The sequence below is a fragment of the Bacillus sp. z60-11 genome, from assembly GCF_046464135.1.
Lineage (GTDB): Bacteria > Bacillota > Bacilli > Bacillales > Bacillaceae > Bacillus > Bacillus sonorensis_A.
Genome location: NZ_JBIYSN010000001.1, coordinates 1083581 through 1141251, shown reverse-complemented (window position 1 = coordinate 1141251; position 57671 = coordinate 1083581). Strand labels below are relative to the sequence as shown.

Below are 57671 nucleotides of genomic sequence, written 5' to 3'. Positions count from 1 at the left end.
TTCTTCAGCGTGCCGCAGATAGAAAATACCGGTATCATCCAGCAAAAGGTGAGACACCTGCCGCCTTTTTCAAAAAGAATGACCCTACGCCAGGTGTTCCAGGCGTCAATCAAATGGTGAAACCGCCGGGTTTTCCGAAAATCTCGCTGGCTGCGCCGGATGGCGTACATGTCGGCTCACCGGGCAGGAAAGCGAACGAAGAAAACAATGCGGTATCCGCTTGGCAAAACACGCTGCAACCGCCAAATCCGCCGACAAAAGCCGACAGTCAATCGATCAAGCGGGGAAGGGACGTTTTTGCCAAAGCGGGCTGCATTTCTTGCCATGCAGGACGCTATTTGACAAACAACAAGGTCGTCTCCGTCAAAGAAATCGGCACTGAGCCGACAAGAGCGCAATCGTTTAAAAAAACGGAAAAACTATTCGGCGAAAGCCTCATCTATGCGCCGGACACAAAGCTGCCGATCAGCGGCAAGGCGAAAGTGCTGAAGGTGCCGACAAACAAATTTGATCAGGAGCAAATCAAACTGGCGTGGGCTAAGGATGGCTCATCCGGAGGCTACAAAGTTCCGAGTTTGATCGGACTTTATTGGAGTGCGCCGTATTTACACGACGGAGGCGCCGCGGTTGGACGTTCGCTTGACGAAGCCGGCATCCCCGAAACCGTAGCCAAAGGGAAACCGGCCGATCCCTACAACAGCCTCTTGTCATTGATCGACAGGGATGTAAGAAAGCGCGTCGTCAAAAGCAATCAAGCATCACGCGATTTACAAACCGTCAGAGTGACAGGACAAGGGCATGAGTTTTGGGTCGATCGAAAAAGCGGCTTTTCCGAAAAGGAACAAAAAGCTTTAATCGATTATTTGTTCAGTCTTGATATGCCGAAAAAATAAAGCCGCCAATACGCGGCTTTATTCCTCATATTAAAATCCGGTAATCGCGACAACGCTAGGCCGCGGCATGTGATCGCCTTTGCGGTGGGGCCACATGCTTGTCGGACTGGCAAGGTCTGCGGTTTCTTCACCTGGGTGCTGTACTGACAGAAACAGCGCTTTTTCATCCGGTGTAAAGCATGGACCGGTTAATTCGGCTTCAACAGGTGCCGAAGCGAATTGGAATGCTTCGCCTTCCCGGTTGCCGGCAGTCGGAATGACAAATACGCCGTTGTTCCCAAAAGTCTTCCAGATGGCCGTGTTGATGCTGCTGCTGGAAATGTCTGTTACAGTCCACAGATTTCCGTCCTCATCGAATGTCAAGTTGTCAGGCGCGCTGAAGCCGCTTTGAATGCCGCCAGCGGCAAAGATTGCGAATTGGAACTCCAATGACCCGTGGTCATCATCTTTTTCATAAAATCTCGTAATATGGCCGTGAAAGTTGCCATGCCGGTCATTGTTCGTATGGGCGATAAAAATCGTCCCGTCAAAAGGGCTGATTTCGACATCTTCAGGGCGGTCGGTCGGTGTTCCGCCGAGCAAAATCGCCGCCTCGTGGCAATGGACGAGTACGTCTGCCTGTGTTTTGAACTTTTCAAGCAGTGTGCTGTTTCCCGCGGCTTTTTTCCGGACGGCTTCAATCGTTAGCGGCACCCATTGGCCTTTGGCGAAGTTTGCTGCATATAATGTACCTTCTTGCAGCAGTGCTGTGTTCTTTTTTCCGGCCCTATGATCGTACTTTCCTTTGCTGATGAACTTGTAGACGCACGCGTCTTTTTTATCATCACCCATATATACGACGACACGGCCGTCTTTTGCAAGCCCCATGCACGTATTTTCATGGTTGAATCGGCCAAGTGCCGTATGCTTGCGAATTTGGAAATCGGCGTTGAACGGATCGACCTCAACGACCCAGCCGTAGTGTGTTTGGTCAAGGCTTGCAGCCTTCGCCGTCGATTCAAAGTTTTCTTCACAGGTCAGCACTGTATTCCACAATGTCCGTCCCCCTGAACAATTGGCAAACGTTCCTTGGACCTTCACCGCACCGCCGACAGCAGCGCTTCCTTTTGCAGGGCCTGTTAAATCAATCGGTGTCAGCCCAGTAACGCGGCGGGCATATTTGGAAGACGGATCCATTTTCCAGCGGCCTTTTTCCCTGTACACCTCAATAACAGAACCGCCTTGATTATAGAGCAATGCCTCGGTTTTTTCCGCTGTATAGCCGTTTTCGACCGTTTGTCCGAAGAGGAACAGCTCTGAAATATACTCATGATTAACCCATAAAAGTCCGCGGTCTTTTTTGTTTTCCATCGGGAAATAAAGCGTGTAGTCATTGTTATAGCCAAAAGTCTCGCCTTTTTGGTTGATCTTGTCGCCGTATGAAGCGATGACATCGTAGCGGTATCCTTTCGGCAGCACCAGCTCGTCGTTTGTCGAAGGTTCGATCGGTGTAAATTTTAAAGGGCCGTATTTCGGTTTTTTAAATTTGCCCGGCTGATGGAACATTCCTTTTGCTTCAGCGGCTTTCACCAGTCCGTCAAGCCCAGACCCGGCCGCAGCCAAAGCGGCAGTGCCTGTGCCGAGATAAGTTAAAAATTTGCGGCGGTTGATGACAGGGGACATATGTAAACACCTCATTCATATGGATTTGATTTTATCGTAAAGGAAAAATATTAAGTTTCATTTAAGCTTGTATGAAGTGTTTGAAAATTAGGCATGATCACGTTCATTTCGGCATAGACATATCAGATGTGGCCATATATAGAAGAAATTTCCCTGATTAATCATCAGAAAATTCCGTCTCTTTATGCCGGTTATGATATAATGAAATCAGCCAAGCTTATCGCCTGGCTGATCTCATTATATGGCCATCCTTTTATTGATACTGCTGAAGCCGCGAGAAAAACTTCTTCACAGACTGATAAAAATCTTTTGCAGAAGGGGACAGCTCTCTGTTTTTTGGAGTAATGATGCCGACGGTTCGCTTAACTTGAGGATAGTCGATCGGAATCTTTTTCGTAAACCGGGGAGTGGTCTCATTAAAGGCGGTTTCCGGCAAAAGCGTAACCCCCATTTCAGCAGATACAAGCCCTTTGATCGCATCCAAGTCTTCACCCTCCGAAGAGATTTTCGGTGTAAACCCCACTTGTTTGCATGCATCAACAGCCATCTTGCGCAGGATGAATCCATCCGGAAACAGGACATAATTATCGTTTCTCAGATCACCCAAATGAAGGCTTTTTTGCCCTGAAAGCGGATGGTTGACCGGAACGAGGGCAAAAAGGCTTTCTGTGAACAAAATATCTCCTTTAATCTCAGGATTGTTCGTCGGAACAGGGCCGAGAAAAGCCAAATCGATATCCCTGTTTTTCACCGCTTCTATTAAAAATTTATAGGAACCCTGTCTTAAAAGAAAAGCGACGTTTGGGTGCTCCTCTTTAAACGCGGAAATAACGGTCGGAAGAAACTGGCTCGCAAGGCTTGTCGGAAAGCCGATTTTCACCGTCCCTCTGTTAGGATCCAAGTATTCATCGATTTGTTCTTTTGCAAAATCGATCGCTTTCATCGCCGTTTTAATGTGATCTAAAAACTGCCTTCCGATCGGAGTCAGTTTGACATTGCGGCCTTCGCGCTCAAACAAATCGACGCCGAGCTCTTCTTCCAGATTGGCGATCTGCCTGCTGATCGCCGATTGGGCGACATGAAGGTGCATGGCCGCTTCCGATACGTGCTCTCTTTCTGCAACTTCCATAAAGTAATGCAATTGGCGTAATTCCATCGTTGTTTCACCTGCTCATCTCAAAATGAGATAGTTTTAATCTAAATTATATATTGTTTGTATAGATTTGAAAACCTACAATAGGATTAGAGTTTGTAAGATTTTATGACCGGGGATAAACGGGAAAAAAGAACGGGGGAGAGGAACTATGACTTATAATCAACTACCAAAGGCACAAGGTCTCTACCGTCCTGAATTTGAACATGATGCATGCGGAATCGGCCTTTACGCTAATCTAAAGGGCCTTCCGACTCATGATATTGTCAAAAAAGGATTGCAAATGCTTTGTCAATTGGACCACCGGGGCGGTCAGGGCAGTGACCCGCATACCGGAGACGGAGCAGGGATCATGATGCAGATTCCTGACGCTTTTTTCAAAAAAGTTTGCTCTGATTTTCACTTGCCTGAGAAAGGGCGCTATGGCGTCGGTATGGTGTTTTTTTCAAAAGATGACGCTGAGCGCGCCGAAATCGAAGCGCGTATGAATGAGCTGATTGAACAAGAGGGACAGTCAGTGCTCGGCTGGCGAACTGTGCCAATAAATGTCGGAAAAATCGGAACAGTCGCACAGGAAAGCGCACCTGTCGTCCGTCAGGTCTTTATCGGTGCGAGTGAACAGATCAAAGACAATTTGGCCTTTGAGCGCAAGTTGTACGTCATCCGCAAACAAGCGGAAAACTGGGCGCGCGAACGAGAAAAGTCATTTTATGTTGTCAGCCTGTCCAGCAACACGATCGTCTATAAAGGACTGCTTACACCCGAGCAGGTTGACGCCTTTTATGAAGATCTTCAGGATGAGGATTTCGTTTCAGCTTTCGCTCTTGTTCATTCCCGTTTCAGCACAAACACGTTCCCGAGCTGGGAGCGGGCTCACCCGAACCGCTATCTCATCCACAACGGCGAGATCAATACGCTGCGCGGCAATATGAACTGGATGAAAGCGAGGGAACAGCAGTTTGTCTCAGAAGCATTCGGGGAGGATCTGCCGAAAGTTCTGCCGATTCTTGATGAAAACGGAAGCGACTCTTCAATATTGGATAACGCTTTTGAATTTTTCGTCCTGGCTGGTCGAAAACCGGCTCATGCTGCGATGATGCTCATTCCGGAACCATGGAACGAAAACCCTTATATGTCGAAAGAAAAGAAAGCATTCTATGAATATCACAGCTCTTTAATGGAGCCGTGGGACGGCCCGACAGCGATCTCATTTACAAACGGCAAGCAGATCGGAGCCATTCTTGACCGGAACGGACTCAGACCGGCCCGCTATTATGTGACAAAAGACGACTACATCATTTTTTCGTCTGAAGTTGGCGTCATTGATGTCGAACAGGAAAATGTTTTATATAAAGACCGCCTCGACCCGGGAAAAATGCTCCTGGTGGACCTTGAAGAAGGCCGGATCATCTCAGATGAAGAGGTCAAATCCGAAATCGCCGGCGAATTTCCTTACCAGGAATGGCTCAATAACGAGCTTGTCCATGTCGCAAATGACCTTCAGGAATCTGAAGAAAAGCCGGTGCCAGACCTTTTAACGCGGCAAAAAGCGTTCGGCTACACGTATGAGGATATCCATAAATATTTGCTTCCTGTCATTACCGAAGGAAAAGATCCGCTCGGCTCAATGGGCCATGATGTGCCTCTGGCGGTTTTATCAGACCGGCCGCAATCGCTGTTCAATTACTTTAAGCAGCTGTTTGCCCAGGTTACCAATCCGCCGATTGACGCGATCCGCGAGCAGATCGTCACATCAACCTTGACATGGCTCGGAGCGGAAGGGAACATTCTTCATCCGAATGAAAGCAGCTGCCGCAGAATCAAATTGTATACGCCGGTGCTGACAAACGCTCAGTTCAACTCTCTAAGAGGGCTTGTCCATCAGAACTTTAAAAGCAAAACGATTCACACGCTTTTTACGGATAACTTGAAAAGCGGACTTGAAGATATGTTTAAAGAGGCCGACAGAGCGATTGCTGCAGGCGTCACATTGCTTATATTGTCAGACCGCAAGATGGACCCGGAAAACACGCCGATTCCTTCGCTTCTTGCCGTAAGCGCGCTTCATCAATATTTGGTCCGCGGAGGAAAACGGACGAAGGTCAGCATCATCGCCCAATCAGGGGAAGCGAGAGAAGTCCACCATTTCGCCGCATTGATCGGCTATGGTGCGGATGCTATCCATCCGTATCTCGCATATGCGACTTACAAGCAGGCGATTGAGGACGGCGCTCTTTCCATCAGCTATGAAGAAGCGGTGACCAAATACAGCAAAAGCGTAACCGAAGGCGTCGTCAAAGTGATGTCAAAAATGGGGATTTCGACTGTCCAAAGCTATCGCGGCGCACAAATTTTCGAAGCCGTCGGCATCGATAGAGATGTGATTGACCGCTACTTTACAGGAACGGCGTCACAGCTTGGCGGAATCGGCCTTGATACGATCGCCGAAGAGGCGAAGCGCCGCCACCGTGAAGCGTATCAAGACACATTCAGTGAAACGCTTGATTCCGGAAGCGATTTTCAGTGGAGAAAAGGCGGCGAACATCACGCCTTCAATCCAAAAACGATTCATACGCTGCAATGGGCGTGCCGTAAAGGCGATTACAGCCTGTTCAAGCAATATTCAAAAGCGGCGGATGAAGAAAGGATCGGCTTTTTGCGAAACCTCTTTGCATTTGATGAAACGCGGAAGCCGCTGCCACTTGAAGAGGTCGAACCTGTTGAATCGATTGTACGCCGTTTTAAAACGGGTGCGATGTCGTTCGGCTCTTTAAGCAAGGAGGCGCATGAAGCGCTGGCGATCGCCATGAACCGCTTAGGCGGAAAAAGCAACAGCGGGGAAGGCGGAGAAGATCCGAAGCGGTTTATTCCAGATGCCAACGGAGATAATCGCCGAAGCGCTATCAAGCAGATCGCATCCGGCCGTTTCGGTGTCAAAAGCCACTACCTTGTCAATGCTGATGAGCTGCAAATCAAAATGGCCCAAGGTGCAAAACCAGGTGAGGGCGGACAGCTCCCTGGAAACAAAGTGTATCCGTGGGTAGCCGATGTCCGTGGATCAACGCCGGGCGTAGGCTTGATTTCACCGCCGCCGCACCATGACATCTACTCGATTGAAGACTTGGCACAGCTGATCCATGATTTGAAAAACGCCAACCGCGATGCCCGCATCAGTGTCAAGCTTGTCGCAAAAGCAGGCGTCGGCACGATCGCTGCCGGTGTGGCCAAAGCAACGGCCGATGTCATCGTCATCAGCGGATATGACGGCGGAACCGGGGCATCTCCGAAAACGAGCATCAAGCATACCGGCCTTCCTTGGGAGCTCGGTCTTGCTGAAGCACATCAAACCTTGATGCTGAACGGTTTGCGCGAACGTGTGGTACTGGAAACAGACGGAAAATTAATGACGGGCAAAGACGTCGTCATGGCCGCCCTTTTAGGAGCCGAAGAGTTCGGATTCGCCACAGCGCCGCTCGTCGTCCTCGGCTGCGTCATGATGAGAGCCTGCCATTTGGATACATGCCCTGTCGGGGTGGCGACGCAAAACCCTGAACTGCGCAAGAAATTTATGGGGGATCCTGACCATATCGTCAATTATATGCGCTTTGTCGCTGAAGAAGTGCGCGAACTGATGGCTCAGCTCGGTTTCAAAACGGTTGATGAAATGGTGGGGCGCACAGATGTCCTTCGTGTCAGCGAACGCGCCAAAGCGCACTGGAAAGCGGGACAGCTCGATTTATCGAACCTGCTCTATCAGCCGAAAGGGGCTCGCACATTCAGGACGCCGCAAAATCACAACATCGATCAATCGCTTGATATCACCGCTATTTTGCCGGCAGTTCAAACAGCGATTGAAAACAGCACTCCGGCCGAGGCATCATTTGAGATTCGCAATATCAACCGTGTAACAGGCGCTGTCACCGGAAGCGAGATTTCAAAACGCTACGGTGAAGCGGGGCTGCCTGACGACACGATCAAATTGCACTTTACAGGCTCGGCGGGCCAAAGCTTTGGCGCGTTTGTGCCGAAGGGGATGTCGCTTTACTTGACGGGGGATGCCAACGATTATATCGGCAAAGGCTTGTCAGGCGGAAAAATCGCCGTTACAGCTCCTGAAGACTTCAATCCTGCTTTCCGCGACAATGTGATCGTCGGAAATGTCGCCTTCTACGGAGCGACAAGCGGTGAAGCGTATATTAACGGACTCGCCGGAGAGCGATTTGCCGTCAGAAACAGCGGGGTAAAGGTTGTGGTCGAAGGAATCGGAGACCATGGATGCGAGTATATGACAGGAGGGCGTGTCGTCGTTCTGGGGGATGTCGGCAAAAACTTTGCCGCAGGAATGTCCGGCGGAATCGCCTATGTCTATACGGAAAACAAAAAGGCCTTTAAACGAAAATGCAACCATGAAATGATCGAATTTGAATCGCTTGAAGCGCCGCAAGAAAAAGAAGAGCTGAAGGCCATGATCGAAAATCATTACCGCTACACTGAGAGCACGAAAGCAGCTTCCATTCTGGACGATTGGGAGGGAGCGATATCCCAGTTTGTGAAAGTGATTCCGAAAGACTTCAAGCAAATGATGGAACGGATTAAAGAACAAAAAGAAGCCGGCTTATCAGACGAAGAAGCGATGATGTACGCATTTGAAGCCGGAACAAAGCAAAAGATTCAAACCTCTGCGGCTGCCTCTTCCAAAGAAGCAGTGGCACAGTAAGAAAGGGGAGGGGAAAATGGGCAAAGCAACAGGATTTATGGAATTCAAGCGGGAAAAGCCTGCTGAACGCGATCCTCTCACACGGATAAACGATTGGAACGAATATTCGTCTCCATTTTCTGAGGAAGTCTCAAAGAGACAGGGAGCGCGCTGCATGGACTGCGGCACTCCCTTCTGCCAAATCGGCATGGATATCAGCGGATATACGTCAGGATGTCCGATTCATAATCTGATTCCTGAATGGAATGATCTCGTCTATCGGGGAAGATGGAAAGAAGCGCTTGAACGCCTCCTGAAAACGAACAATTTTCCTGAATTTACGGGACGCGTTTGTCCGGCACCATGTGAAGGCTCTTGTACGGTCGCGATTTCCGATCCGGCCGTATCCATCAAAGGGATTGAACGGACCATTATTGATAAAGGCTTTGAAAACGGATGGATCAAGCCGCGGATACCGAAAAAGCGGACCGGCAAGAAAATTGCGATCGTCGGATCGGGTCCGGCAGGACTCGCAAGCGCCGACCAGCTTAATCAGGCCGGGCATTCCGTTACCGTTTATGAACGCGCCGACCGTCCGGGCGGCCTCTTAACATACGGCATTCCGAATATGAAACTCGAAAAAAGCGTCGTTGAGCGCCGCATCAAATTGTTGACGCAAGAAGGCATCGATTTTGTCACCAACACGGAGATCGGAAAAGACATCACAGCCGAAGAGCTCAAAAGTAAGTATGATGCGGTCATCCTCTGCACGGGAGCACAAAAGCAGCGCGACCTCGTCATTGAAGGCCGCGAAGCAAAAGGCGTGCACTTTGCGATGGATTATTTGACAGACACAATCAAGAGCATGCTTGATTCAAATTTCAAAGATAAACAATTCATCAATACGAAAAACAAAGATGTCATCGTCATCGGCGGCGGAGACACGGGAGCCGACTGCGTTGCGACGGCAATGCGCCAAAAGGCGCGGAGCGTTGTTCAATTCGGCAAGCACCCGAAGCTTCCTGATACAAGAACGGCTGAAAACATGTGGCCGGAACAGCCGCACGTCTATGCGCTCGACTATGCGTATGAAGAAGCGGAAGCAAAATTCGGACGCGATCCGAGAGAATACTGCATTCAGACGAAAAAACTGGTTGCCGACAAAAACGGTCATCTAAAAGAGCTGCACACGATTCAAATGAAAAAAGTGAAAAATGAACAAGGCAAGTTCGAGTTTCACGAAATTCCGGGAACGGAAAAAGTCTGGCCGGCTCAATTTGTTTTCATCGCCATCGGCTTTGAAGGTACAGATCAGCCGCTCTTGGAGCAGTTCGGTGTCAAAGCGGTCAGAAACAAAGTAGACGCAGCATACGGGGAGTATAAAACAAATGTCGAGGGAGTCTTTGCGGCAGGGGATGCGAGAAGGGGCCAAAGCTTAATCGTTTGGGCCATTCATGAAGGACGCGAAGTCGCCCGGGAGGTTGACAAGTATTTGATGGGTAGTTCTGTACTGCCGTAAAAACAAAGGGGATCTATGATAGATGACGGCCTGGCTCATGAACCTGATTGCAGGATCATGGGCCAGGCTTTTTTAGTGCGAAAATCCGGAGTTGTTTTTACAATTTCGGCCAAGGAAAATTACATTTGTACGTACTCTATTTTATGTAAATTCGCATAGCCTAAAGTATTCAATACCCGTTAAAGGAGGCTATGATGGTGGAGGCAGTGAACTATGACTTCGAGCATGGCTTTGAAGAGCAAAGACAACAGCCTTATTCATACTCTTACCCATACCCGCGCCCGTTCTTTCCATACCCATATTTTTATTTCCCATTTCCTTTCCCTTATTATCCTTACTATCCATTCTATCCTTGGTAAAAACGAGGGCTTTCCGGCAGAATCGGAAAGCCTAATTTTGATTTTCATGCATGTTTCAATCCTGCTGAAGCAATAATAAAATGGCAGCGCCCCAAATATTTCTTCTCTTGGAACAAGAAAAAAGATGGATGTGTTGTTTTTATGTTGTTATTTGCCAAAAAGCTCAGCCGGGAAAAAGCGGTTCTCTTGATCGCTTTTACCGTCATCTTATTGTATGTTTTGCCTCTTTACATATTAAATGAAAACGCCCATATCCGTGTACACGACAATCTTGATTCCAATATCGCCTGGTATAAAGTGCTGGCGGAAAGCGGGCAGATGCTCGGCGGTGTGAAGGCCGTCATTCCGCAAATCATCAACGGCCTGCCCCGCGATGCGTATGGAACGGAATGGAGCGGGATTGTCTGGCTTCATGCGTTGTTTCCGCCGATGACGGCATATGCATTAAGCCAAACATTGACAAGGGTTTTCGCCTTCATCGGCATGTATCTGCTGTTGAAAGTTCATGTGATTCGCAACGAAAAAGCGTATCTGATCATGATCGGCGTCTCCCTCGCATTTGCCCTGACGCCCTTTTGGCCTTCAGGCATGCTCAGCACGCTCGGACATCCCCTTGCCTTATGGGCATTTTTAAATATCAGGGCGGGGACTTTTTCCTGGAAAGAGTGGCTGACTCTTGCGCTTTTGCCGCTTTATTCAAGCTTTGTGCTCGGCTTTTTCTTTTTTCTTGCCGCAGTATCCATTCTTTGGCTTTACGACGCATTTACAAAACGCGACTGGAACCTTCCTTTTTTGGGCAGCATCGCGCTGATGACGGGGATTTTTCTCGCGATTGAATACCGGCTCGTTTATTCGGTTTTCGCCTCGGGCGAAACGATGCACCGCGTCGAATTTATTTCATCAAGACACGACATCCTGCATTCTTTCCGTCTGTCTTTTAAAAATTTTGCTCTCGGCCATAACCATGTCATGACCGTACATACAGCCGTGATCCTGCCTGTGATTCTTTTGACGTTCATGATCGTGGTCGGCAGAGCAAAACAAATGCGCGCGAGGGAAGAAAAACTGTTCATTTTTTTGACGATTTTAAACTACGCCCTGTCTTTATGGTATGCGTTTTGGTTCAACAAGCTTTGGGCTGTCCCGAAGGAAAAAATCAGCTTTTTGTCGGCATTCAATTTTGCCCGCTTTCATTTTTTGCGGCCGCTTGTGATCTATGTGAGCTTTGCGGTCGCTTGCTGGATCTTATGGCGCATGGGAAAGAGATGGCGGCGGTTTGTCGGCGCTGCGCTTCTTGCCCAGCTGATCGTTCTCATTCCATTCAATGAAGAATTTACTTACGGGGCTTACCGCCATTCGCCTTCCTTCCGGGAATTTTATGCGTCTGAACAATTTAAAGAAATCAAACAGTTTATCGGCCGGCCTGAGCGTTCATATCGGGTAGCGAGCATCGGACTGCATCCGGCGATCGCCCAATATAACGGCTTTTACACGCTTGATACGTATGCCAATATTTATCCGCTGAAATATAAATATCAATTTCGGAAAATCATCGACAAAGAGCTTGAGAAAAATCCCGTCTTAAAGCGCTATTTTGATGAATGGGGGAGCCGCTGCTATCTGTTTGTTGATGAGCTGGGAAAACATTATGCCTTTAAAAAAGATTCCAAGAAAAAAATCACCAATCTGGAGCTGAACACTGAAGCTTTTAAAGAAATGGGCGGACAGTACATTTTTTCAGCCGTTCCGATTGTAAACGCCGAAGAAAACAAGCTCGCATTGTTAAAGCGGTTCAGCCATCCACAGTCCGCCTGGAACATCTATTTATATGAAGCAAAATAGGAGGGAAGCCCATTGAATCTGACACAGCCATTATTAACGATCGTTGTTCCTTGCTATAACGAAGAGGCGGTTTTTTTGGAAACCGCCAAACAGCTGACATCGGTATTGCAAGATCTGACCGAAGACAAACTGGTTTCAGCCGACAGCAAAATCTTATTTGTCGACGACGGATCAACAGACAGGACCTGGGCGCTGATCGCCATGGAAAGCACAAAAAACCACTATGTGACAGGCTTAAAGCTTGCCCGCAATGCAGGGCACCAAAAAGCGCTTTTAGCTGGGCTGGATAAAGCGAAGTATAAATCGGACTGCGTCATTTCCATCGATGCCGATCTTCAGGATGATATCGGCGCAATCCGCGAGTTTATGGAAAAGTATCATGAAGGATATGAAATCGTCTACGGTGTGCGCCGGAGCCGCAAGACTGACACGCTTTTCAAACGGACAACAGCGGCGTGGTTTTACCGCTTGATGAACAAGCTTGGCATCCAATTAATCGACAATCACGCTGATTTTCGGCTGATGAATAAAAGGGCGCTCGAAGAGCTCAGCCGATATGCTGAAGCCAATGTCTTTTTGCGCGGCCTTGTGCCGCTGATCGGGCTTCGCTCGGCCAAAGTGCTCTATGACCGTAAAGAGCGTCTTGCAGGAGAGACAAAATATCCGCTGAAAAAAATGCTTTCTTTTGCTTTTCACGGTATTACCTCTTTTAGTGTGGCTCCGATCCGATTTTTTACGTTCATCGGCTTTTTCTTATTTTTCCTAAGCGGCATCACCGGCATCTATGCGATCATTCAAAAGCTCCTCGGGTACACGAATGCCGGATGGGCGTCATTGATGATCTCGATCTGGTTTTTAGGAGGCTTGCAGCTGATGGGAATCGGTATCATCGGTGAATATATCGGGACGATCTTCACTGAAGTGAAAAGGCGGCCGAGGTATGCGGTCGATGTTGATTTGTACACCGACAGGCTGGGGCGCCTGGAACGGCTTGAATCTGAAAACATTCACGGGACAAAGCTCAGTTAAAGGCGGATGCTGGTAGGAATAGCATCCGTTCCTTGCGGACAATCTAATCTATAATCAAGTACAAGGAAGGATGTTTCAAGCTTATGGCAGAAAAACAAACCTCGGGCCTGACCGTTGTGGCCATCGGTTCGATTCCGCTGATTATGACATTGGGAAATTCAATGTTGATTCCGGTTTTGCCGAAAATGAAATCTGAACTCGATTTGTCGCAATTTCAAGTCAGCCTCGTGATCACCGTGTTTTCCATTACGGCGGCCCTTTTTATTCCGCTTCTCGGATACTTGGCAGACCGTTTTTCTCGGAAAGTGATTATTATTCCGTCCCTGTTTCTTTACGGGGCGGGGGGCATTCTCGCAGGATTTGCCGCAACGGCATTTTCCAATGCATTTCCATGGGTGCTTGTCGGCAGAGGACTGCAGGGACTCGGTGCAGCCGGGACGGCGCCGATCGCGATGGCGCTCACAGGAGACCTTTTTAAAGGATCTGATGAAAGCAGGGTGCTTGGACTTGTCGAAGCCTCAAACGGTTTTGGAAAAGTGCTGTCGCCCATCATAGGCTCTCTGATCGCATTGATCGCTTGGTTCTGGGTTTTTTTTGCTTTTCCGGCTTTTTGCATCGCGCCCATCGTTCTGAGCTGGATATTTATTAAAGAAAAGGATAAAAAGAAAGAGCCTCCGCCTTTCGGAAAATATGTCAAAGGCTTAGTCAGTGTTTTTAAACACGAAGGCAAATGGCTGGTGACGGCATATTTGGCGGGTGCTGTCTGCCTGTTTACATTGTTCGGGATTCTCTTTTATTTATCTGACATTTTGGAAAAAGAATATCATACAGACGGGGTCAAAAAAGGTCTGATTTTAGCAATTCCACTGCTCGTCATGTGTACGACTTCCTACATAACAGGCAGTAAAATCGGACAAAATCAAAAGCTCATGAAAAAAATGATCGTGATCGGACTCGCATTTATTACAGTTTCATATGGCACACTGTCATTTTTTTCCGCGCTTATACCCTTTATCTCGATTCTGGTCATCAGCAGCATCGGCACAGGATTTGTCCTGCCTTGCGTTAACAGTTTTATCACTGGTGCAGTCGGCAAAGAAAGGCGCGGGTTTGTGACATCGCTTTACCACTCGGTTCGGTTTTTAGGAGTGGCCATCGGTCCGCCGATTTTCGGAAGGCTGATGGAGTGGTCAAAAATCGGTATGTTCATGACGATTGCCGGACTGACATTCGTCGTCGGCATCCTTGTATTAACAATGATTCACGTCAAAAATGAAGACAAGACGAAAAAAGGGGAGAAGGGGCGGAAAGGACTCCGCCCCGCTGATGCACGGTGAAAGGAAAAAAAACATGCGCATTGAAAGGGTAGATACATTCCCGCTTTTTTATCGGCTTTCTGAACCTTATGGGGATGCCAATGGCTACAAACATTACAGAACATGCTATTTGCTTCGCGTGACAACCGCATCAGGACTGACGGGGTGGGGGGAGTGTGTTGACTTTCTGCCGCTGGTGGATGCGGGCTTTAAGAAACGGATCATTCCTTATTTAATTGGAAAACAGGCGACGGACCGCTTGAAGATAACCGCTGTCATTAGAAAGTGGCATCAGCGGGCAGCTGCCGCCGTCAGCATGGCGTTAACAGAAATTACGGCAAAAAAAGCCGGACTATCCATATGTGATATATGGGGAGGAAAGTTGAGAGAGCGCATACCGGTCTATGCGTCGTTTCAATCGTATTCGGACAGGCCAGACTGGATCAGCCATTCGCTTCAGTCCGTTGAGAAAAAAGTCCAGGAAGGGTTTGACACCGTCAAGTTGAAGGTGGGAGGAAGATCGTTTTCTGAAGATGCGGCACATCTCGATGCCTTTCAAGAGCTGTCGGAGGAAACGATCCGCTTTATCATCGATGCCAACCAGAGCTATGACTTGGCGGCCGCCCGCAGGTGGGAGCACCGGCTTGCAGCATGGCGCAATCTGCTTTGGTTTGAAGAGCCTATGCCGTTTGATGACCTTGCTGAATATCGCATGCTTCGCTTGAGTTCTGCTTTTCCGATTGCAGGGGGAGAAAACATGAAAGGGGCCAAACAGTTTCTGCCCCTCCTTCTTGAACATGCCGTCGATATCATACAGCCCGACTATGTTCACGGATATGGAACAGACGACTTTCAGAGCGCGCTTAAGCTCGCCCGGCATTTTGGAAGGCGGGTTTCCCCGCACAGCTTTGATGGTGCGCTGTCAAGATTGTATGCCGCTTTCGGGCAAGCCTGTCTGTCCCCTTGGTCAAAAATGGATGGAGAAGATATTGAACCGCTCGAATGGGACGTCATGGAAAATCCGTTCACAAAGATCGTCGATATTCAACTAAAGGACGGATATCTACAGGTGCCTGATAAGATCGAAGTCGATACAGACCTGATCAAAGCGTACCTGTGGGACGGGACAAACTATGGCTGATGCGGAATATTTTTCTTTTCCCCTTTCATATAGTAAACAGAGGACAAGTTCATTTAAAGGGGATTTCATCCATATGGGAAGAAAATTGAAAATTGTATATGCCTGTTGTTTAGGAAGCGTTTTGCAGGGACTCGGTATGGCGCTCTTTTTATTTCCAAACCACATTCCATCCGGAGGGGCGGCCGGGATTGCCGTGCTCCTTAACTTTTGGTTCCAGGTTCCACACGGGTTAACCGTCTGGGCCGTCAACATTTCCCTGCTTCTGACGGCTGTCAGGTGGCTTGAGCCGGTTACGGTCATCGGAACGATGGGAGCCATCACGATGACGTCCGTATCCGTGCAGATTTTCGAAACAATGATGCCTGTCATGACGACAAACAACATTTGGCTTGACTTATTTTACGGTGCCGTCCTTTTGGGTGCAGGCGTCGGATTATTATATAAATACAATATTTCCAACGGGGGATTCGGTGCCTTAGCCTTGATGATTTCAATTTACAGGGGAGGAAAGCCCGGTACGACTTTATTTTTCATGAACGCTTTTATTTTTCTCTTCACGGCTTCCGTTATCGCTTGGGGCATCGTCATCCAGGCGTTGGTCTGCCAATGGATTTCAACCAAGATCATCGATGCTATTTACCAAATTCGCTTGCGCCCGTTGTTGATGCCCCTATATGGCTATCGCAACAAAAAATAGGTCCGCTTGTTTAGCGAACCCTATTCAAACAAATAAAATGTATCTGAGCGAAGACCAAGCCTCAAAGTTTCCAGCGGGATCGCGTCTTGAAACGGAATGTTGGCCATATTGACATCAGGTCCGATTTTTTCAATAAAACACGTTTGCATCTTTTTATTCGGCGCTTCAAATATTAAATCGTCCGGCTTGATCCCCGACCGGAGGATTTCCTCAATCAGCTGTGAGCGCATTTCCCCGTCGCTTTTGCACAGTCCGCTTGTTCCGCCTTCTCTCGTTTCCGTGATGACTTTTTCCGCCCCGGCTTCAAGATCTTCGAGAATGTAGTCAATCCATTCCGAGGACTCTTGCTCGTTGCTGATCGCACTGTCTTTGGAGCCGACCTCGCTGAACACATGAAACTCCTTGGCAAAGTCGGAGATAAAGCTCGCTTTCTCTTTGTTGGACAGGCGGATCGTCCCATTTGAGATTTCCACATACTGACACCCGTATGTTTTGCAATAGCGATAGTAGTCTTCGATTTTATCCTGGCATAAAAACTTCTCGAACAATGTCCCGCCAAAAAAGAATTGGACATCATTTTGCTTGAGGCAATCGATTTTTTCCTCCAAATATTTTGTGATTAATGACGTACCCCAGCCAAATTTCACAAAATCTATATAATCGGCTGCTCCATTTACCGTGTCCTTAAAAAAATTTAAAGGAACTCCGTTGTCAATGAGGATGGTGATCCCTTTTGTTCTCGGTTTAAAATGCCTCTCAGGCAGTTTCAGTTCAGATGAAATCATGATGACCCCTCACAATCTTTAACTGTATCTTTCACACCTTGGAAAAATGCCTTTTTACCATCATGTCGCTGCCGTTCTAAAAGATACATCTGTTCTGCGTTTTCTCCTGCGATCTCCTGAGCCAGGAGTCAACCTGTTCACCTCCTTTAGCGGACAGCATGGTTGAATCAGCAAAAACCCGGATTTCAAAAGCAGCTGCTGACAAGCCTTTACGTATGGGTATTCATCCATATTGTGAAGTCAAATTAAGTATATTCGCCGTCCTTTTATAAGGTTCCACTCAAAGGGGGGATCATTCGTGAATACGGCAAAAAGGGATTGGTGACAGTTTTGCGAACGCGACAAAAATTTCACCGATTTTTCACATTCAAGATTATTTCAATATATTAAATAGACTGCTAGCGATTCTGGATGAAAAATGAAAACAGCCAATATATAAGAATCATCGGGCAAAATTCCATCCTCTTAATATCTCAGAATAATATTGAATTCATTGTCAAACATGTAAATGATATACATAAATTTATTGGATTGTTTCGCTTATGACCGGTATGCTATGATAATCCCGTATTTTGGGAATTCCCTTCAATTTTGCATGCACACATACGTCATGATGGATCCTCTGAATGTTTTTCATCTTAGAATGCGACCGCACCAGACCGGCTTTTTTAAATATTTTTAGAAAGTGGGCGCATAAAAGTTTTTTCCAGATCACATTTGCTCTACAAGTGAATAATCTGCCTATATGTTCTGTCAGTTCATTTTGTCTTGTTGGGAGGGTATAGCTAGTAAAATACGTTGTATTAAAAGTGGGGGAAAAATAGATGAACGAGTGTTTAACATATAACACATGGAACGAACATGATGCAAAAAAAGTCATGGATCATTTCAGCTGTGAAATGGATGTTTTGAAATGGGCCTACAGGACTTACGACAAAATCGTTTATGCCTGCAGCTTCGGGGCCGAGGGAATCGTATTAATCGATTTGATTTCGAAGATCAAAAAAGATGCTGACATCGTTTTTCTGGATACGGGGCTGCACTTTCAGGAGACTTACGACCTCATCGAGGACATCCGGAAAACATATCCCGATCTTTCGATACGTTTCCTGAAACCTAAGCTCTCGTTAAAAGAACAGGAAGAGAGGTTCGGAAGCGAGCTTTGGAGGCATCATCCCGATCTTTGCTGCAGCCTCCGCAAAATCGAGCCGCTCAGAGAACACCTTTCAGGCATTGAAGCATGGATTACCGGACTAAGGCGGGAGCAGTCGGAAACGAGAAGGCATGTCCGGTTTATGAATAAGGACGATCAATTTAAACTGGTCAAAATCTGTCCGCTGATTCATTGGACGTGGGATGATGTCTGGAACTACATCAGGCTGCATCAGCTGACATATCACAAGCTGCACGATCAGCAATATCCGAGCATCGGCTGTGAGATGTGCACGCTTCCTGTGACAGACGGCGGCAATTTAAGAGCGGGAAGGTGGGCCCATCGCGAAAAAACGGAATGCGGGCTTCATCAATTCCGGTAGGAGCTGGGTAGAAAGATGACAATTACAGTTTTAGCATTTATCATCGCTTTATTTTTTGCCATGAACATCGGAGCAAGCGGGGCTGCGGCGGCAATGGGCATCGCCTACGGCTCAGGGGCTGTCAAAAAAAGGCGGATTGCTTTATGGATCAGCGGCATCGGCGTGTTTCTCGGGGCCATGATAGGGGGCGGGGAAGTCGTCAAAACAATCGGTTCAGGGATTATCCCTTCGTCCATTCTCAATGTGAATATCGTCGTAATCATCCTCGGAGCATCGGCGATTTCACTTTTTATCGCAAATATGACGGGGATTCCGCTGTCGACAAGCGAAGTCACGGTCGGATCGATCGTCGGTGTCGGTATCGCCTTTCATGCCGTTTTTACAGATCAATTGCTATTGATTGTGATGTATTGGCTGCTCGTTCCGATCGCTGCTTTTTTTCTCGCTTTCATCATTGGACTGGTGATGAAAAGGGGGGAACAAAAGCTGAAACGGCTGAGGCGGAAAAAATGGTCGCGCATTCTTGTCGTGCTCGTGATTTTAACTGGGTTTTTAGAGGCGTTTTCCGCAGGCATGAACAATGTCGCCAATTCAGTCGGCCCACTGGTCGGAGCCGGGCTGTTATCGGTTGAAAGCGGCACGTTTTTAGGCGGCCTGTTTGTGGCAATGGGGGCGATTTGCCTTGGAAGCAGAGTCATTGAAACTAACGGCAAAAAAATTACAGAATTGTCCCTGCTTCAAGGATCGGCCGTTTCAGGGCTTGGGGCTTCATTGGTCATCGGTGCATCACTCCTCGGTATTCCCATTCCGCAAACACAGATCACGACATGCAGCATTATCGGTATCGGATTGTCTGAAAAGGGGAAAGCGATCTTCCGCAAAAGCGTCATTGTGAAACTTATGAAAGTGTGGGTTGTTTCTCCTGTTTTTTCTCTTGTTATATCCTATAGTCTCGTCAAGACCTTTCTTGAATTTGATTTGTACTCAGTTGCTGTTGTCTTGTGTGTATTTCTGGCAACCCTCGGCTCTGTCAGCCTGATGAAACAGGCCGGCAAATCAAAGCGCAAGGGTGATCAAAAAAGGGACCATTTTAAATCGATCGTTGGAGGGAGAAATCATGAAAGGGAACCAGCCGCATGGAGGGATTTTAGTTGACAGGTTTGACGGTGTGCATCTCGCGGATACAGCCCGGCACGAAGTCGAACTGGATGATATGGCGCTGAGCGATTTGGAGCTGATTGCAACCGGCGGATACAGCCCGTTAACCGGTTTTTTAAACGAACGGGATTATCAGTCCGTCGTTGAGGAGATGCGCCTAGCAAACGGGCTCCCTTGGAGCATTCCGATCACGCTTCCTGTCGCAAAAGATACGCTCAGCCGCATCAATATCGGCGATTCTGTCAAACTGGTCAAAGACAAGACGGTCTACGGTGTGTTGACGGTTACCGATCTGTTTTTCGCCGATAAACTGAAGGAAGCCGTCCATGTTTACGGAACGGCCGATCTTCGTCATCCGGGCGTAAAAAAATTGTTTCAGCGGCCGAACGTCTATATGGCCGGTCCGGTCAAGATGATCCGCCGCCCTGAGCGCCAAACATTCGGAAGCTTTTATCTTGATCCGAAAGAGACAAGGGAGCACTTTCAAAAGCGCGGCTGGAAAACGGTTGTCGGTTTTCAGACGCGGAATCCGGTGCACCGCGCACATGAATACATTCAAAAATCGGCTTTGGAAATCGTTGACGGCCTGCTCCTGCATCCGCTCGTCGGCGAGACAAAGTCTGATGACATTCCGGCTGATGTCAGAATGGAAAGCTATCAGGCTCTTTTAAAAAGCTATTATCCGAAGGAGCGCGTCTGTTTAGCCGTATTTCCGGCAGCGATGCGCTATGCGGGGCCCAGAGAGGCGATTTTTCATGCGCTCGTCCGCAAAAACTACGGATGCACACACTTCATTGTAGGCCGCGATCATGCTGGGGTCGGCAGCTTCTACGGCACCTATGACGCACAGCATATTTTCAGCCGATTTACTGAGGATGAAATCGGTATTACGCCGCTGTTTTTCGAGCATTGTTTTTATTGCAAAACATGCGGAAACATGGGCTCTCTCAAAACATGTCCGCACGACAAGGAAGATCATGTCCACTTATCAGGCACAAAGGTAAGGGAAATGTTGAGAAGCGGCCAAAAACCTCCGCAGGAATTTACCCGTCCTGAAGTCAGTGAAATATTAATCAGGGGTATGTCCAAACAAACTGAAAAAGAGGTGAGCCCGAATATATGACGCAAAATATCGTCTGGCATCAGCCGTCTGTCACCAAAGCCGACAGGCAGCGCCTCAATCAGCATAAAAGCGGTGTGCTTTGGTTCACAGGGCTGCCCGGTTCGGGAAAATCGACGCTTGCCAACAAAGTCGACAAAAGGCTCCATCAAAGAAACATCAGGAGCTATGTGCTGGATGGAGATAATGTCCGGCACGGTTTGAACAAAGGTCTGGGGTTCAGCAAGGAAGATCGGACTGAAAATTTAAGAAGAATCGGTGAGGTGGCAAAACTTTTCGTTGACAGCGGCCAAATCGTCCTCACGGCATTCGTCTCTCCGTATCGCAAAGACCGCGACCAAATCAGAAAGCTTTTTCCTGAAAGCGAATTTATCGAAATTTATATCAGCTGTCCGATTTCTATTTGTGAACAGCGTGATCCAAAAGGGCTTTATCGAAAAGCAAGGAAGGGGGAGATCCGGGATTTCACCGGGATCGACGCCCCTTATGAATCTCCCGCAGATCCGGAGCTGATCATCGATACAAATCGCTGCGGAGCGGATGAAGCAGCAGATATGGTCATCGCTTATTTGCAAGAAAAAGAATGGATTTAAGCATTTAAAATGAAAGGCTTGTCTGGTGAACATACAGCAGATCGGCCTTTTTCTTTTATCGCCTTCCTGAAAAAAATTCCGCTGGTTTAAAGTGCATCCCGAATGTTAACAATGAAGAGAGAGCCTCGGGAGGGAACCTTGATGGAGTATTTACACTTGACAATTGAACTGTTGATCGGATTTGCAGCATTATTTCTCATGACGAAAATATTAGGGAAAACCCAATTCGCACAAATCACTCCGTTTGACTTTATTTCCGCTTTAATTTTGGGGGAAATGGTCGGAAACGCAATTTTTGATGAGGACGTTACCATCTGGAAAATCCTTTTTGCCATCATCGTTTGGGGCATTCTCATTTATTCAATCGAAATTTTATCACAAAAAGTTCAAGGCATCAGAGGGTTTCTGGAAGGAAGGCCAAGCCTTGTCATTAATAAAGGGAAAATCGACTACAACACACTGAAAAAAAACAAGCTTGATTTAAACCAGCTGCAAACGTTAGCGCGTGAAAAAGGCTGTTTTTCCTTAAACGAAGTCGATTATGCGATATTGGAAACAGACGGCACGCTCAGCGTTCTTCCCAAACACCAATACGGAACGCCGACAAACCAGGATTTAAACATTCCCAATAAACAGGTTCAGCTTCCTTTCCCATTAATCCTTGACGGACAGCTGGAAAAGGATAACCTCCATGAAGCCGGATTCGATGAACTTTGGCTGCAAAATCAATTATTAAGCCAAAACATCAAACAATACACTGAGGTTCTGTACGCGGAATGGCGGGGTGATGAAGGACAGCTTTATATCACCAAATATTGACGATGAAAACGAGGGCTCGACAAGATTCGGGTCCTCGCCTTTTTTGACCGCTATTGATGATTTGGAATTCGTACTTTTATACCAGGCGGAAAGAAGGGCAATTCTTCCCTTCAAACGGATCACAACGACAAAAGATACACAGCAAAATCAAATCCCCTTTTGTCAGCTCATTGACTTTCCCTTTATTATGTAAATTTTCTGCAAAAATCTCCATTTTTCACAGGCTCGACACCGTCCAGTCAAAACACGCAAACTTGACATAAATATCTAAAGTGTTAATATACTAACCGTGTTCAAAAAAATACGAACAGAAATGCGAACAAAGGGAGATGTTAAAGATCTTTAATCAAAAAAACGTAGCTTTTATCGGGGCAGGTTCCATGGCAGAAGGGATGATTTCAGGCATCGTCCAGTCTAAAAAACTGCCCGCCAATCAAATCTATGTAACAAACCGCGCGAACCACAAGCGTTTAGAAGAACTCCAACAAAAATACGGGATACAAGGTGTCAGAAAGGAAGACCTCGACTATCAGAAAATCGATTGCTTCATCCTGGCGATGAAACCAAAAGACGCTGAAGCTGCTCTTGTATCCTTAAAACCGCATATCAAACCTCATCAACTCATACTGTCAGTTCTTGCTGGCATATCAATCTCTTTTATCGAAAACGCGCTGCACGACAAACAGCCCGTCATCAGAATCATGCCTAACACTTCGAGTGCGATCGGAGCTTCAGCGACCGCGATGTCTGAAGGAAAGAGCGTCGAATCCGATCACTTCAAAACCGCAAAACAACTGCTGCGGTGCATGGGGGAAGTCTACACGATCGAAGAAAGCAAAATGGACATTTTCACAGGAATTGCCGGAAGCGGACCTGCATACTTTTACTTTTTAATGGAGCACATTGAAAAAGCGGGAGCCGAAGCCGGACTAAGCCAAAAATTAACGAGGGAAATCGGTGCACAGACACTCATGGGCGCCGCCAGAATGCTATTGGAAAGCCCTGAAGACACAGCTGTTCTCAAAGACAACATCACCTCTCCTAACGGAACGACTGCCGCCGGCTTAAAAGCTTTGGAAGAAAACGGCGGAGGGGAAGCGATCGAGCAGGCGGTCAAACATGCCGCAAAACGGTCAAAAACCATCAGTCAGGAACTCAAACAATTAGTCGCAGCAAGATAAAACGTCTAAACATAAGGAAAAATACCACAGGAGTGATAAAATGACCTCTAATCAAAAGAGGGTAGTTGTCAAAGTAGGAAGCAGCTCGCTAACAAGTCTTCACGGAGAAATCAGCAGCAAAAAGCTCGAAAAGCTGGTTGAGCAGATCGTCCGCCTCAAAGATGAAGGGCATGAGGTTCTCCTCGTCTCATCAGGCGCTGTTGCGGCGGGATACCGAAAGCTCGGCTTCATCAGCCGGCCGGATACGTTGCCGGAAAAACAGGCATCTGCTTCAGTCGGTCAAGGATTATTGATCGAGTCGTATTCCAAGCTTTTTTTATCACACGGCTACATTGGCTCACAAATTTTGATCACAAGAAGCGATTTTTCAGATGAAAAACGGTACAACAATGTCAGAAACACGATGAACGTCCTGCTGGAACGGGGAATCATCCCGATCATCAATGAAAACGACACCGTCACTGTCAACCGGCTCAAATTCGGTGACAATGATACACTGTCGGCAAAAGTGGCGGGGCTCGTTGACGCCGATCTTTTGACCATTCTCTCTGATATTGACGGCCTGTACGACGCCAACCCGAAACATGATCCGGACGCCAGACTCGTGACAGAAGTGAATGAAATCACACCGGAAATTGAAGCCTCAGCAGGGGATGCCGGAAGCGATGTCGGCACAGGCGGTATGAAGTCTAAGCTTGACGCCTTTAAAATTACAATGGCTTCAGGCATCAAAGGGTTTTTAGGCCGGGCCGACAACCCCGATATTTTGCAGGAAGCCATCAATGGGACTGCGAGGGGAACGTATTTTGAACCGAACGAAGATTCACAGACCCTCAATCATAAAAAACAATGGATAGCTTTCAACTCTGGACCGGAAGGGGACATCATCGTCAGCAATGAAAGCAAAGAGTTTATTATCGACCGTAAAAAAAGCCTGTATCCTTCTAGTATTTACGAAATCAACGGACGCTTCAGCAACGGATCCGTCGTTCGAATCCTTGACCAGGAAGGTGAAGAAATCGGCCTCGGTGTCGTCAACTTTTCTTCATCACAGCTTCGTAAATGGAAGAAGGATGCGAATCAGGAAACACCGGCTTCCTCACAGGCTGTCGTTGACAGAGAAGCGTTTGTCTGTCATTTAGAGCTATCCGTCCCGCTTTAAAAAATGAATCAGAAGGAGGAATTGATATGACAGCGACCAGAGAGAGCATCCCGGCACGTATTGAGGAAAAAGCGATAAAAGCAAAAAAGGCGGCAAAACAATTAAGGCTGACAACGGAAAAAGAAAAGAACGAAGCGCTCTTCACATTGGCGGAGCATTTAGTGACAAACATGCAATATATTCTCGATGAAAATGAAAAGGATATAGAGGCCGGACGCAGCAAAGGCTATGAGGCGGCATACATTGACCGCCTCTCCCTTAATGAAGACAGGGTGCTCGATTTCGCGAAAGGTCTTAAAGATGTCGCCCGCCTGGAAGATCCGGTCGGTGAAACGCTATCAAGCTGGACGCTCGACAACGGGTTAAAAGCAGAGAAAGTCCGCGTTCCGCTCGGCGTCATCGGCATGATTTATGAAGCGAGGCCGAATGTGACAGTCGATGCAGCCGGACTTGCTCTTAAATCCGGAAATGCCGTTGTTTTAAAAGGCGGATCATCGGCGATACACTCCAATAAAGCGATCGTCTCTTGCATGCACGACGCATTGGCGGACACAGCCATTCCGCAGGATGCCGTTCAATTTATCGAGAGCACAGACCGCAGCGCCACAAAAGAGCTGTTTAAGATGAAAGAACATATCGATGTATTAATTCCTCGGGGAGGGGGCGCTCTTATTCAAGAGGTCGTAGAAAATGCGACCGTCCCTGTATTGGAAACCGGTGTCGGCAACTGCCATCTGTATATCGACAAGGACGCCGATACGAAAAAAGCGCTCCGCATTATGATCAATGCAAAAACGGATCGCCCTGCTGTCTGCAACGCGCTTGAGACATTGCTTGTCCACGAACAATGGCTTCAAGAAAACAGCGAGGCGCTCAAGACCGCGTTAGATGCCCATGACATTCAAGTCCATGGAGACGAAAAGGCGCTCCGGCACATTCCCGGTGCGAAACCAGCGGATGAATCCGACTGGCGGAATGAATATTTAAGTCTTGACATCGCTGTTAAAGTCGTTAGCAGTGTTGAAGAAGCCTGCGACCATATCGAAACATACGGAACGAAGCACTCGGAAGCAATTGTTACGGAGAATCCGGAAACGGCCGAAGCCTTTCTCAACACTGTTGACGCAGCGGCCCTTTACCATAACGCCTCCACCAGATTTACAGACGGAGGGGCGCTCGGCTTCGGAGCGGAAATCGGCATTTCTACGCAAAAGCTTCATGCGCGCGGACCGATGGGACTGAAAGAACTGACCACTTGCAAATTTATCATGAAAGGCGACGGCCACATCAGAATATAAAACGACTGAAAAAATCCTAAAACGGTTTAAAGTTTTAGGATTTTTTCAACCTAACCCTTGCAGTCTAGGAAAGCCGAGCATCGGAGCGACTTTTCACAGAATGTGATGATGTCGGTGTTTGGACAGCACGTCCATGGACTTAACCGATGGATTCGTGAGCACTGATTTAGCAGGCCTGACAATGAATGCGAGGGTTTGTCGTCACGCTGAAACCTGCCGGAATCGGCAGGTTTTTTTCATACTTCAAACGCCATCCATCCTCATAGCATGAAGGGCGGATTTTTTTAATATAATGTTAGAAAGTTTTTCTGCTTCAACATTGACGATCCATATCACCACAAAAAAGGGGGTCATCCAGTGGATTTTGAACTGACAAGAGAACAGCAGATGATACGCGAACTTGCCAGGGACTTTGCAAAGCACGAGATTGCTCCGTACGCAGAACATGTTGACAAAACGGGCGAATTTCCAATTGACACATTCAAAAAAATGGGGAAGCTTGGGCTTTTAGGCATTCCCTTTCCTGAAAACTACGGCGGCTCGGGCGGTGATACGATTTCTTATGCGCTTGCTGTTGAAGAAGTCGGCAGAGCCTGTGGCAGCACGGGACTGAGCTACGCCGCTGCCGTATCGCTCGGCGCCTCCCCGATTTATTATTTCGGCACAGAAGAACAAAAAAAGGAACATCTTGTTCCCCTCGCGACAGGGGAAGCGCTTGGCGCATTCGGATTAACTGAACCCAATGCGGGTTCTGACGCAGGAGGAACTCAAACAAAGGCCCTGACGGACGGGGATTTTTATGTCATCAACGGGGAAAAATGCTGGATTACAAATGCCGGCTACGCCCGCACCATCATTGTCACCGCTGTCACCGGAAAAGACAGCAGCGGAAAAAATATTATATCGGCGATCATTGTTCCGACCGATGCAGAAGGGCTCACCATTAAAAGCGAGTATGACAAAATGGGTGTCCGCGGCTCCAATACATCACAGGTGATATTGGACAACGTCCGCGTACCGAAAACAAACCTTTTGGGCAGCCCTGAAAAAGGGTTCAAACAATTTCTCAACACATTAGACGGCGGCCGGATTTCGATTGCTGCGCTAGCCGTTGGAATTGCTCAAGGCGCCTTTGACGCTTCATTGGCCTATGCCAACGAGCGGAGGCAATTTGGCCGGCCGCTTTCATCTTTTCAAGTGACTCAATTCAAACTGGCTGATATGGCGCTGGAAATTGAACTGGCCCGCAATATGGTCTTGAAAGCTGCCTGGCTGAAAGATCAAGCCCAGCCGTTTACAAAGGAAGCCGCATTCGCCAAGCTGTTTGCTTCGGAAATGGCCGTCAGATCATGCAACCAGGCGATTCAAATTCACGGAGGATACGGGTATATGAGAGAGTATGGAGTTGAACGGATGCTCCGCGATGCGAAGCTGATGGAAATCGGTGAAGGTACGTCAGAGATTCAGCGGCTCGTCATCGCCAGACAGCTTGGCATGGGAAAACAGGCGCTAAAATGAAAACGCTTACCAAGAAAGGGGAGACCAACGATTGGCAGAGCCAGTCCATGTGACGATTGGAAAACTGTTGGAGCAAACGGCAAAAAGCGCGCCTGATCACGAAGCCGTCATCTATTGCGACCGCGGCCTCCGTTATTCGTATCGGCAATTTGATCAGCTATGCAGAAAAGCGGCAAAAGGATTGATGAAACTCGGTATTCAAAAGGGGGAACACGTAGCCATCTGGGCTTCCAATACACCGGAATGGCTTACAGCGCAGTTTGCAGCCGCAAAAACCGGCGCCGTGCTCGTCACAATCAATACAAACTACCAGTCTTCAGAGCTCGAATTTGCTTTGGCGCAATCGGATTCATCGACTCTCATTTTAATGGAGTCTTACAAGGGCACTTCCTATATTGATATCTTATATGACTTGCTCCCTGAATTAAAAGATGCCGAACCCGGCAGTTTGACTTCTGACAGACTGCCTTTCTTAAAAAATATCATTGTACTTGGAACAAGCCGGCACCCCGGCATGTTCACCTGGGAGGATCTTTTGGCTCAGGCCGGCTCTGTGAGTGAAAAAGAACTTGATGAAAGAATGGAGAGCCTGGATGAACATGATGTGATCAATATGCAGTATACATCAGGCACAACAGGATTCCCAAAAGGCGTCATGCTCACGCACTACAACCTCATCAACAATGCAGCCAATATTGCCGAATGTATGAATTTAACGGCCGAAGACCGCATGTGTATTCCCGTACCATTTTTTCACTGCTTTGGATGTGTACTAGGAAACCTGGCGTGCGTCACCGCCGGCGCGACAATGGTTCCGATCCAGGAATTCAGCCCGGCCAAGGTCCTTCAGGCTGTTGAACAAGAAAAATGCACCGCACTTCACGGAGTGCCCACCATGTTTATCGCTGAATTGAATGATGAACATTTCCAATCCTACAACCTGTCTTCTTTAAGAACGGGCATCATGGCTGGATCAAACTGTCCGATTGAGGTGATGAAAGCGGTTATTGAAAAAATGGGAATCACAGAAATTACGATCGCCTACGGACAGACCGAGGCTTCACCGGTGATCACCCAGACAAGGGTCAATGATTCCTTGAGAAGAAGGGTTGAAACCGTCGGACGCGCCCTTCCGAATATTGAAGTGAAAATCACCGAGCCCGGTACAAACCGGGAAGTGGAAAGAGGCAGACAAGGCGAGCTTTGCACACGCGGCTATCATGTCATGAAAGGCTATTATCAAAATCCGGAGGCAACAAAGGCGGTCATTGATGTAGACGGTTTTCTGCATACAGGCGATTTGGCCGTCATGGACGAAGACGGCTACTGCCGGATTACCGGGAGACTCAAGGACATGGTGATCAGAGGCGGAGAAAACATTTATCCGCGGGAAATTGAAGAATTTTTGTATCAGCACCCCGGCATTTTGGATGTACAGGTCGTCGGCGTCCCCAGTGAGACCTACGGCGAAGAGGTATCGGCCTGGGTCAAGCTGAAAAGCGGAGAATCTTTAACAGCAGATGAGCTCAAGGCGTATTGCCAAGGGAAAATTGCGCGCTATAAAATTCCGCGTTATATCGCTTTTGTAGATGACTTTCCAATGACGGCGTCAGGAAAGGTGCAAAAATTCAAATTAAGGGAAATGGCATCCGAATATTTCAAATTGTAATTGGTATTTTCTGCGTGCGACTAACATGGAAGGGGGAGCTTACTTGTATAAAAAACTGCTGATTGCCAACCGCGGGGAAATCGCCCTTCGGATTATTCGAACATGCAAACGGCTCGGCATTCAAACCATTGCTGTGTATTCTGAAGCCGATGCGGAGTCCCTGCATGTCAAGGCGGCTGATGAAGCATGGCCGATCGGAAAGCCGCGGGTCAATGAAAGCTATTTAAATATCGAAAAAATCATTGATACCGCCAAACAAGCGGAAGCCGACGCGATCCATCCCGGTTACGGCCTGCTTTCGGAGAACAGCCGCTTTGCTGAAAGATGCAAGGAGGAAAACATCGCTTTTATCGGCCCATCACCCGACGTGATCGCCAAAATGGGGAGCAAAATCGCAGCGAGAAAAGCAATGGAAAACGCATCAATCCCCGTTGTTCCCGGTGTATCCAAACGCCTGTCAGGACTAGAGGAAGCGCTCTCTGTCGCGTCATCCATCGGTTATCCTGTGATGCTCAAGGCTTCTCTCGGTGGAGGAGGCATTGGCATGCAGCGCATCGCAGACGAATATGAATTAAAAAAGGCATATGAAGGCAACCAAAAACGCGCTGCCGATTTTTTTGGAGACGGAGCCATGTATATGGAAAAATGCATTGAACGGGCCCGACATATCGAAATCCAGCTTTTAGCAGACGAGCATGGGAACGCCGTCTACCTCTGGGAGCGCGACTGCTCAATTCAAAGGCGGCAGCAAAAAATCATCGAAGAAGCCCCGGCCCCGCTCTTGAATGAAACAATGAGAAAAAAACTCGGCGATGCCGCCGTCAAAGCCGCCCTGTCAATCGGCTACACCAATGCGGGGACAATCGAGTTTTTAGTCGATCAAGAGAACCGTTTCTATTTTCTCGAGATGAACACCCGCCTGCAAGTCGAACATCCTGTCACAGAAGAAATTACCGGGCTGGACATTGTACAAGAACAGCTAGCTGTAGCTTCAGGCAAGTCACTCGCTTTTTCCCAAAAAGATATCAAGCGGGACGGTCATGCGATTGAAGTCAGGATATGCGCTGAAGACCCGAAAACCTTTTTCCCGTCACCGGGACGGATCACTGATCTCAAGCTGCCGCAGCATCCAAGCATTCGGCATGAATGCGCCGTATCAGCCAATATGAACATCACCCCGTTTTACGATCCGATGATTGCCAAAATGATTGTCAAAGGGAAGGACAGAAGCGAAGCGATCACCCTCTTAACCGAAGCGCTCGCACAATATCATGTTGAGGGAATCAAAACGAACATTCCGCTTCTTCAAGACATCGTACGCTCAGAAGCATTTCAAAAGGGGGGAGTCCCAACCGATTTTATCAGCCAGATGAAATAAAAAAACAAGGAGGCTTGCCATGAGTACTGTTGTCACCAATATGGCGGGAAACGTATGGAAAATTCTCGTGAAAACAGGAGACAGAGTCGAAAAAGGCCAAGAAGTCGCAATTTTGGAATCGATGAAAATGGAAATTCCGATTTTATCGGAAACGGACGGGGTCGTCAAAGCGGTCAAAAAAAGCGAGGGTGATTTTGCAGATGAAGGTGAAGTATTGTTAGAGCTTCAATAGCGTCTGGAGGAAAACAAATGAACGTTCCAAAAACAATCAGCATCAAGGAAGTCGGACCGCGCGACGGTCTGCAAAATGAGAAAACCGTACTCACGACAGGCGAAAAAATCGCCTGGATCAACATGCTCTCTGAGACAGGACTTTCCTATATTGAAATCACATCATTCGTTCACCCTAAATGGATTCCGGCGCTTTCGGACGCCCTTGACGTCGCCAAGGGCATCAGCCGGAAGCCGGGCGTCACCTATGCCGCGCTCGTCCCCAACCAAAAAGGGCTGGAGCGGGCGCTTGCAGGAAAAATTGATGAAGCTGCCGTATTTATGTCGGCAAGTGAAACACACAACATGAAAAACATCAACAAATCGATCAGTGAAACGCTTCCCATTTTAAAAGATGTCACAAGAGAAGCCATTAAAGCCAAACTCACCACAAGAGCCTATCTATCCACTGTATTTGGCTGCCCTTATGAAAACAGCGTGCCTTTAGAGCAGATCATCCGCATCACTGAGGCGCTGTTTGAAATGGAGATCGATGAGCTTTCCCTCGGGGATACGATCGGCGCCGCCAATCCCGTTCAGGTGCAGATTGTGCTCGAAGCCCTGCTGAAACGTTTTCCGAAAGAAAACATCGCACTCCATTTTCATGATACGAGAGGGATGGCCCTCGCCAACATGATCGCGGCCATGGACATGGGGATCACCACCTTTGACGGAGCCTGCGGCGGGTTGGGCGGCTGCCCGTACGCACCGGGGGCATCGGGCAATGCCGCAACAGATGATCTGATTTATATGTGCGCGCAAATGGGAATCGAAACCGGGGTCGATCTCGGGAAGCTTCTTTTGGCTGCCAAATGGATCGAAGACAAAGCGGGCAGGCAGCTGCCAAGCCGAAATTTACAGACAGCCAAATCATTGGACTGCTTTTCATAAAAAAGGAGGGAGACCGGTGGAACCGAATCTCCAATTTTCCATCCAGCAACAATCAGTCGCGGTTCTCACACTGAACAGGCCGCAGGCCAGAAACGCTTTATCGCTTGCGCTCCTTGATGAGCTAAAGAATGCTCTCCGCGATATTCAATCCAATCCGGACATCCGCTGTGTCATCATCACTGGAAAAGGCGACAGAGCATTTTGTGCCGGCGCCGATTTAAAGGAAAGGGCCCAAATGAGCCGCTTGGAAGCGAAACAGGCCGTGTCTTTGATCCAAAACGTGTTCCGTGAAACGGATCGGCTGCCGCAGCCGGTCATCGCCGCCCTGAACGGCAGCACTTTGGGCGGCGGGCTTGAATTTGCCTTGGCGTGCGATATCAGAATCGCAGCCAGCCACATCGAACTCGGCCTTCCTGAAACAACGCTGGCAATTATCCCGGGTGCAGGGGGGACGCAGCGGCTGCCGCGCTTAATCGGTCGCGGCAAAGCGAAGGAAATGATCTACACCGGCTGTCGTATTAACGCACAGACAGCCAAGGACATCGGTCTTGTCGAACATGTCGTTCCTTTATCAGAGCTAAAAGAGAAAGCGGAAGACATCGCCTTGACCATCGCCGCAAACGGTCCGATTGCCGTCCGGCAGGCGAAGTTCGCCATCAATAAAGGGCTTGAGACAGACATCGAAACAGGACTTTCCATTGAACAAAAGGCATATGAACTGACGATTCCGACGAAGGATCGAACAGAAGGGCTGAAGGCTTTTTCAGAAAAACGAAAGCCTCGTTATACAGGAGAATAGAATGGAGGGACAGCCGTTGGCAGCCGAAAAAGAACTAAATGAACGCATCCGACAGATCAAAACTGGCGGGGCGCAAAAATATCATGATGCAAACGAAAAGAAAGGGAAATGGTTTGTCAGAGATCGACTGAAGCTCCTCTTGAACGACGACCTCGACCTGGAAGATGCTTTTTTTGCCAATTGCATGGCTGAGGAGCTTCCGGCGGACGGGGTGGTCACAGGGATCGGCAAAATCGGCGGACAAACCGTTTGCGTGATGGCCAATGATTCAACCGTAAAGGCCGGTTCATGGGGAGCGAGAACCGTTGAAAAAATCATCCGCATTCAGGAAACAGCCGAAAAATTAAATTGTCCTCTTTTTTACCTGGTCGACTCGGCCGGTGCAAGGATTACCGATCAGGTTGACATGTTTCCGGGAAGAAGGGGGGCGGGACGGATTTTTTACAACCAGGTCAAATTATCCGGGCGCATTCCGCAGGTCTGTCTTTTGTTCGGCCCTTCAGCGGCCGGCGGCGCCTATATTCCGGCTTTCTGCGACATCGTCATAATGGTTGAAGGAAACGCATCGATGTATTTAGGCTCACCGCGGATGGCGGAGATGGTCATCGGTGAAAAGGTCACCCTGGAAGAAATGGGCGGAGCCAAGATGCACTGCTCTGTATCCGGCTGCGGAGACATCCTCGCTGCAACGGAAGAGGAAGCGATCCTGTCAGCCCGCAGCTATCTGTCCTATTTTCCGGCCAACTACAGAGAAAAAGCGCCCGCCGCTCACCCAAGGCCGGCACAAACGTTTGATCAATCACTGGAGGAGATCATTCCGCAAAATCAAAACGCCCCTTTTCAAATGATGGATCTGATCAGCCGGATCATTGATGAGGATTCTTTTTTTGAAATCAAAAAATTGTTCGCTCCCGAACTCATCACAGGGCTGGCGCGGCTGGACGGACAGCCTGTCGGCATCATCGCCAACCAGCCGCGTGTGAAAGGAGGGGTCCTTTTCCACGATTCCGCAGATAAAGCTGCAAAATTCATTCACTTATGCGATGCCTATAACATTCCTTTGCTTTTTTTAGCCGACATACCGGGATTTATGATCGGAACGAAAGTCGAGCGGGCAGGTATCATCAGACACGGAGCCAAAATGATTTCGGCGATGGCCGAAGCAACCGTGCCGAAAATATCCGTCATCGTCAGAAAAGCGTACGGCGCCGGATTGTATGCGATGGCCGGACCGGCTTTTGAACCTGACTGCTGCCTGGCGCTGCCGACGGCGCAAATCGCCGTGATGGGGCCTGAGGCTGCGGTCAACGCCGTTTACGCCAAGAAAATCGCAGAGCTTCCCAAAGAAGAACGGGCAGCATTTATCGCCAAAAAACGCGAAGAGTATCAACAAGACATCGATATTTACCGGCTTGCTTCGGAAATGATCGTCGACGGCATCATTCCGGCCGATTCTCTCCGGACGGAGCTGACGAAACGCTTTAAGGCCTACATGACAAAATACATGACATTTACCGAACGGAAGCATCCTGTCTATCCTGTCTGATATCAAAAAATGGAAAGGAGAAAATGCATGACTGAACAAGCGGTTTGGCGGCCGGATCCTGAATTCGTCAAAACGACCAGGCTGTATCAATGGATGAAAGGGCTTGGCTTTAGCGATTATGGCGACTTTTTGAAAGCCTCGATAGACGATATCGCCTGGTTTTGGGAAGAAGCTGAAAAAGCCCTCGGTATCAGCTGGTACAAGCGATACAGTGCGGCATTAAACACAGATCACGGCATCAAATGGCCGACATGGTTTGCCGGCGGCCGCTTAAATGCCGTTTGTAATGCCGTGGAAAAATGGTCTGTCCAAACAGAAACGGCGGACGCTGCAGCGCTCATTTGGGAAAGTGAAGACGGAAAAACGAAGCAAATCTCATTTTCTTCCTTGCATCACAGCATATCCTGTGCGGCAGCGGGCTTTAAAGCGCTGGGGGTTCAAAAAGGCGAAGTGATAGCGATCTACATGCCGATGATCCCCGAAACCGTCATCGCCATGCTTGCGGCCGCCAAAATCGGAGCGGTTTTTTCGCCGATCTTTTCAGGCTATGGGGCGCATGCTGTCTCCTCAAGGTTGCGAGCCGCCGGAGCAAAAGTGCTTGTTACCGCAGACGCGTTTCACAGAAGGGGAAAAGCCGTCCCGATGAAAAAAGAGGCGGACGAGGCCGCAAACCGCTCGCCATCTGTCGAAAAAGTCGTCGTCTGCCGCCTTCACGGTTCAAATCCAAACATAAACAAAGCAAGGGATATAGCCTGGGATGATCTGATGAAGCACGAACCGCTTGAAAACACCGAAGAGATGGCAAGCTCTGATCCGCTTATGCTCCTTTATACCTCGGGGACGACCGGACAGCCGAAGGGAGCGGTTCATACCCACGCCGGTTTTCCGCTTAAAGCTGCGTTTGATGCCGGATTTGGCATGGATGTAAAACAAGGAGACACCTTTTTTTGGTATACAGACATGGGCTGGATGATGGGGCCGTTTTTAATATTTGGCGGCTTGATCAATGGAGCGGCCATTTTGCTGTATGACGGGGCGCCTGATCACCCGGAGCCGGACCGGATCTGGAAGCTTGTCAGCCGCCACGGGGTCACACATCTCGGCATCTCTCCGACGCTCATTCGTTCGTTGATGCAGCATGGGGAGGGGTTTCTGCAAACGTGCGATCTTTCCAGCCTGAAAGTGATCGGCTCAACAGGCGAGCCGTGGAATGAAGAACCGTGGATGTGGCTGTTCCGCCACATTGGAAAAGAGAAGGTGCCCATTTTCAACTATTCGGGAGGAACGGAAATTGCCGGCGGCATTTTGGGCAACGTGCTCCTTCGGCCGATAGCGCCGGCAGCTTTCAACTCGCCTTTACCGGGAATGGCCGCCAATGTCTTCAATGAAGTAGGGGCAGAGGTCACAAACGAGGTCGGAGAGCTTGTCCTGACAAAACCGTGGGTCGGCATGACGAACGGTTTTTGGAAGGAGGCGGACAGGTATGAACAAACATACTGGAGCCGCTGGAAAGATGTTTGGGTGCACGGCGACTGGGCGAAAAAAGATGAGGAAGGGTTCTGGACGATCAGCGGACGGTCGGATGACGTCATCAATGTCGCTGGCAAAAGAATCGGTCCCGCGGAGATCGAATCGGTTTTGGTGGCGCATCCCGCCATCGCGGAAGCCGGAGTTATCGGCGTTCCCGATGATATGAAAGGGCAGGCTGTTGTATGCTTTGTCGTTCCCGCGAAAACAGAGCCGCCTTCTGAGACATTGAAGGAAGACTTGCTGGAGCTCGCATGCCGCGCGATCGGAAAAGCGGTCAAGCCGAAAGATGTTCATTTCGTCAGCGGACTGCCAAAGACGAGAAATGCAAAAGTAATGAGAAGACTGATACGTGCCGCCTATTTAAACGAGCCTTCGGGAGATTTGTCCGCCTTGGAAAACCCCGAAGTTTACGATGAAATCGCCCGGCTTTCGGAGCGAAAACTTCTATAGTATACTGATGGAGGCGCAAAAATAAAGAAGAAGGGTGATGGCCTTCTTCTTTATTTTGAGATAAGCGAGTCGCTGACTTACATTCGGACAATAACCGAACCGCCGCCGGACGTACATACACGGTTTTGCTGTTCCTCAATTGAGCGCAGGAGCTGGTTGTTGCTTTCCATCAGCTTAATCAGCATCCCCATTTGATCCTCCAGATGTTTTAACCTTTCTGTCATCTGTTGGGCAGATGGCTGACCCGGCGGGATTTGTGAGGCAGCAGGCGGATAGGGCGCTTCAGAATTCCATTTTGAATACATCGTGAATGTGCCTCCATCATCTAAACTGATATACCTTATCTTATGATCTGTAAAATGGCAGCGTTCGCCTAAAATCGGGACGAAAGGGATCCAAAAATGTACTTAACGATAAAAGAGACCGCAGAATATTTATCACTTCCAGAATCATATATCGAACAGCTCGTCAGACAAAGGAAAATCCGGGCGATCCATGACGGACAGCAATATTTGCTGAATAAAGAACAATTTCATACACATTTGGAGCAGATGGAAAAGTATAAGGAAATGGTTGAGGCGATTTTAAACGAACCGCTTCCGGAGGACCCGGATGTAAAAGATGAAGATTGACAATAAATATATTATGTAAACAAAGGTTTTTTCAGCATCTTCATTTGTGCATCTTTTGTCTCAGGGGAGGGGAATTGGATCACGAAGACACAATATAGGAAATGAAAGGAATGAAACAACCCTTTCAGATCAAGTTTTCTATGTTTTTCTTTCATTTCCGACACAATCGCGTTCATTTTTTGTTCAAAAAATGTTATCATTTAATAGTAAAATATACATTGTGTTTTAGATTGCAAGTTTTTGGTTTGTGCTTCAAAAGGACACCGCTGAAAACGCAAAACAAACACACCGGGGAGCGCTTTTTTCTGGACTTGTTTGTGCATAAATTCACAAACTGTAATTGGAAGGGCTTCCATCAAAAAACAGCACATCGCTTATTGTAAAGGAGAATTGGTTATGCCGGAAACAATCGATCAAACGAATGATCAAACAAACGAATCTGTAAGTCAAAGCCAACGCGATCTTATTGATCAACTGTTAAAACCTGAAGTGCAGGAATCTTTGACTGTCCTGGTCGACCAGCTTCCAAAGCTGACAGAACTGGTCAACATTTTGACGAAGTCTTACGATTTCGCCCAATCCGTGGCAACTGATGAAGTGTTGAAAAGCGACACTGTAGGTGCCATTACAGAAATTTTGGAGCCTGTGAAAGAAACGGCGAAAGAAATCGCGTCGACGGCCATTGAAGCAAAAGACCGCGCTGAGGAAAGCAACGAAGTCATCGGCCTGTTCGGTCTTCTGAGAATGCTCAAGGATCCGCAGGCGCAGAAGCTGTTCCGCTTTGCTCAAAGCTATCTGCAAATCATGTCAGAACGCGAAAAACAAAAATAACAACCTTCAGAATATATTTAGAATAAGGACGGAGGATTTACGATGTCAAAACATATTGTCATTTTAGGCGCTGGTTACGGCGGATTACTGTCCGCTTTAACAGTACGCAAACATTACAGTAAAGAAGAAGCAACAGTTACAGTGGTTAACCAATACCCAACACACCAAATCATCACAGAACTGCATCGCCTGGCAGCGGGCAACGTTTCTGAACAAGCGATCGCCATGCCGCTTACAAAGCTTTTCAAAGGAAAAGACATCGATCTTAAAATCGCGAAAGTCAATTCTTTCTCAGTCGACAAAAAAGAAGTCGCCCTTTCTGACGGCTCAACTTTAACGTATGATGCGCTTGTTGTCGGTCTTGGATCTGTCACAGCCTACTTCGGCATCCCTGGACTTGAAGAAAACAGCATGGTGCTGAAATCCGCAAACGATGCGAACAAAATCTTCAAGCATGTTGAAGAACGAGTGGCGGAATACGCCAAAACAAAAAATGAAGCTGACGCGACAATCTTAATCGGCGGCGGCGGACTGACCGGTGTTGAACTTGTCGGCGAACTGGCTGACATCATGCCGAACCTTGCCAAAAGCTACGGTGTAGATCCTAAAGAAATCAAGCTGAAATTGGTCGAAGCCGGTCCGAAAATCCTGCCTGTGCTTCCTGACGAGCTGATCGAACGCGCGACAAAAAGCCTTGAAAAACGCGGCGTTGAATTTTTAACAGGTCTTCCTGTCACAAATGTGGAAGGAAACGTCGTTGATTTGAAAGACGGTCAAAAAATCGTCACAAACACATTCGTCTGGACCGGCGGTGTTCAAGGTAATCCGCTTATCGGCGAATCAGGACTTGAAGTCAACCGCGGACGCGCGACTGTCAACGACTTCCTTCAATCTACATCCCACGAAGATGTATTTGTTGCAGGAGACAGTGCCGTTGTCTTTGGTCCGGATGGCCGTCCATACCCTCCGACAGCGCAAATCGCTTGGCAAATGGGCGAGCTGATCGGCTACAACTTATATGCATACTTAGAAAACAAATCAATGGAAACATTCAGCCCTGTAAACTCAGGGACGCTTGCAAGCCTTGGCCGCAAAGACGCGGTTGCCGTGATCGGCGCAAACAGCACGTCTCTTAAAGGCCTGCCTGCTTCATTGATGAAAGAAGCGAGCAATGTCCGTTACCTGAGCCATATTAAAGGTCTGTTCAGCTTAGCTTATTAATGTAAAGGAAGCGCTACTTATAGTTTAAACTATAAGTGGCGCTTTTTTTGCTTCAAATTTGACGGGTAAATGAAAATGTTGTGAAAACTATGACACAAAAAATGCCGCACAGATTTTACTGACGGGAAGGCCTTGATGATTTTTTTCAGGCAACATAGACATGTACCGAAAGAATGAGAACTAGGAGGTAAAACACATGAAAATGCTGAAAGTACCTGCTCCTCTTCATGAATTGTTCGGCAAGAGAATTGCTGTATCTGAGTTATGTTTAACACTTTTGTTTGCCATGGGGATGTCCTCGCTTCTGTTAACTGCTTCATATTCAGGGTGGCAGCATTTTCACATATGGCAAAGCTTGCTGCTGGCGGCATTAACCATTGATATCACAGGCGGAGTGATCGCCAATTTTTCTTCTTCCACAAACCGCTATTACAAAGAAAATGCGAAAGCCCGGCTCGTATTTATTTTGATTCATATCCAGCCGATCGTTCTTGGATGGTTATTTACTCCATATATGCGGATCTGCTTTTCTGCATGGGGCTACACCGTCATATCAGCGTTGTTTATCAATGCTTTAACCAGACATCCAAGACAAAGGATCACAGGGGCATTTTTTGCGATGTCCGGCATTTGTCTGCTCCTTTTATTTTCAAATTTGCTTCCGAACATTCTCACGATCCTTTTGTCCTTATATATCTTTAAAGTCATTTTTGCATTTGCAGTTGACCATGACGGACGAAATTCCCTTTCATAGCGCTGGAACATGCGCTCCCCGACTATTCAGCTCCCACTTCCTTTTGCAATAAAAAGGGATTGACACATGAAAAGAAAAAGCGCATTATTATGAATATAAAATAAAAATATTCATATGTTTTTAAAATAAGGAGAGAGCACGATGCCGAAGTTTAGCGAAAAAGAAAAAGAAACCATCCGTTTAAAGCTGTTACAAGCCGGAAGAGAGCAGTTTGCACAATGGGGGCTGAAAAAAACGAGCGTCAGTGATTTGACAAAAGCTGCGGGCATCGCCCAAGGGTCGTTCTATTTATTTTTCGCCTCAAAAGAGGAGCTGTATTTTGAGATTTTGCAGGAGGAGGAACGAAAGCTTCGCTCTAAAATTGAAGCGTCTTTCGCGAAAACGGGGCAGACATTTGCACAGTTCTTGCGGGAAGCGCTCGCACTATTGGAAGACAATCCATACATTCGGCAAATGTATGATGAAGAATTAATGGAAGCTCTCTTCCGCAAGCTTCCGGAAGAGAAGCTGAAGGAGCATTTCACAAGTGATGAAGATTTTTTTAAACCGTTGATCATCAACGCCCAGGAAAACGGCTGGCTCATCAGAAAAAAGCCGGAAACGATCATCAGCCTGATCCGTTCCCTTGTTCTTTTATCCTTTCAAAAAAGAACGATCGGAGCAGAACATTACGAGGAAACGATGGACTTATTCATCGAATTAATCGGACAGGGACTTTCAGGCAAGGGGGCAGAACAGCGTGATTGAAGTCAGCGGGCTTTGTTTCACATACCCCGGACAAACAAAACCGGTCTTGAAAGACATCGACTTTTCGATCCGGAAGGGTGAAATTTTCGGATTTCTCGGACCGTCCGGCGCCGGAAAAAGCACGATACAAAAAATACTGATCGGCATTTTAAAACGATATGACGGGCGCGTCAGTGTCATGGGGGAGGAACTTCACCGCGCCGGCAGCTCGTTTTACGAAAAAATCGGCGTCGCCTTTGAATTTCCCAATTTCTATAATCGATTGACGGCGCTGGAAAATCTCAGCCTTTTTCGTTCCCTTTATGCTTCTGAAACAGAAGATCTTGAGGCTCTGCTCAAAATGACCGGCCTTCAAAATGACGGCAGGACGAAGGTATCCGATTTCTCAAAAGGCATGAAAATGAGACTTAACTTTTGCAGGGCGCTCCTCAATAAGCCGGAACTTTTGTTTTTAGACGAACCGACTTCAGGGCTTGATCCCGTTCACGCCAAGCAACTCAAAAATCTGATCCTGATGAAAAAAGCGGAAGGGAAGACGATTCTGATCACGACGCACCATATGAATGTCGCTGAAGAAATCTGCGACCGTGTGGCGTTTATCGTAGACGGAAGAGTAGCGCTGATTGATTCCCCGCGCACTCTGAAAGTCCAAAAAGGGAAACGGCTGGTCAAAGTCGAGTACCGCAGGCGGGAACAACTGCAGACCGCCCATTTTGAACTCGATCAAATCGGGGACAATTCACAGTTTTTGAACTTGATCCAAAGCCATCCGGTCGAGACGATTCATTCACAGGAAGCTTCGCTTGAAGATATTTTTATTGATGTGACGGGGAGGCGTTTAAAGTGAGGCTTATGTCCGCCTTTCGGCATGATGTCAAGCTGCAGGCGAAGCACGGATTTTATTATGCTTACTTGCTGATCAGCGCGGCATACATCGTGTTCCTGCAATTTCTTCCGAAGGGGCATCAGGAATCGGTCAATGTCGTACTGACTTTTTCTGATCCGAGTGTATTGGGCTTTTTCTTCATCGGCGGTCTCGTTTTATTGGAAAAAGGGCAAAACATTTTGGACAGTCTGTTTGTGACACCGCTGAGACCTGAGGAATACATCCTGTCGAAAACGGCATCGCTGTCCTTATTGTCGCTTGTATCAAGCTATTTGATCCACAGCAGTGTTTTTGGTTTCGGCACAAACGCCGTGTTGTTTTTGTCAGGCGTTCTTTTAACATCATTTTTTTTCACACAGATCGGTTTGGGATTGGCTGTCCGGTGTGTGACATTGAATGGATTTTTCTTTTTGTCCACTCTCTGCACACTGGTGTTCATTCTCCCATTGTTTGAGACAGTCGGGTTATGGAAGAGTCCGCTTTTTTACCTTCTGCCGTCAAAAGCGTCTTTGCTGCTTTTAGAAGCCGCATTTCACCCGCTCGGCAAATGGGAGCTGGCCTACTGTTTGTTCCTCCTGTTGCTTTGGAATGGTGCCGCCTTTTTATGGACGCGGCATTCTGTGAGAACGTTCATCACATTCAAGCTTGGCGGAGGTGAGAAGCGATGATGAAAATCATCCAGCTGATCCGCGGAGATATGAAACAGATTTGCCGCGACTCAATGCTTGCTTTTTATGGACTGGCGCCGCTGCTGTTGATCATCGTCATACGTTTCGGCGAACCGGTGGCGGCGAAAATGACGGGAGTGGATGCCGCTGTATGCCACCGGCTGGTCATAAGCTTTGCCATGCTCTTGATTCCGCTGATTCTCGGCATCATGTCAGGATTTATCCTGCTGGATGAACGCGACGACAATCTAATCCAGTATTTTGCCGTCACACCGCTTTCAAAGCGCGGTTATTTAATGATCCGGCTTGCCTTCCCGATGTTAGTGACCCTCTGCTATGGCATGATTCTCTTGTTGTGGGAGAGCGGACACCCGCTTCATCTCTTTTTCGCGCTTTCGATGATCACACTCGAAGCTCCGCTGTATACGCTGCTTTTGGCGGCTTATGCTTCCAATAAAGTCGAAGGATTGGCTTTGATGAAAGGGTTCAGCCTTATGGCATTTACACCAGCGTTCGCCTTTTTCATTCCAGAACCATGGCAGTTTTTCGGGATCATCACACCGACTTATTGGACAGCCAATACCTATCTCGCCGGGTCGCATGTTCTCTTGTTCGGCGGATTGGGAATCGTTTTTCATTTATTGATGCTGTATGGCTTATATCGAAGGTTTATATTGAAAACAGATCATTAAATCGTATATCCCGCCCGTTTTTGCAATAAAGTATTAAACAGAATGGGAGGCGGGAACAAGGATGAAAACATATGTAAAACTTGTCTTATGCATCGTGATGATATTGGCGCCGGGTTTAAACATTCGCGGGGAAGAACCGGCCGTCATTGCCGCAGAAGATGGCGGCGGAATCCAGCATGCCATTGACCGGCTGTTAGAACAGGACCCGGATTTACAAGGCGCCCTCGCAGGGATCAGTGTCAGATCTCTGTCCACCGGCAAAATCCTCTACGGCCACATGGGGGATATTCGCCTCAGACCTGCTTCCAATTTGAAGCTTTTAACAGCGGCGGCCGCGCTCTCTGTGCTTGGTGAAGACTATTCCTTCAAGACAGAGGTTTTGACAGACGGCGTTCAGCGCGGCAAAACACTGAAAGGAAACCTGTATCTAAAAGGAAAAGGTGATCCGACATTGTTAACAAAAGACTTTGAGGAGATGGCTGAAAACATTCGCAAAAAAGGGATCACTTCAATTCGCGGACACCTTGTCGGAGATGACACCTGGTATAATGATGTCCGCTATTCCAGCGACCTGGCCTGGAGCGATGAAGATCAGTATTACGGCGCCCAGGTGTCTGCTTTAACAGCCTCGCCAAACGAAGATTATGATGCAGGCACAGTCATTCTCGAGGTGACCCCGGGCAGCAAAGCCGGAAAAAAACCAGCGGTGGCCGTTTCCCCCAAGACAAACGTTGTCAACGTCGTTAATCATGCCAAAACTGTCCCCGAGGGCAAAAAGAAGGACATCGAAGTGAAAAGGGACCACGGTACAAACACGATCTATATTCAAGGAACCATTCCGCAGGGAGCATCAAAAGTCAGGCAATGGGTTGCTGTTTGGGAGACTTCCCGTTATGCGCTCGATTTATTTAAAAAGGCGCTTCACCGCCAAGACATTCACATCCTCGGAGACGCAAAAATCGGTGAAACACCGAAGAATGCGGAGCTCATGACGGTTCATCAATCCATGCCGCTGTCAGAACTGATGATCCCTTTTATGAAGCTGAGCAACAACGGCCATGCCGAAACATTGGTCAAGGAAATGGGGAGAACGGTGAAAAAAGAAGGCAGCTGGGAAAAGGGACTTGAAGTGATGAGAACAGAGCTTGAAGCGCTTGGTGTTGATACAGATGCATTGCTGCTTAGAGACGGTTCGGGAATTTCTCATATCAATCTCCTTTCCGCTCATCAGATCACCAAGCTTTTGTATTCCGTCCAACATGAAGAATGGTTTTCCTCTTACATCCGTTCACTGCCCGTAAGCGGGGCAAGCGACAGAATGGTCGGCGGAACGCTTCGGAACCGATTGACAAACCCTTCGGTCAAAGGCAAAGTCAGAGCCAAAACAGGATCGCTTTCAACTGTGAGCTCATTATCGGGCTATATCGACACCAAAAGCGGAGACACATTGATCTTCTCCATCCTTTTAAACCAGCTGCTGGATGATGAAAAAGGGCAAGAGATCGAAGACAGGATCGCCGAAATATTAGCCGCTTCATAAACAACACCCATTTCCCAATCGGAAAAGGGTGTTTTCGGTGTTTATTGCGTACTTTTTTCGCTTTCGGCCATATAATGCTATGGGAGTGGGTTCCGATAAATTTAACAACAGATAGGGGGAAACATATGAAAATATTGCTTGCTTATTATCGGTATTCTCCACACACAAACGGCCCATCCACCTATATTGATACACTTCGAAAAAGCTTAGAAGAAAAAGGACACACCGTCGATCTTATGTCACATGATAAAAGCTGGCTGAACATTCAAATCACAGATCAGCAGTCAGCAGATAAACACAGCATGAAACGCGAGCTCATCCGCCGCTTTCAAACATCCTACACAGCAAAATATCCGCTGTGGATCTATTGGAGGGAAATGGAGCGCTACAGCCTGGAACAAGCTATTAAGCAGTTTGACATGAGCGGCTACGATGTCATCCACTGTCACGATTTTATGACGGCCAGAGCGATGGCCCGTTCCAAGCCCCCGCATATTCCGCTGATCGTATCGCTTCATAATTTTAAATATCACGAGGCAAAAGTAACCGGTGAATTTTACAATAAAACGGAACGTGAACAGCAGTATATGAAAATGGAAGAATGCCTGGGGGCGATGTCAGGCGACATTGTTGCCGTTCCCTGCCAGTGGCTGAAAAAACAGCTGATCCAAATCGGTGTCACCCCGTCCAAAATTCAAGTCATTCCATACGGCATCGTCAAGGAACCCTTTATCGAAAATGAACATCCGGCGAAAAAAAGCCGAGATGAAGGCAAAAAAACCATCCTCTGCCCGGCCCGGCTGGTACCGGTAAAAGGGCACCGCTACCTGATTGAAGCCCTTTCCAAACTCAGCCGAGAACGGAAGGATTTTCACTGCCTGCTGGCGGGGGAGGGGCCGGAATTGGAAGCTTTGCAGCGTACAGCCGAACAGCTCGACATCGGGGCAGCCATTTCCTTTCTCGGAAAACGGCATGACATACCTCACTTAATGAACGGCAGCGATATCATTGTTTTGCCTTCACTGCATGATACTTTTCCGCTTGTGATCCTGGAAGGCCAATTTTCCGCAAAACCGATCCTGGCCGCAGAAGCAGGCGGCATAAAAGAAATCATCAAAGACGGCGCTGACGGATTGCTCGTTCCCACAGGCAACAGTGATGCACTTGCGGAAAAGCTGCGGCATTTGCTGGACGATGACGCCTTCCGCTCACAATTGGGAAGACGGGCGCGAGAAAAAGCCATGAAATATTGGGATATCAGCGTCCACATGGCATCGATGGAAAGGCTGTACCTAAAGTGCCAAGTCGGACAGCCTGCCTCCCATGAACCTTCATCCGGAACAGAGCCTGATGTGGAGATCCTAAAGCAAATTGACCCGGGCATAACCGATCAACCCGGTTTTATTCTATCAGGAGAAATCCCGACGGACTTGAAAAGCCAGCTCAGGGAGCGGCAGCATTACATTCATGTCTATGACCTGTCAGGTGTTCTGCTGCAAACAAAGGCAGTCGAGCCGGAAGGAGTTTATGAGTTTCACCATCTCCCCGCCGGCAGCTATGTATTGAAAAGTACGCTTGAATCGTTCGGCAACCAAACGATCTCTGTCGGTTGCCGATAAGGCTCGCCTCCCGAATAAGCCGGCCATTCAGTCACCGGCTTATTTGTGTGATCCAAACAGAGCTATACATATTTTATATAACAGTTTAGTGGAAAAGCTACTTATTATAGTACATTGTCATTCTGTAAACCAACGCTCTAACACGTTAAATAGTAGATGTTCAAAGAACTTTCGCAAACTTGTTAAGTATTTCACAAGATTTTGTGACTTTTTTCACATTCAAGTCTGTTATATTAACCATAAGATATAGAGGTAACAGCTGTTATATTAAATTGATTCAAAAAGAGGTGGATGAAAATGGAACAATGGAAGGGTTTCACTGAAAATGTGTGGCAAAAAGAAGTCAATGTCCGGGACTTTATCCTCAGTAATATCGAGCCTTATCAGGGTGACGAATCGTTTCTCGAATCTCCAACAGAAGCCACAACAAGATTATGGGACCAAATCATGGATTTAAGCAAACAAGAGCGGGACAACGGCGGAGTCCTTGATATGGATACGGAAATCGTCTCCACGATCACATCTCACAATCCAGGATATTTGGACAAAGATTTAGAAAAAGTAGTCGGCGTCCAAACAGATGCACCGTTTAAGCGCTCGCTCCAGCCTTTCGGCGGCATCCGCATGGCGAAGCAGGCATGCGAGTCATACGGATTTAAGCTGGATGATGAAGTGGAAAGAATCTTTACAGATTATCGGAAAACCCATAACCAAGGTGTTTTTGACGCTTACACGGATGAAATGAAGCTTGCGCGAAAAGTCGGGATTATCACCGGGCTTCCTGATGCATACGGACGCGGACGCATCATTGGTGATTACCGCAGAGTCGCACTTTACGGCGTAGACTTTTTAATCAATGAAAAGAAGAAAGATGCAAAGGAAACCAGCCCGCTCATGTCGGAGGAAAATATCCGCCTGCGCGAAGAACTGTCTGAGCAGCTCCGTGCCTTGAATGAATTGAAGGCCATGGCATCAAGCTACGGCTATGATATTTCCCGCCCGGCCGCCGATGCAAAAGAGGCTTTTCAATGGCTCTACTTCGCGTACCTGGCAGCCATCAAAGAGCAAAATGGAGCCGCGATGAGCCTTGGCCGCGTATCGACTTTCCTTGATATTTACATCGAAAGAGATCTTAAAAACGGTGTGTTGACAGAACAGGAGGCCCAGGAGCTCGTCGACCACTTCGTCATGAAGCTGCGCCTGGTCAAATTCGCCCGCACACCTGAGTACAATGAATTGTTCAGCGGAGATCCGACCTGGGTGACAGAATCGATCGGAGGGATCGCACATGACGGACGGGCTCTTGTTACGAAAAACTCGTTCCGCTTTCTTCATACGCTTGATAACTTGGGGCCTGCACCTGAACCGAATTTGACCGTGCTTTGGTCTGTCAGGCTTCCTGAAAACTTTAAACACTACTGTGCGAAAATGTCGATTAAAACAAGCTCCATTCAATATGAAAATGATGATATCATGCGACCTGAATATGGCGATGATTACGGTATCGCCTGCTGTGTATCCGCAATGGAAATCGGCAAGCAAATGCAATTTTTCGGTGCCCGCGCCAACCTCGCGAAAGCGCTTCTTTACGCGATTAACGGCGGAAAAGATGAAAAACACAAGGTTCAAGTCGCACCTGAAATGCCGCCGGTCGCTTCAGATGTACTCGATTATGAAGAAGTCATGCACAAGTTTGATCAGACAATGGAATGGCTTGCCGCTCTGTACATCAACACGCTGAACATCATCCATTACATGCATGATAAGTACTCTTACGAAAGAATTGAAATGGCTCTGCATGATACAAACATTCTGCGGACAATGGCAACCGGTGTCGCGGGACTAAGCGTTGTGGCCGACTCGTTAAGCGCTATCAAATATGCCAAAGTAAAAGTGCTTCGCGATGAAAATGGCCTCGCTGTTGACTTTGAAACAGAAGGTGATTTCCCGAAATACGGTAACAATGATGATCGTGTGGACAGCATAGCTGTCGACATTGTCGAACGGTTTATGAAAAAGCTCCGCAAGCACCAAACGTACCGCGGGTCGCTTCATACGATATCGATTTTAACGATCACATCAAACGTTGTTTACGGCAAGAAAACGGGAAATACACCGGACGGACGGCGGGCCGGCGAACCGTTCGCCCCTGGTGCAAATCCGATGCACGGCCGCGATTCAAAAGGAACGCTCGCCTCTCTGTCTTCCGTGGCGAAATTGCCTTACAACTATGCAATGGACGGTATATCCAACACATTTTCCATCGTCCCGAAAGCGCTCGGCAAAGATGAAGAAACCCGCGCCGTTAATTTATCAAGCATTCTTGACGGCTATGCTGCAAAAACAGGACATCACTTAAATGTGAACGTCTTCAACAGAGAGACATTGCTTGATGCGATGGAACACCCTGAAAAATACCCGCAGCTGACCATCCGTGTATCAGGTTACGCGGTCAACTTCATTAAACTGACGAAAGAGCAGCAATTGGACGTGATCAGCAGAACATTCCATGAATCAATGTAAGCAATTGGGGCGAAGCTTTCCTGCTTCGCTCCCGGAAAAGAGGCGATCTTCACATGTTGGGAAACATTCATTCGATTGAGACCTTTGGTACGGTCGATGGCCCCGGGATTCGATACGTCATCTTTACACAAGGCTGTCTTTTACGCTGTCAATTTTGCCATAATGCAGATACTTGGGAGATTGGATCAGGAAAACAAATGTCGGTTTCTGAAATCGTCCGCGACATCCAATCGTACCTCCCGTTCATCCAATCATCGGGCGGCGGGATCACGGTCAGCGGAGGCGAGCCGCTGCTGCAGCTTCCCTTTATAACAGAGCTGTTCAAATCGTGTAAAAAGCACGGCATTCACACGGCTCTTGACTCTTCCGGCGGATGCTATTCAACAGCGTCCTCATTTCAAAAGCAGATCGCGGAATTGATGACATACACCGACCTTGTCCTGCTTGATATAAAACATATCGATCGAAAAAAGCATATCAAGCTGACAGGGATGGCGAACGACCACATTTTGGATTTCGCCGGCTTCTTAAACGACCATCAAGTTCCTGTCTGGATTCGTCATGTATTGGTTCCCGGCATCTCGGATATTGATGAAGATTTAATCGCGCTTGGCCGCTTTATCGGCACCCTGTCGAATGTTCAAAAAGTGGAAGTTCTGCCGTATCATAAGCTCGGCGTTTATAAATGGGAAGCGCTCGGAATCGAATACCCATTAAAAGGTATTGATCCCCCGGCTGAAGAGCGTGTCGAAAACGCCTACAGACTCTTAACCGCCCAAATCACATAACAGAGTATAAAACCGCTGCATTTTTACAATAGTAAAACAGATATCAGCTAAGAAAAGACGCCCGTCTCCAACAGGAGAATACAGGGCGAAAAAATAAGCAAGGTGGGCGGCAGCATGTACCATTTGTATTCTCATAATGATTTGGACGGAGTCGGCTGCGGAATCATCGCGAAAGTGGCGTTTGGCGAACAGGTGGAGGTCCGCTATAACTCTGTCACCGGGCTGGATATGCAAGTCGAACGGTTTTTGGACAGAGCGAAAGAAAAAGGGAAGCATCATGACGGATTATGGATAACCGATTTGTCCGTCCATCAGGAAAACGAAAAAAAGCTGAGCGAGTATTCGGAAGCCGGAGGAAAGGTCAAACTGATCGACCACCACAAAACGGCGCTCCATTTGAATGAGCACCCATGGGGCATGGTCAAAGTTCAATATGAAGACGGCCGGCTCGCTTCAGCCACATCGCTTTTTTATGAATATCTGCTGGACAACGGTCTCATCCCGCAATCAAAAGCTTTGGATCAATTTGTCGAACTGGTCCGTCAATACGACACCTGGGAATGGGAACAGGCGGGCAACCAGCAGGCGAAGCGTCTGAATGACTTGTTTTTTCTTGTGTCCATTGATGAATTTGAAGATAAAATGGTCCATCGTCTTAAGGAAAATGATGAGTTTTCTTTTGACGAATTCGAAGAAAAAATATTGGATATGGAAGAGGGAAAAATCGAACGATATATCCGCAGGAAGAGGCGGGAAATCGTGCAAACCTTCATCAATGCCCACTGTGTCGGCATCGTTCACGCTGAGGCTTACCATTCAGAGGTGGGAAACGAACTTGGTAAAACATACCCGCATCTCGACTACATTGCCATCTTAAATATGGGCGGCAAAAAGGTGAGCCTCCGCACGATTCACGATGATACCGATGTATCAGAAATCGCCGCCAGATTTGGCGGAGGAGGGCATGCTAAAGCGGCCGGCTGCCCGTTGACAGACGACGTGTTCAGACTGTATGTGACAGAGCCGTTCCCGATAGAGCCTTTGAGAGCGGACGCCTTCAAAAACATCTACAACCTGAAAGAGTCCGAATACGGATCACTTTATACAAACAGAGAAGAGGATCAATTTTTTCTTTTTCCGAGCGGCCGCGGGTGGAGGATCCAATTAAACGGTGTGACGCAAAATGAAACATTTGCTTCGTTTCAGGAAGCCGAACGGTTTATGAAAAGGAATTATGCGGCATGGCTCGTCAGGGATGAGGCCTATATCCGGTTTCTCATGCAGCAAATTCAACAGTTCATCAAACAAACAGACTAAGGCAGACGTTTTGCCTTAGTCTGTTTTTATATACAAATCGAACGGTTTGGCATATAATAGCAGAAAGTTCCGAATTTTCCGAAAGGGGAGATGTGCATGAAAGCGATGTGCGGCACAAGTCAAGCGAGAGAGCTGCGTGCGGTATGGATCGCCACCGTCACAAACATTGATTGGCCTTCAAAAAAAGGACTCACAGTGAGCCAGCAAAAAGAAGAATACATCAAATTGTTAAATGACGTTCAGGACATGGGAATGAACGCTGTCGTCGTCCAAATCAAGCCGACAGCCGACGCTTTTTATCCTTCGTCTTACGGTCCGTGGTCGGAATATTTGACTGGTATCCAAGGGAAAGACCCAGGATATGATCCGCTCTGTTTTTTGCTGGATGAAACACATCGAAGAAAGCTTGAATTTCATGCATGGTTCAACCCCTACCGGATCACGATGAATCATACGGATGTAAACAGGCTTTCCGCAGATCATCCGGCCAGAAAACATCCGGAATGGGTCGTCGCCTATGGCAGCCAGCTGTACTATAATCCCGGCATCCCCGAAGCACAGACCTTCATTGTAAAAGGTATTGAAGAAGTCGTCAAAAACTATGATATTGACGCCGTTCATATGGACGACTATTTTTATCCTTATAAAATCGCAGGTAAAGAATTTCCTGATCAGGACACATATGAGAAATACGGCAAGGACCGCTTTGCAAATATCGATGATTGGCGGCGGGACAACGTCAACCAGCTTGTCAAACAGATCAATGCCGCCATTAAGAAAGAAAAACCATGCGTCAAATTTGGCATCAGTCCATTCGGTGTGTGGAGAAACAAGGCGGATGATCCGACCGGTTCGAATACGACGGCCGGAATGACAAACTATGACGACCTTTATGCAGACACACGGGAATGGATCAAGCAGGGCTATCTTGATTATATTGCCCCGCAAATCTATTGGAGCATCGGTTTTGCACCAGCCAGCTATGACATATTGGTCGATTGGTGGAAACATGAAACGGAAGGTCGCCCCATTCATTTATATATTGGACAAGCGGCCTATAAGATCAACCAAAACGCTGATCCAGCATGGTCAGACCCTGAAGAATACCCAAGACAGATCGCATTAAACCGCTCTTCTGACATCCCGGGAAGCATTCATTTCAGCCTGAAGGATTTAAATCGAAACCCGCTCGGCATAAAGGACAGGTTGATCAATGACCTTTACCATCACCCGGCTCTCATTCCCGAGATGCCGTGGCTTGCCAGCTCCGCAAACCATGATCAATAAAAATCGATCTTCTTAAAACAAAAAATCCATTTTGATTTAATTCAAAGTGGATTTTTTGTTTTAAAATTCCCCTTTATGGCGCACCTTAATACATAAAGACTCTAAAGGAAAGGTTTTAATCAGATGGACATTTTCTTAGCAATTTTACCAGCAGTCTTCTGGGGAAGCATTGTTCTCTTCAATGTAAAACTCGGGGGAGGCCCTTACAGCCAAGTCCTCGGAACGACAATCGGAGCCTTAATCTTTTCAATCGGGGTCTATTTTGTCGTACAGCCTGAATTATCGCCGCGCATATTTGCCGTAGGCATTGTGTCCGGAGTGTTTTGGGCGCTCGGCCAAACCAATCAGCTGAGAAGCATTAAATTAATCGGCGTTTCCAAAACGATGCCGATTTCAACCGGGATGCAACTCGTATCCACATCGCTGTTCGGTGTTCTTGTATTTCATGAGTGGGCGACAACGATCTCCATCATCCTCGGCGTATTAGCGCTGATATTTATCATCGTCGGGATCATCTTGACATCGCTCGAAGACCGCAGCCGAAAAACAGAGGAAGCCACAGGCAACATGAAAAAAGGGATCATCATTTTGCTGATCTCCACTTTAGGCTACCTCGTCTATGTCGTTGTTGTCCGGTTCTTTGATGTCAGCGGCTGGGCCGCTCTGTTCCCACAGGCCATCGGTATGGTGGCCGGGGGCTTGATTTTAACATTCAGACACAAACCTTTTAATTTTTACGTGATCAAAAATATTATCCCCGGCTTAATCTGGGCGGCGGGAAACTTGTTTTTATTCATTTCTCAGCCGCGGGTCGGCGTGGCGACCAGCTTTTCATTGTCGCAAATGGGGATCGTCATTTCGACGCTCGGCGGCATTATTATACTCGGTGAAAAGAAGACGAAGCGGCAGCTGATCGGAATCGTCATCGGCATTATTTTGATTGTGACGGCCGGAGTCTTTTTAGGAATAGCCAAAGCATAAGCAGGACGGCTGATAATCAGCCGTCTTTTAAATGTCAATCCGTCCTAAGAGCGGCAGATGGTCGGATGCAGCCGGATCATTCGCCGCAACTTCAGCGGCTGACGCGTGAAGGGAGGGACTGATAAAGAGATAGTCCAGGCGCTTATTTGGACGATGCGACGGATAGGTGGATCCTTGGCCGTCTCCGGCTTCTTTCCAAACATCGCGTAGCTCTCCGGTGATTTTGTTCCAATCTCTTGAATGGGGTTTCATATTAAAGTCACCCATCACCACCGCCGGCTGTTCCCGTTTTCGGATTCTTTGCAGCAAAAAGTCTGTTTGCTTCCGGTGCAGAAATGGATTCAAACTCAAATGCGTCACAAAGATCCGTAAAATCCGTCCCCCGATTTCCACATCCGCTTCAAGCAGGGACCTTCCCTCGATGAGCCCCGCGATCAAGTTAAACAAATGATGCTGTTGTTGAACAATCGGAAAACGCGTCAACAAGGCATTGCCATACCGCCTTTTAGGTGTGGAGGGACCTGTGCTCAAGGAAAGTGACGGGCTGAACGCATGGTGCATCTTTAATTGCGATGCAAGCCAGCCGATTTGATCTTCGTAATGGCTTCTTTTGGAAAAATGTTGATCCACTTCATTCAATCCGACAATATCGGCATCGCTTTCAGCGATCACTTGAGCGATCCGTTCCAAATCCAACCTTTTATCAGAGCCTTTTCCATGATGGATATTAAATGTCATAATGGTGATGTTCATAAAATCCCGCCTGTTCTTTGTCATCTTAAAAGTATTTTGTCTCCGGATAAGGCAAAATATTCCACGAACTCTTCCTTATGGACAAGAAAAAACCCGACACGGATTTCTGTCGGGCGGCGGTGATGACAAATTGACGGCGATCTTCCAATGCCGATCAAAAGCTACACGTATAATACTGGAGTCGACACCTTCAAAATCTCACCATCGCGAATATAAATTCGAGGGACGCGGCGGCTTATAGTAGATACAACTTCATAATTAATCGTGTCAAGCATTTCGGCAACTTCATCAACGGTAATCTCAGCTCCCTTTTGCCGGCCGTAAATCACGACTTCCTCTCCTTGTTTACCTTCACTCTCTCCTAAACTAACCATGATCATGTCCATTGTCACTCTTCCTGCAACCGGCACTCGTCTTCCGCGATGAAGAACAACCCCTCGATTGGACAGTTCACGGGAATAACCGTCAGCATAGCCGACCGGGAGTGTAGCAATGACCTCCCCGGGGTCTGCAATGTATGTAGCACCATAGCTGACGGTCCGCGGTTCTGTCAACATTTTTTTCACATAAGCGATACGCGCCTTCAAACTTAAGGCAGGTGTAAGCTTCACGAGATCCAGCTGCTCGATATAGGCTGAAGGATATAATCCATACATACCTATACCTAAACGAATCATATCAGCACTAAATTCCGGGAAAGCGATAGATGCAGCCGTGTTATTCATATGAACTGCGGGCAGCTCAAAGCCTTGATCTTTTAGAAAACGAAGAAAACTGATAAATTTATCGTGCTGTACTCTTGTGAGTGTCGTATCCGGCTCATCGGCTGTGGAAAAATGTGTAAAAATCCCTTTCCATCTAAGGAATTTACTTGCCGTAAGTGCTTTCACGATTTCTAAAAGCTTTTCTTTTGTCCGTACACCTAATCGCCCCATGCCAGTATCCACATTAATATGGATATTCAACCTGTTCGTCTCCGCTTCATTTTCCAATATCTCGTTCGCTTCTTTAATCCAACCAACCTGAAATGCCGATAACGTAATATTCCAAGCTGCTGACTCTTTCACACATCTAAGGGGTGTAAAACCGAGCACAAGGATCGGTGCTTTAATCCCCGCTTTTCGTATTTCGATTCCTTCCTCCAGGCTGGCAACAGCGAGCTCACTCGCTCCATATTCCAGTGCATGGCGCGCCACTTCTACCGCCCCATGACCATAAGCGTTCGCTTTTACGACAGCCATAATGTTGCTCTTCTTTGGAATATGACGGCGAATGGCACGTAAATTTTTCTTAATGGCATCAAGATCGACTTCCACCCAAACTTCTCGGCAAAGCTTTTTCATCAACGCTTCCTTCCTTCTTAATAGAGTAGTATCAAGCGCATTTGTCCGTTTGATAAATTCCCTGACATCAATGGTTGGGTGCTTCCATCTCATTTTTATTCAACTTCACCTGAAATCATTCGACAGCAAACCTTTGAAATAGCAGGCAAGGCTGCATAGTGATACGTGAATTTAAACACGCATTAAGGAAAAAATGGCTTCCGGAAGTGTTGCAATACTAATGAGGGAAGCAGTCAATTGATCGGGCAAAAGCCGTAAACAGACTTCGGAAACATTCCAGTTAACAGGGCGATTATCACATCATTTCCTTCGGAGGGGATCTTATTGCCGCATATTAAACCGATCTTCACGGTGCCTTTGATCGTCATCATTCATGCAGGTGTTCTCTTTTTTTTGGCTTTTTTTACACAAACGGCTTCATCATATGGGGATGTTCAACGATATGTGGAATCATCATCTGCTTGACAAGTCATAAAACAGCTGGATATAACTTCTACTTTGAAGACGATGATTTTAGCCGTATTATGATCGCCAGCTCGATGCCATGATGAGTGAACACAAATGGAGAAGGAAAAATATTTTTCATCAACTCTTGATTATATAAACGATTAATTATATAATACTGACTGAAATCATCAGGCAAACATGAGGAGGACCATTGCTATGGCTGTACAAACAAAGCTTGATTCTTTAAGCACTGTCAACTGCATGAAGATGTTAAGCGATCCAACCAGGCTGCTCATGCTGAAGCTGCTGCAGGAGAAATCGTATTGCGTCTGCCAGCTTGTCGACATGTTCGAAACGAGCCAGCCCGCGATCAGCCAGCATTTGCGAAAGTTGAAGAAAGCAAACATGATCAAGGAAGAAAGAAGGGAGCAATGGCGGTTCTATTCTCTCAATGACGATTTTCCCGCACGGGAATTAGTGCTTAGCATTGTGGAACAGCTTGATGACGGTGATGAAGTTTTTCAAGCCGTTAAATCGAAAGAAAAACCTGTTTCGTGCAGTTAATAGGAGGGAAAGCATTCAATGTCCGGTTGGCCTCCTGTATTCTCAATATAAACATCCCTTTATATAATCAATTTATTATATACGGACCATCAATAGGCAAGGGAGGATTACAATTGACGTCTGCGGTTTTAGCCATCATCATTTTTTTGCTGACGCTTATATTCGTCATTTGGCAGCCGAAAAATTTATCCATCGGCTGGTCGGCCTGCGGGGGAGCTGTTTTGGCCTTCATCGCGGGAGTTGTTAATGTTCAGGATGTTCTAGATGTGACAAGTATTGTCTGGAACGCAACTTTAGCCTTCGTGGCGATTATCATTATTTCTCTAATACTGGATGAAATCGGATTTTTTGAGTGGGCTGCCTTACATATGGCAAAGGCAGCAAAAGGAAACGGCATTCGGATGTTTATCTATATTTCCGTCTTGGGTGCCGTTGTCGCCGCACTGTTTGCCAATGATGGAGCTGCTTTAATATTGACTCCGATCGTTCTCGCCATGGTGCGCGCCCTGAACTTTGAGGAGAAGCTGGTGTTTCCTTTTATCATCGCAAGCGGTTTTATCGCCGACTCCACATCACTGCCGCTTGTCGTCAGCAACCTTGTTAACATCGTCTCGGCCGATTTCTTTCATATCGGCTTTATCGAATACGCGGGACGGATGATCGTTCCAAATCTGTTTTCCCTTGTTGCAAGCATGATCGTCCTTTATTTGTTTTTCCGGAAGAGCATCCCGCGTCATTATGATATGACATATGTGAAACAGCCGGGGGAGGCCATTAAAGACGGGAAGATGTTCCGCTTGTCATGGTTCATATTGGCCGTCCTTTTAGCGGGTTATTTCGTCAGTGAGCTCTTCTCCATACCCGTATCCATCATTGCGGGGGTGATTGCCGTCATCTTCTTAATGGCTGCGAAAAACAGTCCGGCTGTTGAAACGAAAAAAGTGCTGAAAGGCGCTCCTTGGGCGATCGTCTTTTTCTCGATTGGCATGTATGTCGTCGTATACGGACTGAAAAACGCGGGTTTAACAGCTGTCCTTTCACAGGTGATAGAAGCTGCCGCTGATCACGGACTGTTTGCGGGGACGATTGCCATGGGCTTCATCGCAGCCATACTGTCTGCTGTCATGAACAACATGCCGACGGTTATGATCGATGCGCTTGCGATTCAGCACACGGATACCCACGGCATCATGAGGGAAGCCTTGATCTATGCCAATGTGATCGGTTCCGACCTCGGTCCGAAAATCACGCCGATCGGCTCCCTGGCGACGCTTTTATGGCTTTATGTCCTTTCATTGAAAGGCGTGAGGATTTCTTGGGGAACCTATTTTAAAACAGGCGTCATTTTAACGATTCCTACACTTTTTATCACACTTGTCGGACTTTATGTCTGGCTGCTTTTCATCCATTAAAAAAGGAGACGATGAACTATGTCAAAGAAAACCATTTATTTTTTATGCACAGGCAACTCCTGCCGCAGTCAAATGGCTGAAGGCTGGGCGAAACAATACCTTGGAAACGAATGGAACGTCCACAGCGCGGGCATTGAAGCGCACGGATTAAATCCGAATGCCGTAAAAGCCATGAAGGAAGCCGGCATCGATATTTCCGGACAGACATCAGATATCATTGATCCAAATATTTTAAACAATGCGGATCTTGTCGTTACACTGTGCGGAGACGCGGCTGACAAATGCCCGATGACACCGCCGCACGTCAAGCGCGAACACTGGGGGTTTGACGATCCGGCAAAAGCTGAGGGAACCGAAGAAGAAAAATGGGCATTTTTCCAGCGGGTGCGCGATGAAATCGGCGAACGGATCAAGCGTTTTGCACAAGACGGCGAATAATTCACAGACAGGGCTCAGATTGAAATCAATCTGGGCTTTTTTTATTTCAACCGGAAACAAGCATGCCCATGTTATAATCTTACGTAATGACTTGATAGGAGTGGACAAGTATGATCATCAGAAAAGCTAAAGCGGAGGACGCCGACCAAATCGCAAACGTTCATGTGGAAACCTGGAGAGCGGCATATCAAGGAATTCTGCCGGACGATACATTATCAA

47 protein-coding genes and 2 pseudogenes (2 of these 49 running past the window's edge) are annotated in these 57671 nt (G+C 47.6%); 43 read left to right on the top strand and 6 right to left on the bottom strand.

All coding sequences use genetic code 11. The features are described 5' to 3' along the window. Positions 1-893: the end of a hypothetical protein gene (locus ACINLD_RS05915; RefSeq protein WP_051290413.1), read on the top strand. The gene continues 982 nt to the left of window position 1, outside the view; only the last 893 of its 1875 coding nucleotides appear in the window; its start codon lies beyond the left edge, outside the window; its stop codon occupies positions 891-893. A gap of 30 nt (positions 894-923) precedes the next feature. Here the strand turns inward: ACINLD_RS05915 and ACINLD_RS05910 are convergent, their stop codons facing one another. Both ACINLD_RS05910 and ACINLD_RS05905 read right to left on the bottom strand, forming a co-directional pair. After that, positions 924-2555, bottom strand: a complete 1632-nt coding sequence (locus ACINLD_RS05910) for a PhoX family protein (RefSeq protein WP_410206945.1) — start codon at positions 2553-2555, stop codon at positions 924-926. Positions 2556-2808: 253 nt separating this feature from the next. Then, positions 2809-3711, bottom strand: coding sequence for a LysR family transcriptional regulator (locus ACINLD_RS05905; protein ID WP_026587370.1), 903 nt, complete (start codon positions 3709-3711; stop codon positions 2809-2811). Between the two features lie 148 nt (positions 3712-3859). Here ACINLD_RS05905 and gltB point away from each other — a divergent pair, with 148 nt between their 5' ends. The 7 genes from gltB (at position 3860) to ACINLD_RS05870 (ending at position 16307) form a co-directional block, all read left to right on the top strand. After that, entirely contained in the window at positions 3860-8425 is a 4566-nt protein-coding gene (gene gltB, locus ACINLD_RS05900; protein WP_077736662.1) for a glutamate synthase large subunit, read from the top strand. A 16-nt stretch (positions 8426-8441) separates the two neighbouring features. Next, positions 8442-9923, top strand: coding sequence for a glutamate synthase small subunit (gene gltD / locus ACINLD_RS05895; protein WP_026587368.1), 1482 nt, complete (start codon positions 8442-8444; stop codon positions 9921-9923). A gap of 500 nt (positions 9924-10423) precedes the next feature. After that, positions 10424-12124, top strand: a complete 1701-nt coding sequence (locus ACINLD_RS05890; protein WP_077736663.1) for a DUF6044 family protein — start codon at positions 10424-10426, stop codon at positions 12122-12124. 12 nt (positions 12125-12136) lie between these two features. Beyond that, positions 12137-13153: a glycosyltransferase family 2 protein gene (locus tag ACINLD_RS05885; protein ID WP_077736664.1), complete on the top strand. Its 1017-nt coding sequence runs from the start codon at positions 12137-12139 to the stop codon at positions 13151-13153. 83 nt (positions 13154-13236) lie between these two features. Further along, positions 13237-14490, top strand: coding sequence for an MFS transporter (locus ACINLD_RS05880; protein ID WP_077736665.1), 1254 nt, complete (start codon positions 13237-13239; stop codon positions 14488-14490). Between the two features lie 13 nt (positions 14491-14503). Beyond that, the gene (locus tag ACINLD_RS05875) at positions 14504-15610 is read left to right on the top strand and encodes a mandelate racemase/muconate lactonizing enzyme family protein (RefSeq protein ID WP_077737221.1); all 1107 of its coding nucleotides are present in this window, start codon (positions 14504-14506) and stop codon (positions 15608-15610) included. A 73-nt stretch (positions 15611-15683) separates the two neighbouring features. After that, complete coding sequence (locus ACINLD_RS05870) at positions 15684-16307, top strand: YitT family protein (protein WP_026587362.1); 624 nt, start codon at positions 15684-15686, stop codon at positions 16305-16307. 20 nt (positions 16308-16327) lie between these two features. Here the strand turns inward: ACINLD_RS05870 and ACINLD_RS05865 are convergent, their stop codons facing one another. Continuing rightward, positions 16328-17092, bottom strand: a complete 765-nt coding sequence (locus ACINLD_RS05865) for a phosphosulfolactate synthase (RefSeq protein ID WP_026587361.1) — start codon at positions 17090-17092, stop codon at positions 16328-16330. Positions 17093-17916: 824 nt separating this feature from the next. Here ACINLD_RS05865 and ACINLD_RS05860 point away from each other — a divergent pair. The 16 genes and pseudogenes from ACINLD_RS05860 to ACINLD_RS05785 all read left to right on the top strand — a co-directional run bounded on the left by ACINLD_RS05860 (position 17917) and on the right by ACINLD_RS05785 (position 36009). Further along, a complete protein-coding gene (locus ACINLD_RS05860) occupies positions 17917-18627 on the top strand; it encodes a phosphoadenylyl-sulfate reductase (RefSeq protein ID WP_077736666.1) in 711 nt (236 codons plus the stop codon). A 15-nt stretch (positions 18628-18642) separates the two neighbouring features. Next, positions 18643-19782, top strand: a complete 1140-nt coding sequence (locus ACINLD_RS05855; RefSeq protein WP_026587359.1) for an inorganic phosphate transporter — start codon at positions 18643-18645, stop codon at positions 19780-19782. Next, positions 19745-20908, top strand: a complete 1164-nt coding sequence (gene sat / locus ACINLD_RS05850; protein ID WP_026587358.1) for a sulfate adenylyltransferase — start codon at positions 19745-19747, stop codon at positions 20906-20908. Before ACINLD_RS05855 ends, sat begins: the two co-directional genes overlap by 38 nt. Beyond that, entirely contained in the window at positions 20905-21498 is a 594-nt protein-coding gene (cysC, locus tag ACINLD_RS05845) for an adenylyl-sulfate kinase (RefSeq protein ID WP_077736667.1), read from the top strand. Before sat ends, cysC begins: the two co-directional genes overlap by 4 nt. 141 nt (positions 21499-21639) lie before the next feature. Then, positions 21640-22317: a DUF421 domain-containing protein gene (locus tag ACINLD_RS05840; RefSeq protein WP_026587356.1), complete on the top strand. Its 678-nt coding sequence runs from the start codon at positions 21640-21642 to the stop codon at positions 22315-22317. 329 nt (positions 22318-22646) lie between these two features. Further along, on the top strand, positions 22647-23498 hold the full coding sequence (gene proC / locus ACINLD_RS05835) for a pyrroline-5-carboxylate reductase (RefSeq protein ID WP_077736668.1): 852 nt from the start codon (positions 22647-22649) through the stop codon (positions 23496-23498). Between the two features lie 40 nt (positions 23499-23538). Next, positions 23539-24660, top strand: a complete 1122-nt coding sequence (gene proB / locus ACINLD_RS05830) for a glutamate 5-kinase (protein WP_026587353.1) — start codon at positions 23539-23541, stop codon at positions 24658-24660. Between the two features lie 26 nt (positions 24661-24686). Further along, positions 24687-25958, top strand: coding sequence for a glutamate-5-semialdehyde dehydrogenase (locus ACINLD_RS05825; protein ID WP_026587352.1), 1272 nt, complete (start codon positions 24687-24689; stop codon positions 25956-25958). A gap of 357 nt (positions 25959-26315) precedes the next feature. Continuing rightward, positions 26316-27476 (top strand): acyl-CoA dehydrogenase family protein, encoded by a 1161-nt coding sequence (locus tag ACINLD_RS05820; RefSeq protein WP_026587351.1) that lies wholly within the window; start codon positions 26316-26318, stop codon positions 27474-27476. Positions 27477-27507: 31 nt separating this feature from the next. Continuing rightward, positions 27508-29145: an AMP-binding protein gene (locus tag ACINLD_RS05815; RefSeq protein WP_026587350.1), complete on the top strand. Its 1638-nt coding sequence runs from the start codon at positions 27508-27510 to the stop codon at positions 29143-29145. A 43-nt stretch (positions 29146-29188) separates the two neighbouring features. Next, positions 29189-30523: an acetyl-CoA carboxylase biotin carboxylase subunit gene (locus tag ACINLD_RS05810; protein ID WP_026587349.1), complete on the top strand. Its 1335-nt coding sequence runs from the start codon at positions 29189-29191 to the stop codon at positions 30521-30523. A 13-nt stretch (positions 30524-30536) separates the two neighbouring features. Further along, positions 30537-30755, top strand: a pseudogene (locus tag ACINLD_RS05805) (acetyl-CoA carboxylase biotin carboxyl carrier protein subunit); the annotation flags it as partial. A gap of 17 nt (positions 30756-30772) precedes the next feature. Next, positions 30773-31684: a hydroxymethylglutaryl-CoA lyase gene (locus tag ACINLD_RS05800; RefSeq protein ID WP_026587347.1), complete on the top strand. Its 912-nt coding sequence runs from the start codon at positions 30773-30775 to the stop codon at positions 31682-31684. A gap of 16 nt (positions 31685-31700) precedes the next feature. After that, positions 31701-32483 (top strand): enoyl-CoA hydratase, encoded by a 783-nt coding sequence (locus ACINLD_RS05795; protein ID WP_026587346.1) that lies wholly within the window; start codon positions 31701-31703, stop codon positions 32481-32483. Between the two features lies 1 nt (position 32484). Further along, positions 32485-34029 carry an acyl-CoA carboxylase subunit beta gene (locus ACINLD_RS05790; protein ID WP_077736669.1) on the top strand — a complete coding sequence of 515 codons (1545 nt, stop codon included), beginning with the start codon at positions 32485-32487 and terminating at the stop codon, positions 34027-34029. A gap of 27 nt (positions 34030-34056) precedes the next feature. Continuing rightward, complete coding sequence (locus ACINLD_RS05785) at positions 34057-36009, top strand: AMP-binding protein (RefSeq protein ID WP_077736670.1); 1953 nt, start codon at positions 34057-34059, stop codon at positions 36007-36009. Between the two features lie 77 nt (positions 36010-36086). Here the strand turns inward: ACINLD_RS05785 and ACINLD_RS05780 are convergent, their stop codons facing one another. After that, on the bottom strand, positions 36087-36314 hold the full coding sequence (locus ACINLD_RS05780) for a hypothetical protein (protein WP_026587343.1): 228 nt from the start codon (positions 36312-36314) through the stop codon (positions 36087-36089). Positions 36315-36410: 96 nt separating this feature from the next. Between ACINLD_RS05780 and ACINLD_RS05775 the strand changes: the two genes are divergently transcribed. The 15 genes and pseudogenes from ACINLD_RS05775 (at position 36411) to ACINLD_RS05705 (ending at position 52495) form a co-directional block, all read left to right on the top strand. Next, complete coding sequence (locus tag ACINLD_RS05775) at positions 36411-36641, top strand: excisionase family DNA-binding protein (protein ID WP_026587342.1); 231 nt, start codon at positions 36411-36413, stop codon at positions 36639-36641. A 396-nt stretch (positions 36642-37037) separates the two neighbouring features. Beyond that, entirely contained in the window at positions 37038-37472 is a 435-nt protein-coding gene (locus tag ACINLD_RS05770) for a DUF1641 domain-containing protein (protein WP_026587340.1), read from the top strand. Between the two features lie 42 nt (positions 37473-37514). Continuing rightward, on the top strand, positions 37515-38693 hold the full coding sequence (locus ACINLD_RS05765) for an NAD(P)/FAD-dependent oxidoreductase (protein ID WP_026587339.1): 1179 nt from the start codon (positions 37515-37517) through the stop codon (positions 38691-38693). A 196-nt stretch (positions 38694-38889) separates the two neighbouring features. Next, positions 38890-39447: a hypothetical protein gene (locus tag ACINLD_RS05760; protein WP_026587338.1), complete on the top strand. Its 558-nt coding sequence runs from the start codon at positions 38890-38892 to the stop codon at positions 39445-39447. A 141-nt stretch (positions 39448-39588) separates the two neighbouring features. Beyond that, positions 39589-40194, top strand: a complete 606-nt coding sequence (locus tag ACINLD_RS05755) for a TetR/AcrR family transcriptional regulator (RefSeq protein WP_026587337.1) — start codon at positions 39589-39591, stop codon at positions 40192-40194. Beyond that, complete coding sequence (locus ACINLD_RS05750) at positions 40187-41041, top strand: ABC transporter ATP-binding protein (protein WP_026587336.1); 855 nt, start codon at positions 40187-40189, stop codon at positions 41039-41041. Before ACINLD_RS05755 ends, ACINLD_RS05750 begins: the two co-directional genes overlap by 8 nt. 5 nt (positions 41042-41046) lie before the next feature. Next, on the top strand, positions 41047-41748 hold the full coding sequence (locus tag ACINLD_RS05745; RefSeq protein WP_051290412.1) for an ABC transporter permease: 702 nt from the start codon (positions 41047-41049) through the stop codon (positions 41746-41748). Then, entirely contained in the window at positions 41745-42440 is a 696-nt protein-coding gene (locus ACINLD_RS05740) for a hypothetical protein (RefSeq protein WP_077736671.1), read from the top strand. Before ACINLD_RS05745 ends, ACINLD_RS05740 begins: the two co-directional genes overlap by 4 nt. 61 nt (positions 42441-42501) lie before the next feature. Then, positions 42502-43980 (top strand): D-alanyl-D-alanine carboxypeptidase/D-alanyl-D-alanine-endopeptidase, encoded by a 1479-nt coding sequence (gene dacB / locus ACINLD_RS05735; RefSeq protein WP_077736672.1) that lies wholly within the window; start codon positions 42502-42504, stop codon positions 43978-43980. 125 nt (positions 43981-44105) lie between these two features. Further along, positions 44106-45599 carry a glycosyltransferase gene (locus tag ACINLD_RS05730; RefSeq protein WP_179115721.1) on the top strand — a complete coding sequence of 498 codons (1494 nt, stop codon included), beginning with the start codon at positions 44106-44108 and terminating at the stop codon, positions 45597-45599. 297 nt (positions 45600-45896) lie between these two features. Continuing rightward, a complete protein-coding gene (pflB, locus tag ACINLD_RS05725; RefSeq protein ID WP_077736674.1) occupies positions 45897-48122 on the top strand; it encodes a formate C-acetyltransferase in 2226 nt (741 codons plus the stop codon). Between the two features lie 53 nt (positions 48123-48175). Next, complete coding sequence (gene pflA, locus ACINLD_RS05720; RefSeq protein ID WP_077736675.1) at positions 48176-48910, top strand: pyruvate formate-lyase-activating protein; 735 nt, start codon at positions 48176-48178, stop codon at positions 48908-48910. Between the two features lie 114 nt (positions 48911-49024). Then, entirely contained in the window at positions 49025-50227 is a 1203-nt protein-coding gene (locus tag ACINLD_RS05715) for a DHH family phosphoesterase (RefSeq protein WP_077736676.1), read from the top strand. Between the two features lie 123 nt (positions 50228-50350). Further along, positions 50351-51499: pseudogene (locus ACINLD_RS05710) on the top strand (glycoside hydrolase family 10 protein); the annotation flags it as partial. A gap of 138 nt (positions 51500-51637) precedes the next feature. Then, entirely contained in the window at positions 51638-52495 is an 858-nt protein-coding gene (locus ACINLD_RS05705; protein ID WP_077736678.1) for a GRP family sugar transporter, read from the top strand. Positions 52496-52522: 27 nt separating this feature from the next. Here the strand turns inward: ACINLD_RS05705 and ACINLD_RS05700 are convergent, their stop codons facing one another. Continuing rightward, positions 52523-53248 carry an endonuclease/exonuclease/phosphatase family protein gene (locus ACINLD_RS05700; protein WP_142246116.1) on the bottom strand — a complete coding sequence of 242 codons (726 nt, stop codon included), beginning with the start codon at positions 53246-53248 and terminating at the stop codon, positions 52523-52525. A gap of 161 nt (positions 53249-53409) precedes the next feature. After that, complete coding sequence (gene alr, locus ACINLD_RS05695) at positions 53410-54591, bottom strand: alanine racemase (RefSeq protein ID WP_026587317.1); 1182 nt, start codon at positions 54589-54591, stop codon at positions 53410-53412. A gap of 663 nt (positions 54592-55254) precedes the next feature. Between alr and ACINLD_RS05690 the strand changes: the two genes are divergently transcribed. The 4 genes from ACINLD_RS05690 to ACINLD_RS05675 form a co-directional block, all read left to right on the top strand. Then, positions 55255-55602, top strand: coding sequence for an ArsR/SmtB family transcription factor (locus ACINLD_RS05690; protein WP_077736679.1), 348 nt, complete (start codon positions 55255-55257; stop codon positions 55600-55602). A 113-nt stretch (positions 55603-55715) separates the two neighbouring features. Further along, positions 55716-57014 (top strand): arsenic transporter, encoded by a 1299-nt coding sequence (locus ACINLD_RS05685; protein WP_077736680.1) that lies wholly within the window; start codon positions 55716-55718, stop codon positions 57012-57014. 18 nt (positions 57015-57032) lie between these two features. Then, positions 57033-57452: an arsenate reductase (thioredoxin) gene (gene arsC / locus ACINLD_RS05680; protein ID WP_026587314.1), complete on the top strand. Its 420-nt coding sequence runs from the start codon at positions 57033-57035 to the stop codon at positions 57450-57452. A gap of 110 nt (positions 57453-57562) precedes the next feature. Next, positions 57563-57671: the 5' end (the start) of a GNAT family N-acetyltransferase gene (locus tag ACINLD_RS05675; protein ID WP_077736681.1), read on the top strand. Its footprint extends 413 nt past the window's final position; only the first 109 of its 522 coding nucleotides appear in the window; its start codon is at positions 57563-57565; the stop codon falls past the right edge of the window.

Coding starts and splice junctions, on each gene's coding strand:
- ACINLD_RS05910 (WP_410206945.1), bottom strand. CDS start 2,555: ATGTCCCCTGTCATCAACCGCCGCAAATTTTTAACTTATCTCGGCACA.
- ACINLD_RS05905 (WP_026587370.1), bottom strand. CDS start 3,711: ATGGAATTACGCCAATTGCATTACTTTATGGAAGTTGCAGAAAGAGAG.
- gltB (WP_077736662.1), top strand. CDS start 3,860: ATGACTTATAATCAACTACCAAAGGCACAAGGTCTCTACCGTCCTGAA.
- gltD (WP_026587368.1), top strand. CDS start 8,442: ATGGGCAAAGCAACAGGATTTATGGAATTCAAGCGGGAAAAGCCTGCT.
- ACINLD_RS05890 (WP_077736663.1), top strand. CDS start 10,424: ATGTTGTTATTTGCCAAAAAGCTCAGCCGGGAAAAAGCGGTTCTCTTG.
- ACINLD_RS05880 (WP_077736665.1), top strand. CDS start 13,237: ATGGCAGAAAAACAAACCTCGGGCCTGACCGTTGTGGCCATCGGTTCG.
- ACINLD_RS05875 (WP_077737221.1), top strand. CDS start 14,504: ATGCGCATTGAAAGGGTAGATACATTCCCGCTTTTTTATCGGCTTTCT.
- ACINLD_RS05870 (WP_026587362.1), top strand. CDS start 15,684: ATGGGAAGAAAATTGAAAATTGTATATGCCTGTTGTTTAGGAAGCGTT.
- ACINLD_RS05865 (WP_026587361.1), bottom strand. CDS start 17,092: ATGATTTCATCTGAACTGAAACTGCCTGAGAGGCATTTTAAACCGAGA.
- ACINLD_RS05860 (WP_077736666.1), top strand. CDS start 17,917: ATGAACGAGTGTTTAACATATAACACATGGAACGAACATGATGCAAAA.
- ACINLD_RS05855 (WP_026587359.1), top strand. CDS start 18,643: ATGACAATTACAGTTTTAGCATTTATCATCGCTTTATTTTTTGCCATG.
- sat (WP_026587358.1), top strand. CDS start 19,745: ATGAAAGGGAACCAGCCGCATGGAGGGATTTTAGTTGACAGGTTTGAC.
- cysC (WP_077736667.1), top strand. CDS start 20,905: ATGACGCAAAATATCGTCTGGCATCAGCCGTCTGTCACCAAAGCCGAC.
- ACINLD_RS05840 (WP_026587356.1), top strand. CDS start 21,640: ATGGAGTATTTACACTTGACAATTGAACTGTTGATCGGATTTGCAGCA.
- proC (WP_077736668.1), top strand. CDS start 22,647: ATGTTAAAGATCTTTAATCAAAAAAACGTAGCTTTTATCGGGGCAGGT.
- proB (WP_026587353.1), top strand. CDS start 23,539: ATGACCTCTAATCAAAAGAGGGTAGTTGTCAAAGTAGGAAGCAGCTCG.
- ACINLD_RS05825 (WP_026587352.1), top strand. CDS start 24,687: ATGACAGCGACCAGAGAGAGCATCCCGGCACGTATTGAGGAAAAAGCG.
- ACINLD_RS05800 (WP_026587347.1), top strand. CDS start 30,773: ATGAACGTTCCAAAAACAATCAGCATCAAGGAAGTCGGACCGCGCGAC.
- ACINLD_RS05790 (WP_077736669.1), top strand. CDS start 32,485: ATGGAGGGACAGCCGTTGGCAGCCGAAAAAGAACTAAATGAACGCATC.
- ACINLD_RS05785 (WP_077736670.1), top strand. CDS start 34,057: ATGACTGAACAAGCGGTTTGGCGGCCGGATCCTGAATTCGTCAAAACG.
- ACINLD_RS05780 (WP_026587343.1), bottom strand. CDS start 36,314: ATGTATTCAAAATGGAATTCTGAAGCGCCCTATCCGCCTGCTGCCTCA.
- ACINLD_RS05775 (WP_026587342.1), top strand. CDS start 36,411: ATGTACTTAACGATAAAAGAGACCGCAGAATATTTATCACTTCCAGAA.
- ACINLD_RS05770 (WP_026587340.1), top strand. CDS start 37,038: ATGCCGGAAACAATCGATCAAACGAATGATCAAACAAACGAATCTGTA.
- ACINLD_RS05765 (WP_026587339.1), top strand. CDS start 37,515: ATGTCAAAACATATTGTCATTTTAGGCGCTGGTTACGGCGGATTACTG.
- ACINLD_RS05760 (WP_026587338.1), top strand. CDS start 38,890: ATGAAAATGCTGAAAGTACCTGCTCCTCTTCATGAATTGTTCGGCAAG.
- ACINLD_RS05755 (WP_026587337.1), top strand. CDS start 39,589: ATGCCGAAGTTTAGCGAAAAAGAAAAAGAAACCATCCGTTTAAAGCTG.
- ACINLD_RS05745 (WP_051290412.1), top strand. CDS start 41,047: ATGTCCGCCTTTCGGCATGATGTCAAGCTGCAGGCGAAGCACGGATTT.
- ACINLD_RS05740 (WP_077736671.1), top strand. CDS start 41,745: ATGATGAAAATCATCCAGCTGATCCGCGGAGATATGAAACAGATTTGC.
- dacB (WP_077736672.1), top strand. CDS start 42,502: ATGAAAACATATGTAAAACTTGTCTTATGCATCGTGATGATATTGGCG.
- ACINLD_RS05730 (WP_179115721.1), top strand. CDS start 44,106: ATGAAAATATTGCTTGCTTATTATCGGTATTCTCCACACACAAACGGC.
- pflB (WP_077736674.1), top strand. CDS start 45,897: ATGGAACAATGGAAGGGTTTCACTGAAAATGTGTGGCAAAAAGAAGTC.
- pflA (WP_077736675.1), top strand. CDS start 48,176: ATGTTGGGAAACATTCATTCGATTGAGACCTTTGGTACGGTCGATGGC.
- ACINLD_RS05715 (WP_077736676.1), top strand. CDS start 49,025: ATGTACCATTTGTATTCTCATAATGATTTGGACGGAGTCGGCTGCGGA.
- ACINLD_RS05705 (WP_077736678.1), top strand. CDS start 51,638: ATGGACATTTTCTTAGCAATTTTACCAGCAGTCTTCTGGGGAAGCATT.
- ACINLD_RS05700 (WP_142246116.1), bottom strand. CDS start 53,248: ATGAACATCACCATTATGACATTTAATATCCATCATGGAAAAGGCTCT.
- alr (WP_026587317.1), bottom strand. CDS start 54,591: ATGAAAAAGCTTTGCCGAGAAGTTTGGGTGGAAGTCGATCTTGATGCC.
- ACINLD_RS05690 (WP_077736679.1), top strand. CDS start 55,255: ATGGCTGTACAAACAAAGCTTGATTCTTTAAGCACTGTCAACTGCATG.
- arsC (WP_026587314.1), top strand. CDS start 57,033: ATGTCAAAGAAAACCATTTATTTTTTATGCACAGGCAACTCCTGCCGC.